Origin of the sequence: Klebsiella sp. 54, from assembly GCF_018223875.1 — a bacterium.
Taxonomy (GTDB): domain Bacteria; phylum Pseudomonadota; class Gammaproteobacteria; order Enterobacterales; family Enterobacteriaceae; genus Klebsiella; species Klebsiella quasipneumoniae.
Window position 1 is genome coordinate 344,222 of record NZ_JAGRRA010000010.1, and the last position, 57,006, is coordinate 401,227.

The window sequence follows — 57,006 nt, forward strand, 5'->3', positions numbered from 1 at the left end:
TGGCTGGGATGATGCTGATAGGCGCGGCGCTGATGCGCAGCGGCTGGCTGAAAGGGCAGTTCAGCCAGCGTCACTATCGGCGCACCGGCGTGCTGCTGGTGGCGGCCGGGATGGCGGTGAATGTGCCGGCCATCGTCGCCCAGTGGTATCTGGCCTGGGACTATCGCTGGTGCGCGTTTTTACTGCAGGCGCCGCGTGAACTGAGCGCCCCGCTGCAGGCTATCGGCTATGCCTCGCTGGCCTGGGGCTACTGGCCGCAGCTCTGCCGTTTCCGCCTGGTGGGGGCTATCGCCTGCGTTGGACGCATGGCGCTGACCAACTATTTGCTGCAGACCCTGATCTGCACCACCCTGTTTTATCATCTCGGGCTGTTTATGCGCTTCGATCGTCTGCAGCTGCTGGCCTTTGTTCCCCCCATCTGGGCCGTAAACCTCCTTCTGTCATCACTCTGGCTGCGTCGCTTCCGCCAGGGGCCGGTGGAATGGCTGTGGCGTCAGTTAACCCTGCGTGCGTCAGGGACATCATTGAAAGATACATCCAGATAACGATCTCGATCACAATCATTAACAAAACGGATGTAAACGTTTCCAGCCGTGTGACCTCACTCACGTAGCGGACCGCGGGTCGCTGCCAGAATAGCCTCCTTGCTGAGCACAGGAGGTGAATGTGACGTGCTGTAATTCTCTTAAGGTCGCTGAGTATGATCACTATTCGTGATGTCGCCCGCCAGGCGGGCGTATCCGTGGCCACCGTGTCGCGGGTGCTGAACAACAGCGCGCTGGTGAGTCCGGATACGCGCGACGTCGTGATGAAAGCGGTGACCCAGCTGGGCTACCGGCCAAACGCCAATGCCCAGGCGCTGGCCACCCAGGTCAGCGATACCATCGGCGTGGTGGTGATGGACGTCTCCGATGCCTTCTTCGGCGCGCTGGTGAAAGCGGTGGATACCGTCGCCCAGCAGCATCAGAAGTATGTGCTGATCGGCAACAGCTATCACGAGGCGGAAAAAGAGCGCCACGCCATCGAGGTGCTGATCCGCCAGCGCTGCTCGGCGCTGATCGTCCATTCGAAAGCGCTCAGCGATGCTGAACTGAGCGACTTTATGCAACATATCCCGGGGATGGTGCTGATCAACCGCATCGTGCCGGGCTTTGCCCATCGCTGCGTGGGTCTCGACAACGTCAGCGGCGCGCTGATGGCTACCCGCATGCTGCTCAATCACGGCCACCAGCGCATCGGCTATCTCTCCTCAAATCACGGCATTGAAGACGACGATATGCGCCGGGAAGGGTGGAGCAAAGCGCTGCAGGAGCAGGGCATCATCGCCCCGGACAGCTGGGTCGGGTCCGGCTCCCCGGACATGCAGGGCGGCGAAGCGGCGATGGTCGAACTGCTGGGGCGGAATCTCGGCCTCACCGCCGTGTTCGCCTATAACGACAGCATGGCGGCCGGCGCGCTGACAACGCTAAAGGATAACGGCATTGTCGTGCCGCAGCATCTATCGCTGATTGGCTTTGATGATATTCCTATTTCCCGTTACACCGATCCTCAACTGACCACCGTGCGCTATCCGGTGATGTCGATGGCGAAGCTGGCCACCGAGCTGGCGCTGCTGGGGGCGGCCGGCAAGCTGGATCGCGAGGCGACGCACTGCTTTATGCCGACCCTGGTGCGCCGTCACTCCGTTGCCCAGCGGCAAACTGTGGGGCCGATCACTAACTGAAGCGGCAGCGGGATGTAACCGCTTTCAATTTGTGAGTAAATTCACAGTATATTAACATTCGCCTGATTATGATGGCAGCGTTTACCAGTCTGAACCACAAGGTGAGGGGAAATCCTCACTTTTACTATTAGGAACAAGGCGTTAAACGAGTATTAGAGTCGTATTTTCCTGGAGCGTTACCCGACACGGAAGACCGAATTTTCGTCGTGAAATGCGTTGTGCGGTAACACTAATGCAACAAGTCCCGCCCGCACTTTTCACAAAAATGACCCTGCATAATAAAACCGGAGATTCCATGAATAAGAAGGTGTTTACCCTCTCTGCTGTAATGGCTGGTCTGTTATTTGGCGCCGCAGCACACGCAGCAGATACCCGTATCGGCGTGACGATTTATAAATATGACGACAACTTTATGTCGGTGGTGCGTAAGGCGATTGAAAAAGATGGCAAATCCGCGCCTGACGTCCAGCTGCTGATGAATGACTCGCAGAACGACCAGTCGAAACAAAACGATCAGATTGACGTGCTGCTGGCGAAAGGCGTGAAAGCCCTGGCGATCAACCTGGTTGACCCGGCTGCGGCGGGAACGGTCATCGAAAAAGCGCGCGGGCAGAATATTCCGGTGGTGTTCTTCAACAAAGAGCCTTCCCGTAAAGCGCTGGATAGTTATGACAAGGCTTACTACGTCGGTACCGACTCGAAAGAGTCCGGGATTATTCAGGGCGATCTGATCGCCAAGCACTGGAAAGCAAACCCGAACTGGGATCTGAATAAAGACGGCCAGATCCAGTACGTCCTGCTGAAAGGCGAGCCGGGCCATCCGGATGCGGAAGCACGTACCACCTACGTTATCAAAGAGTTGAACGATAAAGGTCTGAAGACCCAGCAGCTGCAGATGGACACCGCTATGTGGGATACCGCCCAGGCGAAAGACAAAATGGACGCCTGGCTCTCCGGCCCGAATGCGAACAAGATTGAAGTGGTGATCGCCAACAATGACGCCATGGCGATGGGTGCGGTTGAAGCGCTGAAAGCGCACAACAAGAGCAGCATTCCGGTGTTCGGCGTTGACGCCCTGCCGGAAGCCCTGGCGCTGGTGAAATCCGGCGCGATGGCCGGTACCGTGCTGAACGATGCTAACAACCAGGCGAAAGCGACCTTCGAGCTGGCGAAAAACCTTGCCGACGGAAAAGAGGCGGCGGCAGGCACCAACTGGAAAATTGACAACAAGATTGTTCGCGTCCCCTACGTGGGGGTCGATAAAGACAACCTGAGCCAGTTTACCGGCAAATAATCGTGATGTGAGTTGCGGGCGTGGGTTATCCACGCCCGATTATTCCTGATACAGAACCAGACTCCTGCTGGCGTTATTGCGCCGGACGGGGCGTGCATGAACGCAGCCAGGTATAACTATGGTCAGCAATAATAGCGAACGGTCAGGCGAATATTTGTTGGAGATGACCAACATCAACAAATCGTTTCCTGGCGTCAAGGCTCTTGATAATGTCAACCTGAAGGTTCGTCCGCACTCCATTCATGCGTTAATGGGTGAGAACGGCGCCGGAAAATCGACATTATTAAAATGCCTTTTTGGGATCTATCAAAAAGATTCCGGCAGCATTCTTTTTCAGGGAAAAGAGATCGATTTCCATTCGGCGAAAGAAGCCCTGGAAAACGGTATTTCGATGGTGCATCAGGAATTAAACCTGGTCTTACAGCGTTCGGTCATGGACAACATGTGGCTCGGCCGCTATCCCACCAAAGGCATGTTTGTCGATCAGGACAAAATGTACCGGGATACCAAGGCTATTTTTGATGAGCTGGATATTGATATCGATCCGCGCGCCCGCGTCGGGACTTTATCGGTATCTCAGATGCAGATGATTGAGATCGCGAAGGCGTTTTCCTATGACGCCAAAATCGTCATCATGGACGAGCCGACGTCATCGCTGACGGAGAAAGAGGTCAACCATCTGTTCAAGATCATCCGCAAGCTGAAAGATCGCGGCTGCGGTATCGTCTATATCTCGCACAAAATGGAAGAGATTTTCCAGCTGTGCGATGAAATTACCATCCTGCGCGACGGCCAGTGGATCGCTACCCAGCCGCTGGAAGGGCTGGATATGGACAAGATCATCGCCATGATGGTCGGGCGTTCGCTCAATCAGCGCTTCCCGGATCGTGAAAACACCCCGGGGGAAGTCATCCTCCAGGTGCGCAATCTCACCTCCCTGCGCCAGCCCTCCATTCGCGATGTCTCCTTCGACCTGCATAAGGGCGAAATTCTCGGTATCGCCGGTCTGGTGGGCGCGAAGCGTACCGACATCGTGGAGACCCTGTTCGGGATCCGTGAGAAGGCCAGCGGCACCATTACCCTGCACGGGAAGAAGATCAACAACCACAGCGCCAATGAGGCGATTAACCACGGTTTTGCGCTGGTAACCGAGGAGCGGCGCTCCACCGGAATTTACGCCTATCTGGACATCGGTTTTAACTCGCTGATCTCCAATATTAAGAAATATAAAAACAGCGTCGGCTTGCTGGATAACTCGCGGATGAAGAGCGATACCCAATGGGTGATTGACTCCATGCGCGTTAAAACCCCCGGCCAGCATACGCAGATTGGTTCGCTTTCCGGTGGTAACCAACAAAAGGTCATTATTGGCCGCTGGCTGCTGACCCAGCCGGAGATCCTGATGCTGGACGAGCCGACGCGCGGTATCGACGTCGGCGCCAAATTCGAGATCTATCAGCTGATTGCCGAGCTGGCTAAAAAAGATAAAGGGATCATTATTATTTCTTCCGAAATGCCGGAACTGCTGGGGATTACCGACCGCATTCTGGTAATGAGCAACGGCCTGGTCGCGGGCATTGTTGAGACTAAAACCACCACGCAAAACGAAATACTGCGTCTTGCGTCATTGCACCTTTAAGATCAGGGGCTTCACATGAGTGCGTTAAATAAAAAGAGTTTTCTCACTTACCTGAAAGAGGGTGGGATATATGTCGTCCTTCTGGTCCTGTTGGCCATTATTATTTTCCAGGATCCGACATTTTTAAGTCTGCTCAACCTGAGTAATATTCTGACCCAGTCCTCGGTGCGTATTATTATTGCCCTCGGCGTGGCCGGGCTTATCGTCACGCAGGGCACGGACCTCTCCGCCGGTCGGCAGGTGGGACTGGCTGCAGTGATTGCCGCCACCATGCTGCAGGCGGTGGATAATGCCAACAAGGTGTTCCCGGATATGGCGACCATGCCGATCCCACTGGTCATCCTGCTGGTATGCGCCATCGGGGCGGTCATCGGGCTGATTAACGGGATCGTCATTGCCTATCTGAACGTAACGCCGTTTATTACCACTCTCGGGACCATGATCATCGTCTACGGCATTAACTCGCTGTACTACGATTTCGTGGGCGCGTCGCCGATCTCCGGCTTCGACAGTCACTTCTCCCATTTCGCGCAGGGGTTTGTGGCGCTGGGCTCGTTCCGCCTGTCCTACATTACCTTCTACGCGCTGATTGCCGTCTTCTTTGTCTGGATCCTGTGGAACAAGACGCGCTTTGGCAAAAACATTTTCGCTATCGGCGGTAACCCGGAAGCGGCGAAAGTCTCCGGGGTTAACGTGGCGTTGAACCTGCTGATGATCTATGCCCTCTCCGGGGTGTTCTACGCCTTCGGCGGCCTGCTGGAAGCCGGTCGTATCGGCTCGGCGACCAATAACCTCGGCTTTATGTACGAACTGGACGCCATCGCCGCCTGCGTGGTGGGCGGTGTATCGTTCAGCGGCGGGGTAGGGACCGTATTCGGCGTGGTGACAGGGGTAATTATCTTCACCGTGATCAACTATGGCCTGACCTACATTGGCGTCAACCCTTACTGGCAGTACATCATCAAGGGGGCGATCATTATCTTCGCCGTGGCGCTGGATTCCCTGAAATACGCCCGTAAGAAATAAGATTGAACGCATCAAAAACCCGCGCCTGGCGCGGGTTTTTACTATTTAAATAGAGAAGAAATGAGTGTTTTAGAAATAGGGACGAGTCCTGTTTCAAGGCCAAACGGCTTAAAGATTTTATTAATGATCTCAGCAGAATAATTGCCTTTATCATTTTCCACATCAGATAAGGTCTTACGAGAGACATCCACTAGCCGGGCATATTCATCCTGGCGTAAACCCAGAACTTCTACTCTCAGTTTTTTCAGGGCCTCTCCCTGGCTGATGGCACCTAGCATGATGTCATGGATAATGGCGTGAATGACCGCCTGACGATCGATCGTTTTGACTTTTTTTAAACCAGTCGAGACGCGTTGTCTGCTTATCTCTGAACGAGCTTTTTTTTCCGTAGCCGTTACCTCGGTGGCGGGTAGGGATGGTGGGTTCTCCGCCCGCAGCCTGGCTAAGGTATTTTGGATTTCTGTTTCTTTTTTATTCAGGGTCTTCATAACAGCCCCCAGCGAGCGAGTTTGTCAGGTATAAATTTAAAACCAATTGATGGCATTTCCAGAATCTGAACAGGAACGCCGCGTGCTTTAAGACGGGATGGTAAATCAATGAGTTGAGATGCGGTTTCTCTTAAAGCATTAAGCAATGTGTCAGGGGCGATCCATTCAGCCAAAGCTTGTGCGATGGCGCCAAAGTTGTATTCGCCTCCTGATTCGCAGGCTAATGACCACTTCATCGTGCGCGGTATACCTTCCGGGTCGGCTTTCATTGGTGCAAAATCGTAGATTGGCGCAAGGGTAATTTCATTATCTGCTTTCATAAATGCAGTATTACGTCCATGGTTATCACTATTGCCAAAAATAATGTTTAATAAGTCTCGACGTACCCAATCTATGATAAATCCTTGAACATCAAAGCGATAATTCTGTACTCTTACCATATGACTGGATGTGATCTTTTCGATCAGGATCCGCAGCGTGGTTTTATGATCGAGTATCGTCGCTGGCGCTTTTTGTAACAGAGAATAGACTGACTCCATTCCCAATCTCATTATCCGGCCATCACCGTCTCTTCTGATATCAAATCGCGGCAACCAGAGAGAGGGATAATGTAGCCCCTCCTCAAGACGCATATTATCGACAGGAATAGTCGAAAAGCCCATGGCGGTGAGTTCATGGTAGTAATGAAATTCGGCGCGTAAAATATTACAGTCCACTTCGCTTCTGCTGCCTCGCGGATACTTCACCAGGTAATAAAGATCGTCAGAGCCTGGTTCGTTTTGCCAGGTATCGATCCAGATTTCTTGCCTCTTACTACAGCGCAGCAGCAGTTTCGGCGCTTCGCCGCCAGCACCTGTAGCCCCTCCTGCTGCGGCTCCTCGTTCCTGGGCATAGTCGAGAAAATCACTGGCACGATTCATGACATCAGTGACAGAGAACGTTTTACTGCTTGCCAGACTATCCCAGTCCGGCACCGAGTCTTTAATGCGTAAATTTCCCACTGGCGACATCGTGCCGAATTTGAGCAAGATGAAATTCTGTTGGCCCTGAGGAAGTTCACTGATATCTAAAAAGTTAACCCAGTAACGTCGGCTGGCGCCGCTTGGAATGATATCGTCTATAAATCTTAACCATCCAGGATTTCCGTGATCCTCAAAATAAAGCGAAACGGGGTGGTTGAGCGACACGGCGTGATAGTCATCGCGTTCCAGAAAGTCGATGGCGTAATCGGTAAGATAGTCGATTTGTGTTGTAAACCAGTCCCCTTGCTCACTACCGGGGAATTTTATCAACGCAATGTCTTGCCACTCCGCATTGAGAAAGGCTTGTACCGTTAATGTTTCCATCTCGCCCTCCAAAAAGGATGATGAGTGAAATATTACTCATTAAAGAGCATTTATGCAATTAACGTTACTTATAATACGCATTGTTTTGGCATCGCATGATTAATGCATCTTATATCACTCATTGGCGGGTTTTGTGTTTTTCTGCAGCTCCAGCAGCTGCTCCGGCGTGACCGCCGGGTAGGACTGGGCGTCATCCGGCACGTCGTGCTGCTGCGCCGGAATCGGGATTAAAGGGCCAAGGAAGCGCGGTTCCCGTTTGAAGATGTAGAGGTCCGCCAGCGCGCCAAAGCGGGCGCCGAATTCGCGCAGCCGCACGCTCCACATATCCTTCGGCGACGGCACCGCGTAGCACTGGGCCTGGATCCCCATATGCAGGGCGATAAACAACGCCCGTTCGCAGTGGAAGCGCTGGGTGATGATAATGAAGTCGTTGGTGTCGAACACTTTGCGGGTGCGGACGATCGAATCAAGCGTGCGGAAACCGGCATAGTCCAGCACGATATCCGCCGGATCGACGCCGCCTTTAATCAGGTCCCGGCGCATCGTCATCGGTTCATTGTAGCTTTGCAGAGCATTATCGCCGCTCAGCAGCAGATAGTTGACCTTGCCGCTGTTGTAGGCGTTGAGCGCGCCCTGGATGCGGTAGCGGTAATACTGATTGATGACGCCGGTGCGGTAGTATTTAGCAGTGCCCAGCACCACGCCGACCTGGCGGTAGGGGAGGTCCTGCAGCTCGTCATAGATATAGGGCGCGGTTTTCCAGCTCATCCAACGGTCAAGACCCAGCACGGTCAACAGCAGCAGGCCGAGCAGGACTAACAGGCTGTAGAACACACGCTTTAACATGAACTTGGCTCAATAATAGACAACGGAGTCTTCAGGCTACTTTACCCGCCGGGTAAGCGCAAGAAACCCGCGTTTGATTGCGGGGATTTTCAGCAATATAGACAGATCGCCGAACGCAGGCCGGGTAAGGCGTGAGCCAACACCCGGCATAGGGATCTTCAGCTCGCCATGGCGCGAACCGTAGGTCGGGTAAGCGTAGCGCCACCCGACACCTAAGGGTATAAAAGGTCGGCCGGATAAGCCGAAGACGCCATCCGGCCGTCTGCGCAGGCGGATTAACCTAACAGCACGCGCTCGATATTGTGGCAGCCCAGCGCCTTCAGGGTGGCGACGGTGGCGTCCCACTGAATCAGCGCCGCATCGGCTTTCTCCGCCAGGATCGCCCGCTGGATGTCCGGATAATCATAGCCGTTGAGGCTGAGAAGATTCAGCGCCCCCTGCAGCGGCGGCAGCGTCGGGTTGAACGCCGCGTTTTCCGCATAGCTGCCGCTGAAAAGGGTGCCATCTTTCAGCTCCAGCGCCACGCCGGAAGGCGAATGGCTATACGGCGCGTGGCAGCGGTTAGCGGCCTCAATCGCCGCCTGGGACAGGGCATCGCCGCTGACCGGGAAGCCGTGGTTCTGGTGGTCCATCAGCAGGGTTTTGATCTCCAGGTCTTTCGGGCCGAAGGCATCCGGCAGATAGTGCTGCAGCGCATGGGCTTCGCGACCGGGCAGATGAATGCGCAGCGCCAGTCCGCTGTTCAGTTCGTTCATAAACTGACGGCAATGGCCGCACGGCGTGTAGTTCACCGTGATAGCGCGCAGGGAGGTTTCACCGCGCAGCCAGGCGTGGCTGATGGCGCTCTGCTCTGCATGGACGGTCTGCTGCATGGTGGCGCCGAGAAACTCCATGTTGCCGCCAAAGTACCAGCGGCCGCTGACGCCGCGGGCGATAGCCCCGACGTTAAAGTGAGAAAGGTCGGCGCGCGCGCAGGCGGCGGCCAGCGGCAGTAGCGCAAAGGCCAGCGCGTCTTCGTCCAGACCTGTCGCCTGTTGCAGCGTCGCCACCTGATCGGCTTCGAGCAGCGCCGGGAAGTGCGGGTCGGCGAGCATCGGGGAGATGGCCGCCTGCAGGTCTGCTGCCAGGGTAGTCAAAGCAGCTTGAAAACGTGAGTGCATAGCGTTGCCTCATAACAGTGTAATGGGGAACCAGTGTACGGGCGTCAAGGGGTTTCAAATGTGATTTACATCCCATTGCTAATGCAACTTTTCTTTGTTGCATTAAGAAATGTGACTTGAATCACTATTTATCCCACCACCGCGAGGATCAGCGGGAATAAAAATGGCGCCATCAACGAGGTGATGATCCCGCACAGCACCAGCGCCAGCGAGCTGAACGCTCCTTCCTGATAGTCCAGTTCCGCACAGCGGGCGGTACCGAGGGCGTGCGAGGCGGTGCCCATCGACAGGCCACGCGATGCTTTGGTGCGAATACGCATCAGGTTGAGCAGCGTATGGCCGAATACCGCGCCAAGGATACCGACAAAAATCACGCACACGGCGCTGATGGCCGGGATGCCGCCGATACTGCCGCTCACCGCCATCGCAATCGGCGTGGTCACCGATTTGGGCAAAACAGAGGCGGCGATTTGCGGCGTGGCGCCCATCAGCAGGGCCACGGTGGTGCCGGTGATCATCGCCACACAGCTGCCGATAAAGCAGATGGTGATGATCGATTTCCAGCGCGCGCGGATCTGGTGCAGCTGTTCATATAGCGGGAAGGCCAGCGCGACCACCGCCGGCTGCAGCAGATCGTTCAGGATCTTGCTGCCGGCAAAATAACGTTCATAGGAGATCCCGGTCAGCAGCAGAAAGGGAATGATCACCACCATCGCCACCAGCAGCGGGTTGAGCAGCGGGAATTTGAAGCGGGCCGCCAGTTTGCGGGCGAGGAAAAAGACGATCAGGGTAAGCGGTAGCGACCACCAGATTTCATGCATCATTTTTTTTTTCCTTTTGCCCAATCACTTTACGTTCGCCATGCACCAGATGGGAACTCCAGCTCACCACCACAAACACCACCAGCGTGCTGATGGCGCAGGAGATAACGACAGGCCCAAGCTGGGCGCGTAGCAGATCCCAGTACTGCATCACGCCGACGCCGATCGGCACGAACAGGAGCGCCATATAGCGGATCAGGATATTGCAGCCGGGGTTGACCCACTGCGGCGGCATAATTTGCAGCGCCAGCAGCACGAAGAGGATCAGCATGCCGATGATGCTGCCGGGGATGGTGATGGGCAGCAGCCCGGCGATAAATATTCCGGCGTACAAGCAGGCGTAAATCAGGACGAAAGCCCGCAGGTACTGCCAGATAATAGTCAGCGATTTACTCATGGTAATAACCCTTGATGAAGTGCATTCATCATACAATTAATCCCTAAAATGTGCTACCGATCACATCATGAATTCTATGCATAGCGCTGATAGCTTACGGGAACCATCGTCTCGCCCGTCAGAGTCCGAAGCCTTGCGGCTTAGACGGTTTCTCTCCCCACGCTACCTTGCTGGACGAGGCGCGGCAAATAAAGGTAAATGAGACGCCACAGGCCCCTGTAAAGCATAGAGATTATCTCGCCGTTTTGCCGCCTCGGGCGTCCGGGGACCGGAGTGCGCCGGGTCGGACGCATTGAGCGCTTTCAACCAACACCCGGAGGCGCTACCATAGCGCCTCTTTTTTTTCCGGGTAACGATATGCGTGTACTACTGGCGCCGATGGAAGGCGTGCTCGATTCGCTGGTGCGCGAGCTGCTGACCGAGGTTAACGATTACGATCTTTGCATCACCGAATTTCTGCGCGTGGTGGACCAACTGCTGCCGGTCAAATCGTTCTACAGGCTGTGCCCGGAACTGCATCATCAAAGCCGCACCCCGTCCGGTACCCGCGTGCGCGTCCAGCTGCTGGGACAATATCCCGAGTGGCTGGCGGAAAACGCCGCCCGCGCGGTGGCGCTGGGGTCGTGGGGCGTTGATTTAAACTGCGGCTGTCCGTCGAAGCTGGTGAACGGCAGCGGCGGTGGGGCGACGCTACTGAAAGATCCAGAGCTGATCTATCGCGGCGCGAAAGCCATGCGCGAAGCGGTCCCTGCGGATTTACCGGTGACCGTCAAGGTGCGTCTCGGCTGGGATAGCGGCGAAAGGCGCTTTGAAATCGCCGACGCGGTGCAGCAGGCAGGGGCCAGCGAGCTGGTGGTCCATGGCCGCACCAAAGAAGATGGCTACAAAGCCGAACGCATCAACTGGCAGGCCATCGGCGAGATCCGCCAGCGTCTGACTATTCCGGTGGTCGCCAACGGCGAGATCTGGGACTGGCAAAGCGCGCAGGACTGTATGGCCGTCACCGGCTGCGATTCGGTGATGATTGGCCGCGGGGCGCTCAACGTGCCGAACCTCAGCCGGGTGATCAAATACAACGAACCGCGCATGCCGTGGCCGCAGGTGGTTCAGCTGTTGCAAAAATATACCCGTCTGGAAAAGCAGGGCGATACCGGCCTGTATCATGTAGCGAGAATTAAGCAATGGTTAGGCTATTTACGCAAGGAATATACCGAGGCGCTGACGCTGTTTAATGAAATTCGCGCCCTGCAAACCTCTGCTGAAATAGCGGTGGCGATCGGCCGCTATTAACCGCCATACTGTTATTCGCTTCACATATTATTACTTGCATGCCTATTGATGATAGGCATGGGTTGAATAAAGTGATAATGTGCGGTCAATCAATTCAGGATTGCTACTGAACTCAGGCAAAACCTAAGCACTTTCGTCATTCGTGGCGCAAAGTGCTTAGGTTTTTTTTTGGTAAAAATTCAGGGTGGATAAAATGATGATGTAAAACAATGAGATGTGAATAACGATTTCTCTGGCATTGTCGCGGTTTTATTACCGACGGACGCTTTTTGCCATTCATTTTTAAAAAAAGAAAACGGGTAAATAAATAGCCTGGGGATCCCCTTTGTTTTTATTCAGTCACGGTGGAGATCACAATGCATAACAAAAAAATAAATCAGCTTTTTATCGGCGCGGCGCTGGCGACTATGGCGCCCGCCGTGAACGCGGCGCAAACCCCGGCGTGGAACGGCAGCGTGCTGGGGTTTGAAGCCGGACAGCCAGGGCTGCTGGGCGATATGCTGGGCATTCGTCCCATCCTTGAAGAGAACGGCTTTCATTATAATCTTGGCTATCTTAACGAGATGGCCTACAACGCCGGCGGCGGCTATAACCATGATAAACATCTGGCCTATATTGACCAGGTGTCATTGACCTTTACCCAGGATCTGGAGCGCTGGACCGGCATACCGGACGCGCGGCTTGAGGGTAATATCGTCAATCGCAACCATGATGATAACCTCACCACGAAACGGCTGCAGGATCCGCGGGTCAGCTTCAACGATCTGTCGCAGGAGAGCTGGGGCGGCGGGTCGATCACCCGTCTCGGCTGGCTGACCTTTGCCCGCAGCTTTGACGACCGCCGCCTGACCTGGCGCATCGGCATGATGAACAAGGTGCAAACCTTCGACCAGATCATACCCTGCGATTTTCAGCTGCTGACCCAGTGCGGTGGGAAATCGGCCAACTCGCTGACCTGGAATAACTGGAACATTCATACCTGGGGCACCACCCTGGAGTACAAGCTGACGCCGACCGTCACCCTCAAAGGCGGGGTGATGGAGCAAAACCCGCAGGCTACCGCGCGCAGCCACGCGTGGAGCTGGTCGACGAAGGGTAGCAAAGGCATCTTACTGCCGATGGAGATCGAAACCCGTCCGCTGATTAATGGCCTGCCGGGAGCCTATAACCTTGGCGTGGTCTGGACTAACGCGCCGCAGAGCGACCTCTACAGCGGTAAATCCGGCGGCGCCGGGGCGACCGATCCGCAAGGTTACGCCGAGCACGACAGCACCTGGTTTATGTACGCCGGCCTGAACCAGCAGATCACCCGCCACGCCGACGACCCGCTGCGGGGGATGAGCGTCTCACTGAGCGGCAGCCTCAGCGACCAGCGCAGCAACTATATCCACTCCGCCGTCGCCGCCTCCATGCGCTACCGCGGTCTGTTTGACGCCCGTCCGGAGGACTGGATCGGCTTCGGCCTGACGTGGATCGACATGAGCAGCCACTACGCACGTAATCAGCGCTATATGAATCAGATAAGCGGCGCCACCGACTATAACGATCCGGCTTACCAGCCGGTGGCCGGTCATTCGCTGAACGGTGAACTCTATTATCGCTTCCGCCCGGTCTCCTGGCTGGAGCTGCAGCCGGGCCTGCAGTACTGGCACCGTCCGGGCGGCGTCGCGCAGACCCAGGACGCGTGGGTAGTGGAGTGGAAAACCATCGTGACCTTCTGATAGTCGCGATCTTAATCACGTTTTTTCACTTGTCAGGTTGAGCGCGCAGCAGAAGTTGTTACAGTGCTGGCGTTGGATTGCAACTGCTGCGGCAGGCAAAACCTGATCACCTGGCGTTTCGTCGGGGGTCAGGTTTTTTTGTTTCTGGGGTCTATATGCAAATCGCCAAAGTACTCAATAACAATGTGGTGGTGGTTCTCGACGAGCACCGGCGCGAACAGGTGGTGATGGGGCGAGGGCTGGCCTTTCAGAAACGCCCGGGCGACGCGCTGGACGACAGCAAAATTGAAAAAGTCTTCGCCTTACAAAGCGATGAACTGGTAGGCCGTCTGGGTGAGTTACTCAGTCAGATTCCGTTAGAAGTGATGACTACCTGCGATCGCATTATCGACCTGGCACGCGGGCGGTTGGGCAAGTTACAGGAAAGTTTGTACATCACGTTAACGGATCACTGCCACTTTGCTATCGAGCGGCAGAAAAAGGGCATCGCGCTGCGTAACGTGCTGCTGTGGGAGATCAAGCGGCTCTATCCGAAGGAGTTCGCGCTGGGCCAGGAGGCAAGGGCCATCATTGCCAAAAGGCTAGGCGTGGCGCTGGCGGAGGATGAAGCCGGATTTATCGCCCTGCATCTGGTGACGGCGCAGCTCAACAGCGAAATGCCGGAGGTCATGCACGTGACCCGGGTGATGCAGGAGATCCTGCAGCTGGTGAAGTATCAGCTGCAGCTGAACTACGACGAGGAGTCGCTGAGCTATCAGCGTTTCGTCACCCACCTGAAGTTTTTCGCTCAGCGGATGCTGACCCGCACGGTGGTGGAAGATGACGACGTCTCGCTGCACAGCGCGGTGAAAGACAACTACGCCAAAGCGTGGAAGTGTGCGGAAACGGTGGCGACGCATCTGCAAAAGCAGTATCAGCGTGCGCTGACCACCGAAGAAATTATGTTTCTTGCCATTCATATTGAACGGGTAAGAAAAGAGGGACGCTAAGTCTCCCGACAAACTGGATTGTTACTGCATGATGCAGGCAAAACCTGAGCGCGACGCCTACCGGCGTGGTTCTCGGGTTTTTTTTATTTTTACTACTCAGTCGCCGGTTGTCTGCGGGCAGCGGCAGTAAGGAAAAGAGCATGGAATATAAAGCACTCGCGCAGGATATTCTCAACCGCGTCGGCGGCAAAGAGAACATTGTGAGTCTGGTTCACTGTGCGACACGTCTGCGTTTTAAACTGAAGGATAACGGCAAAGCCGATGCCGAAGGGCTGAAGGCCAATCCGGGCGTGATTATGGTGGTGGAGAGCGGCGGCCAGTTTCAGGTGGTGATTGGCAACCACGTCCACGACGTCTGGCAGGCGGTGCGCCAGGAGGCTGGGCTGAGCGATGACAGCGAGCCGACGGCGGAAAGCGTTGAAAAAGGGTCGCTGCTGGGGCAGATCATCGATGTCGTGTCGGGGATATTCACGCCGTTTATCGGCGTGCTGGCAGCCTCTGGTATCCTGAAAGGAATGCTGGCGCTGGCGGTCGTCTGCGGTTGGCTGACCCCGCAACAGGGAACCTATAAAATCTGGTTTGCCGCCAGCGACGCGCTGTTCTTTTTCTTCCCGCTGTTTCTCGGTTACACCGCCGGTAAAAAATTTGGCGGTAACCCGTTTGTCTCAATGGTGATCGGTGGAGCGTTAACCCACCCGCTGATGATTCAGGCCTTTGAGGCCAGCCAGGCGCCGGGCGCGGCGGTGGAGCACTTTCTCGGCATCCCGGTGACCTTTATCAATTACAGCTCATCGGTGATCCCGATTATTCTCGCTTCATGGGTCTGCTGCTGTCTGGAGCGCAAGAGCAACGCGCTGCTGCCGTCATCGATGAAAAACTTTTTTACCCCGGCGATTTGTCTCGCCGTTGTGGTTCCGCTGACGTTTCTGCTGATTGGTCCTCTGGCGACCTGGCTCAGTCATCTGTTGGCCCAGGGGTATCAGATTATCTACGCGGTGGCGCCGTGGCTGGCGGGAGCGGCGATGGGCGCGCTGTGGCAGGTTTGTGTGATCTTCGGCCTGCATTGGGGGCTGATTCCGCTGATGATTAACAATCTGACGGTGCTTGGCCATGATTCCATGCTGCCCATGCTGTTGCCGGCCGTGATGGGGCAGGTCGGCGCGGTGCTGGGTATTTTGCTGAAAACCCGTGACGCCCGCCAGAAAGTGCTGGCCGGCTCTGCGTTTTCAGCGGGCATCTTCGGCATTACCGAGCCGGCTATCTATGGCTTAACATTGCCGCTGCGCCGGCCATTTATCTTCGGCTGCGTGGCGGGCGCCATTGGCGGCGCGATTGTGGGCTTCAGTAACGCTCACGTCTATTCATTCGGCTTCGGGAACATTTTTACTGTCGCACAAATGATCCCGCCCCAAGGGCTTGATAGCACCGTTTGGGGCGGCGTAGTGGGTATCTTCGCGGCGTTGATTATCTCCTGTGGTTTAACTTTCTTCGCCGGCCTGCCGCGCGCCAGCGCCGCGCCGGGCGCCGTGGCGGTAGCGCCGGTCTCGGCAAATGACATCCTGGCGCCGATGAGCGGCAGCGTCATCGCCCTCGATCAGGTGCCGGACAGCACCTTCGCCAGCGGCCTGTTGGGGAAAGGAGTCGCCATTATCCCGGCGGTGGGCAAAGTCATTGCCCCATTCCCGGGCGAAGTGGCTTCCCTGTTTCAGACTAAACACGCCATCGGCCTGCAGAGCGACAGCGGCATCGAGCTGCTGATCCACGTTGGCATCGACACGGTCAAACTCGACGGCGTGCCGTTTACCGCGCATGTGAAAGAGGGCGACAGGGTACAGGCCGGCGATCTACTGATTGAGTTCGATCGTCAGGCGATTCTGGACGCCGGTTACGACCTGGCGACCCCGATTATTATCAGCAACAGCGATGACTATCGTGAGATCGACACGGTGGCGCCCAGCGCCGTCGAAGCCGGTCAGCCGTTGTTGTCAGTCAGCCATTAATCACAGGAGAGAGAGATGAAAACATTCCCGACAGATTTTTTATGGGGCGGCGCGACCGCGGCGAATCAGGTGGAAGGGGCGTACCTGGAAGATGGCAAAGGGTTATCCACCTCCGATGTGCAGCCGCACGGCGTCTTCGGCGAAGTGGTCGAGCGCGTACCCGGCGACAGCGGCATAAAGGATGTGGCGATCGATTTTTACCATCGCTACCCGGAAGATATCGCCCTGTTCGCTGAGATGGGCTTTAACTGCCTGCGGGTCTCCATCGCCTGGACGCGAATTTACCCCAACGGCGACGACGCCGAGCCGAACGAAGCCGGACTCGCCTTCTACGACAAATTGTTCGACGAGATGGCGAAGCACAACATCACTCCGCTGGTGACGCTGTCGCATTATGAAATGCCATGGGCGCTGGTGAAAAATTACGGCGGCTGGGGCAGCCGGCAGGTGATTGGCTTCTTTGAGCGCTACGCCCGGACGGTGTTCAGCCGTTATAAAAACAAAGTCAAACTGTGGCTGACCTTTAACGAAATCAATATGTCGCTGCATGCCCCGCTGACCGGCGTCGGCCTGCCGGCCGGCAGCAGCAAAGGCGAGGTGTATCAGGCCATTCATCACCAGCTGGTGGCCAGCGCTCTGGCGGTCAAAGCCTGTCATGAGCTGGTGCCCGAGGGCAAAATCGGCAATATGCTGCTCGGCGGGCTGATGTATCCCCTGAGCTGCAAACCGGAAGATGTGTTTGAGACGCTGCAGGAGAACCGCAGCTGGCAGTTCTTCGGCGACGTGCAGGCGCGCGGGGCGTACCCGGGCTATATGCAGCGCTTTTTCCGCGACAACGGCATCACGCTCGACATCACCGAGGCCGATCGCGAAACGCTGAAAACCACCGTCGATTTTATCTCCTTCAGCTACTACATGACCGGGTGCGTCACCGCCGATGAGGCGCTGAACCAGCAGGCGCGCGGCAATATACTTAGCATGGTGCCGAACCCGCACCTGGCGAGCTCGGAGTGGGGCTGGCAGATAGACCCCCTCGGCCTGCGTACGCTGCTGAACGTGCTGTGGGATCGCTATCAGAAGCCGCTGTTTATCGTGGAAAACGGTCTGGGCGCCAAAGATAAGGTGGAAGCCGACGGCAGCATTAATGATGACTACCGCATCAGCTACCTGAACGACCACCTGGTGCAGGCGCGGGAAGCCATTGACGATGGCGTTGAGCTGATGGGCTTTACCAGCTGGGGGCCGATTGACCTGGTGAGCGCCTCGAAGGCGGAGCTGTCGAAGCGCTACGGCTTTATCTATGTTGACCGCCATGATGACGGCACCGGCACCCTGGCACGTAGTAAGAAGAAGAGCTTTGACTGGTATAAAGAGGTGATTGCCAGCCGCGGCGCCAGCCTGAAAGCGTAATGCTTCCCCGCCCGGCCATCGCCGGGCGAGGGATCAGCCCGGTTTACACGCGCGCAGTAAAAAGATCATCGGACGCTCTTTCTCTTCATCCAGGGCGGGCTGTTGAGCAATCTGTTCGGCGCTCGGACCCCACTCATCCAGCTGCTCCAGCACAAAACCAGCGGCGATAAGCGCGTTTACCCAGCTTGAGAGTTTGCGGTGCTGTTTAATGACGCCCTCGGCAAACCAGTTGCTTACGCGCTCGCCCTCCTGCTGATAGTGGCTGACCGGCCAGCTTTTTTGCCCCTGCTCATTCACCTGCCATCCCTGATGCAGCGGCGCGGTATAGATGGGATGTTCCGCGGAAAAGACCAGGATGCCGCCAGGGACCAGCGCCTGCTGCAGGGCAGTGAAGAGCGGGGCGATGTCTGGTAAGTAATGGAGCGCCAGTGAGCTATAGACCAGATCGCAGCTGTTGGCGGGCAACGTCAGGGTTTGCAGATCGGCGCAGCGGTAGTCAATCTCATCCCCGCGGGTTATCTCTCGCGCCTGCGTCAGCATACGTCGGGAGATATCAAAACCAATTATCTGGCTGGCTCCCTGCTGCAGCGCCCAGCGGCAAAACCAGCCGTAGCCACAACCGAGATCCACCACCCGCAAACCGGTTACTGGCGGCAGCATTGCCTGCAGCGATGGCCACTCTGGTGCACCCTCCAGTCCCTTCACCGAGCGATCGAGGGTCGCATAGCCGGCAAAGAACTGCGGGTCGTCATAAATATTCTGACTCATATTCATCCCTTGAATTGATAAAGTTGTTTATTTTTAGCTAACTAATAATTTAGTCACACGCTTTACTAAACGCGTTTAATTCAATTAATTTATGATAACCAACCTGATTACGTTATCTGACCTGTTAAATGAAATTGATATTAAAAAATAGCGTGCTGGCTGCGTTGCCCCTGGCCATCGCGCTGGCTGGCTGCGCGCCTTCTCATGAGGTCGCTAATCCGCCGCAGCAGCAAATTCCGGCTTCCCACGTTTCCATGGATCTTCCCGCCGCCGTCAAAAATGGCTGGCCACACACCGACTGGTGGAAAGACTACCACGATGCCCAACTGGATAATCTGATTCAGCGCGCACTCGCCAACGCGCCGGACATGCAGATTGCCGAACAGCGCATCAGGCTTGCTGAAGCGCAGGCGCGAATGTCGCAGGCGAATCTTGGCCCGGAGATGGATTTCTCCGCCGATATCGAACGGCAGAAAATGTCCGCTGAAGGCCTGATGGGGCCGTTCGCCACCGATACCGACGGCAATACCGGCCCGTGGTACACCAATGGCACCTTCGGCCTGACTGCCGGCTGGGATCTCGATCTGTGGGGCAAAAACCGCGCGCTGGTGAAAGCGCGCATCGGCGAGCTGAAAGCCCAGGTGGCCGAGCAGGCCCAGACCCGCGAGCTGCTCTCCGGCAGCGTGGCGCGCCTGTACTGGCAGTGGCAGACGGAAGCGGCGATCAAAGCGGTGCTGCAGCAGGTGAAAAACGAGCAAAATAATATCGTGACGGTCGACAAGGCCCTGTATCAGCGCGGGATCACCAACTCCGCCGAAGGGGCGGAGAACGATATTAACGTCAGCAAAACCGACCAGCAGCTGGCGGACGTGGCGGGCACGATGAAAGAGATTGAAGCGCGGCTGATGGCCCTGACCAACAGCCAGAGCCAGTCGCTAAACCTCAAACCCGCCAGCCTGCCGACGGTCAGCGCGCAGCTGCCGGATACCCTCGGCTATGAGCTGCTGGCGCGCCGCCCGGATCTGCAGGTCGCTCACTGGTATATCGAGGCGTCGCTGAGCGAAGTGGACGCGGCGAAGGCGGCGTTTTATCCGGACATCAACCTGATGGCTTTCCTGCAGCAGGATGCCCTGCACTTAAGCGATCTTTTCCGCCATTCGGCGCAGCAGATGGGCGTCACCGCCGGACTGACGCTGCCGATCTTCGACAGCGGTCGTCTCAATGCTAATCTGGATATCGCCAGCGCGCAGAACAGCCTGTCCATCGCCCAATACAACAAAGCGGTGGTGGACGCCGTCAACCAGGTGGCGAAAACCGCCAGCCAGGTTGAGACGCTGATGGCCAAAAGCCAACAGCAGCAGCAGGTTGAAAAAGACGCCCAGCGGGTGGTGGATCTGGCGCAGGCCCGAATGGCGGCGGGGATCCTGCCCGGCTCCAGGGTGAGCCTGGCGAAACTCCCGGCGCTGCAGGAGCGTATCACCGCCCTGCGCCTGCACGGCCAGTGGATTGACGCCAGCATTCAGCTGACCTCAGCCCTTGGCGGCGGCTACCATCAGACGGTGAAGTAACCGCCAACCACGGTGCGCCCGCGGGCGCGCCGCTCAGTCTTTCTTCTTACTCTCGCGCCGCCTGAGCCACCAGTGGGCGGCCACAACCACCAGCACCGCGAGGATCAGCCAGATCCAATGCTTCAGATGGGCGTCCAGATGGTGCAGCCACGGGCCGACCACCTCGCCGCCAAGATAGCCTATGGTGGTAAACAGCAGGGCCCACACCAGCGCTCCGACAATATTCAGCGGCAGGAAAATGCGCGGCGGCAGGCGGCTGGCGCCGATCAGCAGGGGGCCGATCACCCGGAAGCCGTACATAAAGCGGGTGCCGATGACAAACAGCCACGGCCGGTGCTGGATCATGCGCTGCGCTTTCCGGATCCGCGCCTTCTGGCTGGCGAAACGGCGCAGAATGCGCCCGCCGAAGCGGCGACCAAGCAGATAGAGCAGCTGATCGCCAATCATCCCGCCGAGGGCGACGGCGATCACCACCAGGGGAAACTTCAGTAGCCCCTGATGCGCTGCGACGCCGCCCAGCAGGGTAATGGTCTCACCTTCCGCCATGCTGCCGACGATCAGCGCCGCGTAGCCATACTGGGAAATCAGGTGATTGATATCCATAAACAGCTTTTCTCCTTACCTCTTCACCTCTTAATCATACACCCTGCTGACCAAAACGCGGCGAGGCAGATTTTTTGCGCTGTACACAAAATAATCTACAGGGTGAATTATACTTGGATCAGTGCAGTACGAAGCCGTGACAAGGGGGACGCTATGAACCATGTCTGGGGGCTCTTCGCTCATCCCAACCGGGAGATGAGCGTGATTAAGAGCGAGAATGAAACCATTTCTCATCACTATACGCACCATGTGCTGCTGATGGCGGCGGTTCCGGTGGTTTGCGCCTTTATCGGCACCACGCAGTTGGGCTGGAACTTCGGCGACGGCACTATTATTAAACTGTCGATGTTGACCGGGCTGGCGCTGGCGGTGCTGTTTTATGCCGTGATGCTCGCCGGGGTGGCGATCATGGGGCGGGTCATCTGGTGGATGGCCAGGCAGTATCCACAGCAGCCTTCCCTGAAACGCTGCATGGTATTTGCCGGCTATGTGGCCACACCGCTGTTCCTGAGCGGGATTGTGGCGCTCTATCCGCTGGTCTGGCTATGCGCGCTGATCGGTACCATTGCCCTGTTCTATACTGGCTATCTGCTCTATCTCGGGATCCCGACCTTCCTGAGCATTAACCGGGAAGAGGGGCTCAGTTTCGCCAGCTCAACCCTGGCCATCGGGGTGCTGGTGCTCGAAGTCCTGCTGGCGATCACCGTGGTGCTGTGGGGGTATGGCTACCGACTCTTCTGATCGGACGTAACGGGTCAATATGCATTGCCGGCAAATATGTATTTTATGTCGGCAATGCAGCATTTCTTCACGATTCTTATTAGGCACAGGGCCTTACAGCGCGGTATGATGGCGTTTGCCAGCGAAGTTGCCCACTTAACCTCGCGGCGTACGTTGCATAACGTGCAAAAATACTTTTCAGAATGCCCATGATGCCGAAATTTCGAGTCTCTTTGCTCAGCCTGACCTTGCTGCTGGCTGTGCCTTTTGCGCCCCAGGCGTTAGCAAAAACCCCGATGGCGGTGACCGCCTCGCAGCCGGACATCGCTTCCGGCAGCGCCATGATCGTCGATCTGGCCACCAAAAAAATCATCTACGCCAGCCAGCCGGATCTGGTGCGCCCGATGGCGTCGATCACCAAGGTGATGACCGCCATGGTGGTGCTCGATGCCCATCTGCCGCTGGATGAGATGCTGACGGTGGATATCAGCCATACCCCGGAAATGAAGGGGATTTACTCGCGCGTGCGTCTCAACAGCCAAATCAGCCGCCGCGATATGCTGCTGCTGGCGCTGATGTCTTCCGAGAACCGTGCGGCCGCCAGCCTGGCGCATCACTATCCGGGCGGCTACGACGCCTTTATTCGCGCGATGAACGCCAAAGCGCAGGCGCTGGGGATGACCCATACCCGCTACGTGGAGCCCACCGGACTGTCGGTGCATAACGTCTCCACCGCCCGCGATCTGACCAAACTGCTGATCGCCAGCGAGCAGTACCCGCTGATCGGCCAGCTGAGCACCACCAAAGAAGAGACCGCCACCTTTGCCCATCCGGCCTACAGCCTGCCGTTCCGCAACACTAACCATCTGGTGTATCGCGACAACTGGAACATCCAGCTGACCAAAACCGGCTTCACCAACGCCGCCGGCCACTGCCTGATTATGCGCACGGTGATCAACCAACGCCCGGTGGCGCTGGTGGTGATGGATGCCTTCGGCAAATATACCCACTTTGCCGACGCCAGCCGTTTGCGCACGTGGATCGAGACCGGGAAGGTGATGCCGGTGCCGGCTTCGGCGCTGAGCTATAAGAAGCAGCGCGAAGCGCAGATGGCGGAGGCGATGCTGAAAGGCGGCGCCCAGACCGCGCAGAACGATTAACCTGCACATCCCCCGGATGACGGCGCATTGCGCCTTATCCGGGCTACGTGATTTGGCGCCGGGTTCGCCCCCTTCGTAGGCCCGGCAAGCGCAGCGCCGCCGGGCAATCAGGCCGAGTGGCGGATGGCGGCTGACGCCTTAGCCGGCCTGGGGAACCGCGCTGAACGGTAGCCCGGCTGAGGCGTTTACGCCGCGAGCCGGGGATTTGACGCCGAATATTACTCCGGGAGCGTCCAGTCGCCGTCACCCAGCGCGCGCTGCATAATCAACGTATCCCGCCAGTCGCCCATCTTATAGCCGACGCTGCGCAGCTGACCCGCCACGGTAAAACCGAACTTTTTATGGATCGCCAGCGAGCCGGCATTGTTATGGCCATCGCCGATGATCGCCAGCATCTGCCGCCACGGGCCTTTCTCGCATTCGGCGATCAGCCGCGACAGCAGCGCGCTGCCGATGCCGCGCCCGCCCATTCCGGATTCCACGTAGATCGATTCCTCGAGGGTATAGCGATAGGCCGGGCGCGGGCGATAGAAAGTGGCGTAGCAGTAGCCGACGATAGCCCCGCGCCACAGCGCGACCAGCCAGGGCAGCCCGTTATCGCGCACGGTCTGGATCCGTTTACGCATTTCGTCAACGGTGGGGGGGATCTCTTCGAAGGAGGCGCGGCCATTAAGCACGTGCCAGACATATAGCGCGGCGATGGCGTGCGCATCGTCGGGCAGCGCTTCACGAATTTCTAAATCACTGTCGAGTAACGGGGCCTCTGCGGGCATGGCGGCGCTCCTGAATCTGCCGGAGAGACATTCTCCGGCGTGCAGCGTAATACAGAAGCGCCAGGCTGAATAGCCCTGCCGCCGATTATTGCGGATCCGCCGGGGAGACCGGCGCCGGGGCCGCTTCACCCCAATATTTCTGCTTACTGGTTTTACCAATCCCCGGGTTCATGCTGTTGGTCGGATCGTTCTGGCGATAGAACTGCTGCAGGCTCTCCGGCGCTTCATACAGATGACCCACGTTATGCTCCGCCGGGTACTGGGCGCCGCGCGCTTTCAGTAACGCCAGCATCTGCTCCTTCAGCGCATGGGCATCGACCCCTTTCTTGACGATGTAATCCTGATGGAACACATGACACATAAAGTGGCCATAGTAGAGCTTGTGCACCAGCTGGCTGTCGATCTCCGGCGGCAGATGTTCGAACCACTCGGTATCGTTGCGGCGCAGGGCGATATCCAGCGCCAGAATATCTTCGACTTCGTCGGCATGCACCGCCTGATAGCGGATCGCCGCGCCGGCGGCGGCAAAGCGGTGGAGGAATGCCTTGCTGCCTTCTTCTGGCGTACAGGCGAAGAAATCTCCCTCGGCCTGCTGGAAGTATTCCGTCAGCCAGCGCTGTGCTTCTTCGATGCCGTCGCCGGCCATCTTCAGCAGCAGATGGTGTTCATATTTGTCGCGCCAGGTTTTCATCCGCTCCGGTAAATGCGCCGGGAAGACGTGGCCGAGCTTCTGCATAAAGCGGTCGGTAAAGTGCGGTTTAAACAGCGACACTTTCTCCAGCATCGCGTCGGTGCGCCCCTTCATGGTGAAGAAGAACGGCATTTTGTCGGTGCCGAGCTTGTCGATCATCAGGAAGGTGTCTTTGCCATACTGCTCGGCGATATCGTAAATATCGCGGTGCATATATTCCCCGGCCACCGGCAGATGCTGGAACTCGGCGAGGATATGGCGGCGGATCTCGGTCAATACCTGCGGCTGGTTGGTGCCAATGTAAAACACCTGCTGGCGCTTTTCCGCCGGGAAGGTATCGAGACGCACGGCGAAAACCGCCAGCTTGCCGGCGCAGCCGGAGGATTCGAACAGGCGGTCCGGGTCGGCGTTGTAGCGCGCCGGGGTGTCGGCATCGACATCGCGCACGCGGGTAACATAGTCGTGATCGTGGGCGTGGCGGCCATCGTGCAGCACATCGCTATCGCTGATCCGCTCGTCGTCGAGTCGGCTGAGGATCTGCTCCGGCGTACTGCCGAGATCGATGCCCAGATGGTTGACCAGCTTCAGCTTGCCGTCGGCGTCAATCTGTGCGAACAGCGACATCTCGGTGTAGGCCGGCCCGCGCTGCACCAGGGAACCGCCGGAGTTGTTGCAGATCCCGCCGATCACCGACGCGCCGATGCACGATGAGCCGATCACGGAGTGCGGCTCGCGCCCCAGCGGTTTCAGCGCTTTTTCCAGTGAGTAGAGCGTGGTGCCGGGCCAGGCCAGCACCTGCTCGCCTTTGTCCAGCAGATGCAGTTTATCCAGGCGCAGGGTGCTGATAATCACGATCTCGCGATCGTAATCATTGCCGTTGGGGGTGGAGCCTTCGGTCAGGCCGGTGTTGGCCGCCTGCATCAGAATGATTTTATCGGCGTCGACGCAGGCGTTGAGCACGCGCCAGAGTTCCAAAAGGGTGCCGGGAAAGACAACCGCCAGCGCCTCGCCCTGACCGGAGCGGAAGCCTTTGCGGTAGCGCTGGGTTTTTGCCGGGTCGGTCAGCAGATGCGAAGGGCCAACCAGGCGCGCGAGGTCAGCCAGAAACGTTTTATTGGTGTTAGTGGGTGCAGATGACATGTTCCACTCCTTGTGGTGGTGCGCGAAATAGCGAGGATAAGCATAGCGCTTTGTATGACAATTTGATGCATGAATGTTTCGCAAAAATCAGAGAAGAACCTTAGCATTCTGCGGGCGCGTTGTTTATATATATGGCAAACTGCGGTTTTTATTATGTTTTACCGAGTCCCCGTCTGAGAAAAAGCGAGATAACAATGAAATGGCTCTGCACTGTAGGCGTCGCCGTGAGTCTGGCGCTGCAACCCGCGCTGGCGGATGAACTGTTTGGTAACCACCCCCTGACCCCGCAGGCGCGGGATGCTTTTGTCACCGACCTGCTGAAAAAAATGACCGTAGACGAGAAAATCGGCCAGCTGCGTCTGATAAGCGTCGGCCCGGATAACCCCAAAGAGGCGATCCGTGAAATGATCAAAAACGGTCAGGTGGGGGCGATTTTTAACACCGTTACCCGCCCGGATATCCGCGTTATGCAGGATCAGGTGATGCAGCTCAGCCGCCTGAAGATCCCGCTGTTCTTTGCCTACGATGTGCTGCACGGCCAGCGCACCGTCTTCCCGATAAGCCTCGGCCTGGCCTCGTCGTTTAACCTTGACGCGGTGAAGACCGTGGGCCGGGTGTCAGCTTATGAAGCCGCCGATGACGGGCTGAACATGACCTGGGCGCCGATGGTCGACGTCTCCCGCGACCCGCGCTGGGGACGCGCTTCCGAAGGGTTCGGGGAAGACACTTATCTGACCACGATGATGGGTCAGGCGATGGTGGAGTCGATGCAGGGCAAGAGCCCGGCGGACCGCTATTCGGTGATGACCAGTGTCAAGCACTTCGCCGCCTACGGCGCGGTGGAGGGCGGGAAAGAGTACAACACGGTCGACATGAGCCCGCAGCGCCTGTTCAACGACTATATGCCGCCGTATAAAGCCGGGCTGGATGCCGGCAGCGGCGCGGTGATGGTGGCCCTGAACTCGCTGAACGGCACCCCGGCGACCGCCGATTCCTGGCTGCTGAAAGATGTCCTGCGCGACCAGTGGGGCTTTAAAGGCATCACGGTCTCCGACCACGGCGCCATTAAAGAGCTGATCAAGCACGGCGTGGCCTCCGACCCGGAAGACGCGGTGCGCGTGGCGCTCAAGTCCGGCATCAACATGAGCATGAGCGACGAGTATTACAGCAAGTACCTGCCGGGGCTGGTGAAGTCCGGCAAGGTGACCATGGCCGAGCTGGATGACGCCACCCGTCACGTGCTTAACGTCAAATATGATATGGGGCTGTTCAACGATCCGTACAGCCACCTGGGGCCAAAAGATTCTGACCCGCAGGACACCAACGCAGAAAGCCGTCTGCATCGTAAAGAGGCGCGGGAAGTCGCCCGCGAGAGCCTGGTGCTGCTGAAAAACCGGCTTGATACGCTGCCGCTGAAAAAATCCGGCACTATCGCGGTGGTGGGCGCGCTGGCGGACAGCAAACGCGACATGATGGGCAGCTGGTCGGCGGCGGGCGTGGCCGACCAGTCGGTGACCGTCCTGACCGGCATCAAAGAAGCGCTGGGCGATAACGGCAAAGTGATTTACGCCAAAGGGGCGAACGTTACCGACGACAAAGGCATTGTCGATTTCCTCAACCTGTATGAGAACGCGGTGCAGGTTGACCCGCGCTCGCCGCAGGAAATGATCGACGAAGCCGTCGCGGCGGCGAAGCAATCCGACGTGGTGGTTGCCGTAGTGGGCGAGGCGCAGGGCATGGCCCATGAGGCCTCCAGCCGGACCGACATCACCCTGCCGCAGAGCCAGCGCAACCTGATTGCCGCCCTCAAGGCCACCGGCAAACCGCTGGTGCTGGTGCTGATGAACGGCCGTCCGCTGGCGCTGGTGAAAGAGGATCAGCAAGCCGATGCGCTGCTGGAGACCTGGTTTGCCGGCACCGAAGGCGGGCATGCCATCGCCGACGTGCTGTTTGGCGACTATAACCCGTCGGGCAAGCTGCCGATGTCCTTCCCGCGCTCGGTGGGGCAGATCCCAACCTACTACAGCCACCTGAATACCGGTCGTCCGTATAATCCGGAGAAGCCGAACAAGTACACCTCGCGTTACTTCGATGAAGCCAACGGCCCGCTGTACCCGTTTGGCTACGGCCTGAGCTATACCACCTTTAGCGTCTCCGATGTCACCATGTCGTCGGCCACCCTGCCGCGCGACGGCAGCGTGACCGCCAGCGTGCAGGTGACCAACACCGGCAAACGCGAAGGGGCGACGGTCATTCAGCTGTATCTGCAGGACGTCACCGCCTCCATGAGCCGGCCGGTGAAAATGCTGCGCGGCTTTAAAAAGGTCAACCTCAAGCCGGGCGAAACGCAAACCGTCAGCTTCCCGATCGACGTCGACGCGCTGAAGTTCTGGAACCAGCAGATGAAATACGTCGCTGAGCCGGGCAAATTCAATGTCTTTATCGGCGTGGACTCCGCCCGCGTGAAGCAGAGCGAGTTTGAGCTGTTGTAAGGCATAGCCCTTAAGCCCAACGTCACACTTAAAAGGCCGATTAATCGGCCTTTTCTTTTTCGTATCGCTGGCAAATGGACTACGCTTTTCTCTTAAGCTTCTGTAAGCGAAGCGCAAAAGAACTGAGGGATGCGGGATGAAGATGGCGACGAAATGGTCCGGCGCGCTGGCGCTGGCCGCCCTGATAAGTATGCCGCTGCAGGCGGCGGAGCCGGTGAAGGTCGGCTCGAAAATTGATACCGAAGGGGCGCTGCTCGGTAATATGATCCAGCAGGTGCTGGAAAGCCACGGCGTCAAAACGATTAACAAAATCCAGCTCGGCACCACGCCGGTGGTGCGCGGGGCGATTGTCGCCGGCGAGCTGGATATCTACCCGGAATATACCGGCAATGGCGCTTTTTTCTTTAAAGATGAAAACGACCCGGCATGGAAGAATGCCCAGCAGGGCTATGAGAAGGTGAAGCGCCTGGATCAGGAGAAACATCAGCTGGTATGGCTTACCCCGGCGCCGGCCAACAACACCTGGACCATCGCCGTGCGTCAGGAGCTGGCGGAGAAAAATCACCTGACTTCGCTGGCCGACCTCAGCCGCTATCTGCAGCAGGGCGGCGAATTTAAGCTGGCGGCCTCGGCGGAGTTTATTGAACGCCCGGACGCGCTGCCGGCGTTTGAAAAAGCGTATGACTTTAAACTCAACCAGAACCAGCTGCTGTCGCTGGCCGGGGGCGATACGGCGGTGACCATCAAAGCGGCGGCGCAGCAGACCTCCGGTGTCAACGCGGCGATGGCCTACGGCACCGACGGCCCGGTGGCGGCCCTGGGATTACAGACGCTGAGCGACCCGCAGGGCGTGCAGCCGATTTACGCCCCGACGCCGGTGGTGCGCGAGACGGTGCTGAAAGCCTACCCGCAGATCGCCGACTGGCTGAAGCCGGTCTTCGCCAGCCTCGATGAAAAGACCCTGCAGCAGCTGAACGCCCGCATCGCGGTGGAAGGCCAGGATGCGAAGCGCGTGGCGGCAGATTATCTGCAGCAGAAAGGCCTGCTGAAGTAAGCCACCGGTGACCATTCGCTGTACTCACCGCGTCGGCCTGCTGCTGACAGGCCTGCTGCTGGTTACGCTGGCGCTGCCGTTTATCACTTACGCGCCGAATCGCTTACTCTCCGGGGAAGGGCGCGGGCTGTGGCAGGTGATGCCCTGGCTCGCCGGTGTTCAGCTGGCGGCAGCCCTCGCCGGGATCCTGCTCTGCTGGCTGCCGGGCAGGGTCGCGCCGCTTCTCCATCTGCTGCTGGCCGAACTGCTCTTCCCGCTGCTTATCTGGGGCAGCGGCCAGGCGGCGCTTGAGCTCTCCCGGCACGGCTCGCCGCTGGCGCGCACCTCGCCCGGCAGCGGCCTGTGGCTGTCGCTGGCGCTCTGCCTGCTGCTGGCCAGCGAGGCCATTCGTCATCTTACCGCCCGGCCGCTATGGCGCTGGCTGCTCAATGCGCAAGTCTGGCTTCTGCCCATCATCCTGCTCGCCGCCGGGGCGCTCGATCAGCTCTCGCTGCTGAAAGAGTATGCCAACCGCCAGGAGGTGTTTGACGACGCTCTGCGCCAGCATCTGCTTCTGCTGTTTGGCACCCTACTGCCGGGCCTGCTGATCGGCCTGCCGCTGGGGGTATGGCTCTGGCGGCGTCCGCGCTGGCAGGCGCCGGCCTTCACCGTGCTCAATGTGATCCAGACTATCCCGTCGGTGGCGCTGTTCGGCCTGCTGATTGCCCCGCTTGCCGGTGTGGCGCGCTATTTTCCGGCGCTGGGCGAGCTGGGCGTCTCCGGGACCGGCGTGGCGCCGGCCCTGATTGCCCTGACGTTGTATGCGCTGTTGCCGCTGGTGCGCGGGGTGGTGACCGGCCTGCAGCAGGTGCCGCAGGATGCGCTGGAGAGCGCGACGGCGATGGGCATGAGCGCCGGGCAGCGCTTTCGTCAGGTGCAGCTCCCGCTGGCGATGCCGGTGCTGCTGCGCAGCCTGCGGGTGGTCAGCGTGCAAACCGTCGGCATGGCGGTGGTGGCGGCGCTGATCGGCGCCGGCGGCTTTGGCGCGCTGGTATTTCAGGGGCTGCTGAGCAGCGCGCTGGATCTGGTGCTGCTGGGCGTGGTGCCGACCATTTCCCTGGCGGTGGTGGTGGATGCCCTGTTCGCGCTGTGGGGCGCCTGGCTAAAAGGAGAGGCCAATGATTGAATTTCAAGGGGTCAGCAAAGCGTTTGCCGGCCACCCGGCGGTGAAGGACCTGACCCTGGAGCTGCGCGAAGGCGCCTTTTCGGTGCTGGTGGGAACCTCCGGCTCGGGCAAGTCGACGACGCTGAAAATGATCAACCGCCTGCTGGAGCCGGACCGGGGCATGATTCGCTTTGCCGGCGAAGACATCCGCCAGCAGCCGCTCCTGACCCTGCGGCGACGGATGGGCTATGCCATCCAGTCTATCGGCCTGTTTCCCCACTGGACGGTGGCGCAGAATATCGCCACCGTGCCGCAGCTGCAAAAATGGCCGCGGGCGAGGATCGCCGACCGGGTCGACGAGCTGATGGCGCTGCTGGGGCTGGAGGCGACGCTGCGCGACCGCTATCCCCATCAGCTTTCCGGCGGCCAACAGCAGCGGGTCGGGGTGGCGCGGGCGCTGGCGGCAGACCCGGAGGTGCTGCTGATGGATGAACCCTTCGGTGCCCTCGACCCGGTGACCCGCGAGGCGCTGCAGCAGGAGATGCTGCGCATTCACCGCCTGCTGGGGCGAACCATTGTCCTGGTGACCCATGATATTGACGAAGCGCTACGTCTGGCGGACCACCTGGTGCTGATGGATGGTGGTGAGGTGGTCCAGCAGGGGGCGCCGCTGGCGATGCTCCTGCGGCCAGAGAATAGCTTTGTGCAGACCTTTTTTGGCCGCAGCGAGCTGGGCGTGCGCCTGCTGTCGCTGCGTGAGGTGCGGGACTATCTGCGCCCCGACGAGCGGCTGGCGGGCGAGGGGCTGACCGTCACCATGACCCTGCGGGAAGCGCTATCGCAGTTTGTCGCCCGGCGCTGCGAGGCGCTGCCGGTGGTGGATGCCGAGGGGCAGCCCTGCGGCACGCTGCATTTTGCCGATCTGCTGCGCCAGGAGGCGAGTCATGAAGGCGCTTCGTGAGCCGTTGTGGTGGCTTATCGCGCTGTTCATCGGCCTGCTGATGGGGCTACCCTACAGCGCGCCGCTGTTCAGCCGGCTGTTTCCGGAGCTGCCGCGGCCGGTTTACCAGCAGGAGAGCTTCTGGGCGCTCACTCTCGATCACGGCTGGCTGGTAGTGGTATCCAGCCTCGCGGCAACCGCCGTCGGGCTGGGGGCAGGGGTGGCGGTTACCCGGCCCGCGGGCAGCGCTTTTCGTCCGCTGGTGGAGACCATCGCCGCTATCGGGCAGACCTTTCCGCCGGTGGCGGTGCTGGCGATGGCGGTACCGGTGCTGGGCTTTGGCTGGCTGCCGGCGCTGATCGCCCTCGCGCTGTATGGCATACTGCCGGTGCTGCAGGGGACGCTGGCCGGGCTGGGATCGATACCGTCGGGCGTGTCAGATGTGGCAGAAGGGATGGGAATGACCGGCTGGCAGCGTCTGTATAAGGTGGAGCTGCCGCTGGCGGCCCCGGTGATCCTGGCGGGGATCCGCACCTCGGTCATCGTCAATATTGGTACCGCGACGATAGCCTCGACGGTGGGGGCCAATACGCTTGGGACGCCGATCATCATCGGCCTGAGCGGGTTTAATACCGCCTATATTGTGCAGGGGGCGCTACTGGTGGCGCTGGCGGCGATCATTGTCGACCGCGCGTTTGAGCGTCTGACCCGCTGGATCAGCCGACACCGCCACGTACAATAAAGGAATAGCCGGCCAGCATTACGCCGCTGATCCCGCCGATGGCCATAAGTAAGAAGAGAGTGACGACCGCGATTTTCGCTGGCTTCATAATAGGCTCCTGATGTTAACAGGGGGATTATACGGTGAAGCGCAGGTGTTAATGAAACATTAATTGCGGTTTAGCGCGCCGCGCCGGGCTTTTTGCCTATTTGGCTGAGCAACGCGCCGCAAAAAAGTGTGATCCTGCCCGTCATTTTTCATTTTTATGCAGGGCTTCAAAGAAAGTTTTCGCCAGTCAGGGTATGGTACGCGCTTTCTGAAATGTGTGGTTTGCGGGTATGTACGAGTTTGATCTGGTGTTGCTGCTGCTTCAGCAGATGTGCGTATTTTTGGTCATCGCGTGGTTGATGAGCAAAACCCGACTGTTTATCCCCCTGATGCAAGTCACCGTTCGCCTGCCGCACAAGCTGCTGTGCTACGTCACCTTCTCCATTTTCTGCATTATGGGGACCTATTTTGGTCTGCATATCGAAGACTCTATCGCCAACACCCGCGCCATCGGCGCCGTGATGGGCGGCCTGCTCGGCGGCCCGGTGGTCGGCGGGCTGGTGGGGCTGACCGGCGGCCTGCACCGCTACTCACTGGGGGGGATGACCGCCTTAAGCTGTATGGTCTCCACCATCGTCGAGGGGCTACTGGGCGGTCTGGTGCACAGCGTGCTGGTCAAACGCGGCCGGCCGGACAAAGTCTTTAGCCCGCTCACCGCCGGGGCGATCACCTTCGTGGCCGAGTTGGTGCAGATGATGATCATTCTGCTGATTGCCCGCCCGTTCCAGGACGCCCTGCATCTGGTGCAGAGCATTGCCGCGCCGATGATGGTGACCAATACCGTCGGTGCGGCGCTGTTTATGCGCATTCTGCTGGACAAGCGGGCGATGTTCGAGAAGTACACCTCCGCTTTTTCCGCCACGGCGCTGAAGGTGGCGGCGTCCACCGAGGGGATCCTGCGTCAGGGGTTCAACGAAGAGAACAGCATGAAGGTGGCCCAGGTGCTTATCCAGGAGCTGGATATCGGCGCGGTGGCGATCACCGATCGCGACAAGCTGCTGGCGTTTACCGGCATCGGCGACGACCACCATCTGCCGGGCAAACCTATCTCCTCGTCGTATACGCAACGGGCGATTGAGACCGGGGAGGTGGTGTATGCCGACGGCAACGAGGTGCCTTACCGCTGCTCGATTCATCCGCACTGTAAGCTGGGATCGACGCTGGTGATCCCCTTACGCGGTGAGAACCAGCGGGTGATCGGCACCATCAAACTGTATGAGGCGAAAAACCGTCTGTTCAGTTCGATCAACCGCACCCTCGGAGAGGGTATTGCTCAGCTGCTGTCGGCGCAGATCCTCGCCGGGCAGTACGAGCGGCAGAAGGCGCTGCTGACGCAATCCGAAATCAAGCTCCTGCATGCCCAGGTTAACCCGCACTTCCTGTTTAACGCGCTCAACACCCTGAAGGCGGTGATCCGTCGCGACAGCGAGCAGGCCGGCCAGCTAGTGCAGTATCTGTCGACCTTCTTTCGCAAGAACCTGAAGCGGCCGACGGAAATCGTCACCCTCGCCGATGAGATAGAGCATGTTAACGCCTATCTGCAGATTGAGAAGGCCCGCTTTCAGGCTAACCTGCAGATCCAGATGGCGGTGCCGGAAGGGCTGGCGCATCACCAGCTGCCGGCCTTTACCCTCCAGCCGATCGTGGAGAACGCCATTAAGCATGGCACATCGCAGCATCTAGGCGTCGGCGAAATTACCATTCGCGCCAGCCAGGACGATCGCTGGCTGCAGCTGGATATCGAAGATAACGCCGGGCTGTACCAGGCCAACCCTCAGGCCAGCGGGCTGGGGATGAATCTGGTGGACAGGCGGCTGCGGGCGCGTTTTGGCGCCGACTGCGGCATCAGCGTCACCTGCGAGCCGGAGCGCTTTACCCGTGTCACCCTACGTCTGCCCCTGGAGGAGAATGCATGCTGAGAGTATTGATCGTCGATGATGAGCCGCTGGCGCGGGAAAACCTGCGTATATTGCTGGAGACACAGCGCGATATCGAGATCGTCGGCGAGTGCGGCAACGCGGTGGAGGCGATTGGCGCGGTACATAAACTGCGTCCCGACGTGTTGTTTCTCGACATCCAGATGCCGCGCATCAGCGGTCTGGAGATGGTCGGGATGCTCGACCCGGAGCACCGCCCCTATATTGTGTTTCTCACCGCCTTTGATGAATACGCGGTGAAAGCCTTTGAGGAGCACGCTTTTGACTATCTGCTCAAGCCGATTGAAGCTGCGCGGCTGGAGAAAACCCTCGCCCGCCTGCGCCAGGAGCGTAATCTGCAGGATGTGTCGCTGCTGGATGATGCTCAGCAGACGCTGAAATACATACCCTGTACCGGTCACAGCCGTATCTGGCTGCTGCAGATGGAGGATGTAGCCTTCGTCAGCAGCCGGATGAGCGGCATCTACGTGACCGACCGCGAGGGCAAGGAAGGGTTTACCGAGCTGACCCTGCGCACCCTTGAGAGCCGCACGCCGCTGCTGCGCTGCCATCGCCAGTATCTGGTGAATATGGCGCACCTGAAGGAGATTCGCCTGGAGGAGAATGGTCAGGCGGAGCTGCTAATGCGCGCCGGGCAAACGGTGCCAGTGAGCCGACGCTATTTAAAAAGCCTGAAAGAGGCGATTGGCCTGTAAAGCTGCTACACTGCGCCCCATTGCATCATCGACAGTAAAAGGCACTCATGCTCAGTAATGATATTCTTCGTAGCCTGCGCTACACCCTGAAAGTCAATAATAACGATATGGTGCGCATTCTTGCGCTATCCGCGATGGAATCCACCTCCGCCAGCTTCGACACCTGGACCACGAAAGAGGATGAAGAGGGCTTTGTCCGCTGCCCGGACATTATTCTGTCGGGTTTCCTCAACGGCCTTATCTATGACAAGCGCGGCAAAGACGATTCGGCGCCGGAGTTAGCGCTGGAGCGTCGGGTGAATAACAACACGGTGCTGAAAAAGCTACGGATCGCCTTCTCGCTGAAAACGGACGATATTGTGGCGATCATGAGCGAGCAGAAATACCGCGTGTCAGTGCCGGAAGTGACCGCCATGATGCGATCGCCTGACCACAAAAACTACCGCGAGTGCGGCGACCAGTTTCTGCGCAATTTCCTGCGCGGGCTGACCCAGCGGGTGCATCACCCGAAACCGTGATTTTTGCCGGGTGGCGGTTTCGCCTTACCCGGTCTACATAACCCGTAGGCCCGTGCAAGCGCAGCGCCGCCGGGCAAAAAAAAGCCGGATGGTTAATCCGGCTTTTTTTATTATTTCACCTGCTGACCCGGCCTGGCGCCGTCGTCAGGGCTTAACAGGAAGATATCCTTCCCGCCAGGGCCGGCGGCCATCACCATCCCTTCCGAGATACCGAAGCGCATTTTGCGCGGCGCCAGGTTGGCGACCATCACCGTCAGGCGGCCAATCAGCGGCTGCGGATCCGGATAAGCGGAGCGGATGCCGGAGAAGACGTTACGCTTCTCGCCGCCCAGATCCAGCGTCAGGCGCAGCAGCTTGTCGGAGCCTTCAACAAATTCCGCGTTCTCAATCAGCGCCACGCGCAGATCGACTTTGGCGAAATCATCAAAGGTGATGGTGTCCTGAATCGGATCGTCCGCCAGCGGGCCGGTCACTGGCGCAGCTGCGGCTTTCACCTCTTCTTTTGACGCTTCAACCAGGGCTTCCACCTGTTTCATCTCGATGCGGTTGTACAGCGCCTTAAACGGATTGACCTTGTGCGCCAGCAGCGGCTGCTGAATGGCGTCCCAGCTCAGCTCGCTGTTGAGGAACGCTTCCGCACGCGCGGCCAGCTGCGGCAGGACCGGTTTCAGCCAGGTCATCAGCACGCGGAACATGTTCAGACCCATGGTGCAGATGGCCTGCAGGTCGGCGTCGCGGCCTTCCTGTTTCGCCACTACCCACGGCGCCTGCTCATCGACATAGCGGTTGGCCACGTCGGCGAGCGCCATGATTTCGCGGATGGCCTTACCGAACTCGCGGCTGTCCCACGCTTCGCCGATGCTTTCCGCCGCGTCGGTGAAGGTTTTGTACAGCGCCGGGTCGGCCAGCTCAGCGGCCAGCACGCCGTCAAAACGCTTGCTGATAAAGCCGGCGTTGCGCGAGGCGAGGTTAACCACCTTGTTGACGATGTCGGCATTCACGCGCTGGATAAAGTCTTCCAGGTTAAGGTCGATGTCATCGATGCGCGAAGAGAGCTTGGCGGTGTAGTAGTAGCGCAGGCTGTCAGCGTCGAAATGATTTAACCAGGTGCTGGCCTTGATAAAGGTCCCGCGCGACTTGGACATCTTCGCGCCGTTGACCGTCACGTAGCCGTGCACGAACAGGTTAGTCGGCTTACGGAAGTTGCTGCCTTCCAGCATCGCCGGCCAGAACAGGCTGTGGAAGTAGACGATGTCCTTGCCGATAAAGTGATACAGCTCGGCCGTGGAGTCTTTCTTCCAGTATTCGTCGAAGCTGGTGGTGTCGCCGCGCTTGTCGCACAGGTTCTTGAAGGAGCCCATGTAGCCGATCGGCGCGTCCAGCCAGACGTAGAAGTATTTGCCCGGCGCGTTCGGAATTTCGAAGCCGAAGTACGGCGCATCGCGGGAGATGTCCCACTGCTGCAGGCCGGACTCAAACCACTCCTGCATTTTGTTCGCCACCTGCTCCTGCAGCGCGCCGCTGCGGGTCCACGCCTGCAGCATTTCGCTGAATGACGGCAGGTCGAAGAAGAAATGTTCGGAGTCACGCATCACCGGCGTGGCGCCGGAGACCACCGATTTCGGGTCGATAAGCTCGGTAGGGCTGTAGGTCGCGCCGCACACTTCGCAGTTATCGCCGTACTGGTCTGGAGATTTACACTTCGGACAGGTGCCTTTCACAAAACGGTCCGGCAGGAACATGCCTTTTTCCGGATCGTAGAGCTGAGAGATGGTACGGTTTTTGATAAAGCCGTTCTCTTTCAGACGAGTGTAGATCAGCTCCGACAGCTCGCGGTTCTCATCGCTGTGCGTCGAGTGATAGTTGTCGTAGCTGATGTCGAAGCCGGCAAAATCGGTCTGATGCTCCTGACTCATCTCGCCAATCATCTGCTCCGGAGTGATACCGAGCTGTTGCGCCTTGAGCATAATCGGCGTGCCGTGGGCGTCGTCGGCGCAGATGAAGTTGACTTCATGGCCGCGCATTCGCTGGTAACGGACCCAGACATCAGCCTGGATGTGCTCCAGCATGTGGCCGAGGTGGATGGAGCCGTTGGCGTACGGCAGGGCGCACGTTACCAGAATTTTCTTCGCGACTTGAGTCATAGTGAGCATTACATCTTCTGTTGTAAAAAGGGCTTCCGATATTACCAAAAGGGCTGTGGGTGCGCCATAAATGGCTGCCCATATATGGATAATCCTTACCTGTGATAAACTCTGTGATTACTGAAAGCATCTCAAAACAACAAAGGAGTCGGGATGAATTCGCAATCCCAGGCCAAATCCCCCGAGCGCCTACGTGCGATGGTCGCCGGGACGCTGGCCAATTTCCAGCACCCAACCCTGAAGCATAACCTCACCACCCTCAAGGCGCTGCACCATGTCGCCTGGCTGGATGATACCATTCATATTGAGCTGCAGATGCCGTTCGTCTGGAGCAGCGCCTTCGAAGCGCTGAAAGAGCAGTGCAGCGCCGAGCTGCTGCGCATCACTGGCGCGAAGGCTATCGACTGGAAGCTGACCCACAGCATCGCCACCCTCAAGCGCGTGAAAAACCAGCCCGGGATCAACGGCGTGAAGAACATTATCGCCATCAGCTCCGGGAAAGGCGGCGTCGGTAAATCCTCCACGGCGGTAAACCTGGCGCTGGCACTCGCCGCGGAAGGGGCGAAGGTGGGCATTCTGGATGCCGATATCTACGGCCCGTCGATTCCCACCATGCTTGGCGCGGAGGACAGCCGCCCGACCTCGCCGGACGGCACCCATATGGCGCCGATCATGAAGTACGGGCTGGCCACCAATTCCATCGGCTACCTGGTGACTGACGACAACGCCATGGTCTGGCGCGGCCCGATGGCCAGCAAGGCGCTGATGCAGATGCTGCAGGAGACCCTGTGGCCGGATCTGGATTACCTGGTGCTGGATATGCCGCCGGGCACTGGCGACATTCAGCTGACGCTGGCGCAGAACATTCCGGTGACCGGCGCGGTGGTGGTCACCACGCCGCAGGACATCGCGCTGATCGACGCCAAAAAGGGCATCGTGATGTTCGAGAAAGTGGAAGTGCCAGTGCTGGGGATCGTGGAAAACATGAGCATGCATATCTGCAGCAACTGCGGGCACCACGAGCCGATCTTCGGCACCGGCGGCGCGCAAAAACTGGCCGAGAAATACCACACCCAGCTGCTGGGCCAGCTGCCGCTGCATATTACGCTGCGGGAAGATCTGGATAACGGCACGCCGACGGTGGTGGCGCGTCCGGACAGCGAATTTACCGACATTTACCGCCAGCTGGCGGGCCGGGTGGCGGCCCAGATGTACTGGCAGGGAGAAGTGATCCCGGGTGAGATTGCCTTCCGCGCCGTTTAAGGCCGCGGCGAGCGCATCAGCCAGTATCCGCCCTCGGGCGAGGCGCCCTGTGCTTCGATGGTCCAGCCGTGACGCTGGTAGAAGCGCAGGGCGTTTTTATTTTCCATCAGGCACTTCAGCGTCCCGCTGGCGGTAAAGGTCCGTTCGACCTGCGCCAGCAGCGCGCTGCCGATATGTTTGCCCTGCCAGTCCGGGTCGACGAACAGATGGTGAAGGAAATTATCGGCGGTCCATACGGCGGCAAAGCCCACCGGCAGGCCGTCGCATTCCGCGACCCACAGCTGTTCATCCGCGGTGGCGGCATCAAAATCTTCCAGCCGCCAGGTCGTGGAGGGAAGCCAGGTCCACGACACACTGCGCGCCCGCAGGAAGAGCTGGCGCAGCGCCGGAAAGTCCGCTGGTTCGCCGGGGCGGATGCGGATATTGAGCGGATCAGCGATGATAGAAGATCTCGCCATCGTACACCTTGAGGATTTTGCCTTCGGTGTCGGTGATCAGCACGTAGTTACCGCCCATATAGGTCCAGTGGCTGCCGGCGTCCGGCGCGGGAAGATTACGCTGCTGCCAGCCTTTGATGTTGTATTCCGGGGTAAGGTACATCGCCGGAACGGTGTCGCCAATGTGAAACTGGGTGAAGTCGGCGGTGAACTCTTTCAGCGCATACTGCTCGATCCCCGCGGCAGAAGCCGTCCAGCTGGCGCCAGCGGTGGCAAGGAGTACGCCCAGAAGCATCATTTTTGTTTTACGCATAATTTCCTCAATATTACCTGGACTCAAAATAGCAGCCTCGTATCATTCCTGATGCGTTGCTGAAATGGCAAGCACTGGATTTTTAAAAAGTGTAAGCAAAACACGGCGCAAGTCCTGCGCTGCTTGCGTTGCAGCGACGGTGATGCGTATTTTGGGAGCAATCTGAAGCAGGGGAGAATCGGCATGTTCAGGCTGGAAGATCTGACCTTATTTGTCCGCGCCGCGGCACTGGGCAGTTTTAGCGACGCCGCGCGCGAGGCGGGGCAGCAGCCGGCGCAGGTGAGCGCGGCGATTAAACGTCTGGAGACGATCCTCAATATTCGCCTGTTCGCCCGCTCGACCCGCAGCCTGCGCCTGACGCCGGAGGGGGAGACCTGGCTGCCGTATGCCACCCAGATGCTCGATACCCTCGAGGCCGGCCTGCAGAAGATCCAGACCCCGGATGATGAAATTCGCGGCATGCTGCAGATTGCCGTGCCGTCAGACCTCGGGCGTAACCTGCTCCTGACCTTGTTCCGCGACTTTCGGCAACGCCATCCGGCGCTGCGCCTGCGGCTGCTCTTTTCCGACCAACTGACCGACGTGTTTAAAGATCCGGTGGACGTCGCGTTTCGCTATGGCAATAACGATGACGCCTCGTTTATTTCGCTGCCGGTGGCGCCGGAAAATCGTCGGGTGCTGGTGGCCTCCCCAGAGTGGATCGCCCGCCACGGCGAGCCGCAGACCCTTCAGGAGCTCGGCCAGCACAATGCGTTGATCTACATTTTGCGCGGCCGCCCGTTCGACCGCTGGTCACTGAGCCTCGACGGAGAAGTTCAGCAGCAGAAGGTCTCCGGCACGGTGATGAGCGACGACGCGGAGGTGATCCGGCGGCTGGCGGTGGCCGGGGAGGGCATTGCCTATAAATCGATGCTCGACGTCAGCGACGATCTGCGGGCGGGCCGCCTGCGGCGCCTGCTACCGCGTTACCAGGGGGATATGGTGCCGTTAAACCTGATTTGTCCGCACCGCAAGCAGCTCTCTGCCGCGGTGCGTTTGTTATATGAAGAGGTGAAAGCACATTGTGAAGGGCTTAATGTCTGACTAAGGTCGCGAAGTAGTAGACCAGCGGGACGGCCAGCACCCACAGGCCAATCGGGATTTCCCGCCACTTGCCGGCGATGGCCTTGATCACAATGTAAAACAGCAGCCCGCCGGCGATACCGGTGCCGAAGCTGTTGGCGATGAGGGTGATCATCACCATCATCAGCACCGGCAGGCCGTCGGTGAAGTTGCCGAGATCCACTTTGCGCAGGCCGCTGAACATGTTCAGGCCGATCAGGATCAGCGCCGGGGCGGTGGCCTCCTTCGGGATCATCAGCGCCACCGGCGTGAACAGCAGCATCAGCAGGAACATCACCGCTGCCGACAGCGCGGTGAGGCCGGTTTTGCCGCCGGCTTCCGCTGCCGCCGAGGACTCGATCAGCGCCGTTGCCGCCGGAATCCCCACCCACGGGCCGAGCGCCGCAGCAATCGAATCGACCATAAACGGGCGATTAATCTGCGGCATGTTGCCTTCTTCATCCAGCAGACCTGCCTCGCCGCCCACCGCCAGCGTCGTCCCCATGGTGGAGAAAAACTCAGAAGCGAAAAAGACGAACAGGAACGGCAGGAAGGCGATGTTTAACGCCCCCAGCAGGTCGACCTGTCCCAGCACCGGCGCCAGCGAGTGGGGGACATCGATAAAATGCGTCGGCAGTTTGGTCACGCCGAACGGGATCCCCACCAGGGTAGCGCACAGAATGGCCCACAAAATGGCGCCTGGCACCTTACGCGCCTGCAGGGCTATCGCCAGGAACAGGCCGCACAGCGCCACCAGCGCGCCGGGGGCGAGAAAGTCGCCGAGCATCAGGGCGTTGGTTTTGGCATTGGCGAGCACCAGCCCGGCGTTGCGAAAGCCGAGAACGGCGACAAACAGGCCGATGGAGGCCGTCAGCCCCAGCTTGATCGACTGCGGCACCGAGCGGGTGACCACTTCGCGCAGGCCAAAGCGGGTCAGCAGGAAGAAGAGAACCCCTGACCAGCAGGCGATCCCGAGGCCTGTCTGCCAGCCAATCCCCTCGCTACCGGCCAGCGTAACCCCTACCAGCACCGAGCCGCCAATGCCCGGGCCGACGATAAACGGCAGGTTGGCGTAAAACGCCATCAGCAGCGAACCGACGACGAAGACCAGAATGGTGCCGGTGGTGGCGGCGCCTTTGTCCATCCCGCCGATCGCCAGCAGTCCCGGGATGACCACCAGTAAATAGGCGGCGGCGAGGAAACCGGTGATCCCGGCCAGGCATTCAGTGCGTAGCGTGCCGCCGCGCGAGCGCAGCGCAAAGCGGCGCTCCAGCCAGTTATCGCGGGCGGAAGAGTGAAGTGTGTTATCGGCCATGCTCAGGCTCCCTGAGGATTATTGTTGTGAGGCGTTGGCGCCGGGGTCTCCCGGCAGGCTATCAACGGGTCGACTATCTGGCGGCTGCCGCCGTCGGTGAGACCCAAATCGGTTAAATGCGGCCCGGCGTTACAGGCAAGACAGGTGCCTTCAATAGCCTTGAAGACCCGGTACGGCGGCTCCCAGTCAGCGACTCTGCTGCTCAGATCGCGCAGCTCGCGGAACTGACGCGCCAGCTCGACGGCCGGCAGATCCGACAGCATGCCGGCAATCGGCATCGCCACATGGGCGAGGATCTCGCCCTGTTGCGCCAGCGCCATCCCGCCGCCGGAGGCGATAAGCTGGTTGGCCGCCAGCGCCATATCCTCAGCATCGCGCCCGAGCACCACCAGATTGTGTGAGTCGTGGGAGTAGCTGGTGGCGATGGCGCCGCGCAGCTCGCCCCAGCCTTCAAGCAGGGCGATTTGCGGCGTCGCCTGATGGCGGCCGTGGCGGTGCTTGACCCAGATCAGGCTGAAGCCGGCGGGCAGCTGGACCTGGCCGTCGCGGATCTGCACCTCGACCTCACCCCACTGGGTGAAGCGCGCGCCGCGGATATGGCGCAGGCGGGCGACGCCGTGGCGAATGCCCTTGATGCGCAGGATAAAGTCATCGGCGGCGAGGGGGGCTATCTGTAAGGTATCGCGCGGCGGCGTTACGCCCGGCGCCGGGGCGATCGGCTTCAGCAGGCGGCCGGCCTGGGCCAGCCGTTCCCCGCCAACATAGACTTCGCGGGCCGCCAGTTTTTCCAGGGAGTCAAACACCACCAGATCGGCGCGCCGCCCGGCGGCAATCAGCCCGAGATCGTGGCGCTGCAGACGAATAGCGGCGTTGAGGGTGGCGAAACGCAGCGCGTCGACCGCCGGTAAACCGTGCTCGATCAGCAGGTTGAGCAGGGCGATGATCCCGCCTTTCTCCAGCAGCATATCCGGCGGCACGTCATCGGTGCAGACGGTGATCTGCGAGGAGAGGTGCGGCAGCGTTTTCAACGCCGCGACGATATCCGGCAGCAGATAGGGGTGCGAGCCGCGGATCTCGATCGTCAGTCCGGCGCGCAGTTTTTCCAGCGCGTCGTCCGCCGAGGTCAGTTCATGATCGGAGGTGACGCCGGCGGCGAGGTAGGCCTGCAGGTCGGCGCCGCTCAGGCCGCGGGCATGGCCTTCAATCAGTTTGCCGCTGTTGAGACCGGCCTGGACAATCTCCTGCATCCGCTCGCTGCCGTGCAGCACGCCGTGCATATCCATCACTTCCGCCACACCGCGCACTTCCGGCCAGCCGAGCATGGTCTCCATTTCCGCGCCGGCGAAATCGGCACCGGACATTTCGAGGCCGGGGGTGGAGGGGACGCTCGACGGCGCGGCGACCATCACCTGCAACGGCAGGTGGCGGCTGGCGTCTACCGCGTAGCGCACGCCCTCGACGCCGAGAACATTGGCCAGCTCATGCGGATCCCAGAACACCGCGGTGGTGCCCTGGGTGAGGACGATTTCGGCGTAGCGCTCGGGTGGCAGATGCGAGCTTTCGAGGTGCACATGGGTGTCCATCAGGCCGGGCGACAGGTAGCTACCGGCCAGGGAATGCACTTCATGGGCGTCGGCGCGGCTGCCGCGGGGGTGGACGCTGGCGATCATCTCGCCGACGATACCGACGTCAGCGGGACGAATTTCGCCCGTGGCCATATCGACGATCTGCGCATCGACCAGCAGCAGATCAAACGGGGATTCGCCGCGCGCGGCCTGCACGGCGCGACGGCGGACTTGAGCATTGCTGGACATAACCACTCCGGCACAAGGATAATGCGGATACTCTAGGGGCACAGCAAACGTTTGCCCAGATGAATAAATTTATCACCCGATAAGCTCGGGTTATTGTGCAGGACCACCGTAGCGAACCCGATAATGAAAGAACCCTGGCAGCGGCTGCCCGCGCTCTCACTTAAACAGCTTCAGTATTTCGTCACCCTGGCCCAGCTGCGCCATTTTACCGATACCGCCAGTCGGCTGGCGATTAGCCAGCCGGCGCTGAGCAGCGCCCTGCGGCAGATTGAAACGGTGCTCGGCGGCAAGCTGGTCAACCGCACCGCTTCGGCGGTCACCCTGACTGAGCTGGGGGCGGCGATTTTACCCCACGCCCAGCGGATCCTCAGCGTGGCGCAGGCGGCCTTTTTCGATATGCAGCAGATCGTCGAGGCGGGCGGCGACGGGACGGTGCGCATCGGCCTGGTGCCGTCGGTCAGTTCGCTGCTGTTTCCGCTGCTGCCGCAGACCCTGGCCCAGGCCTTTCCCCGCCTGCGCATTGAATTTCACGATCAGACCAACGATGCGCTTATCCTGGCGCTGCAGCGTGGCGAGATTGATTTCGGCATCGGGGCGATCGACAGCTCACTGCCCGCGGAATTGCTGGTCTATCCGCTGCGCGACGATCCCTTCGTGGCGGTGCTGCACCGCGACGATCCGCTGGCCGCGCAGGCGCATCTGCCGTGGAAACAGCTGGTGGGGCGGGACATTGCCGTGTTCTCGAAGGGCAATATCCAGCGGCTGGTGGCGGCATTAGTGGAGAGCCATCGCCTTACGCTAACCACCCGCTACCAGGTGGACTATATCGAAACCCTGTATGGCCTGGTACGCTCGCGCTTAGCGGTGGCGATTCTGCCGGAGCTGTACACCACCCATCTGCAGGACCCGGCGCTCAAGGTCGCCCAACTGCAGCAGCCGGCGTTGACCCGCACGGTGGCCCTGATGCGCGGGCCGCAGGCGCTGCCGCCGCTTATCGAAGACTGTTTTTCCCTGCTACAGGCCGCCTTGCGCTAGGGCAGGTGCTTGATCAGCACGTCTATGGTTAAGTGGTTGATGTACTCCAGCGAGTGTGAGGAGAGGACGCCCAGCAGCCGGTTATGGTGCCCGGCAATAATTAAATCGATCTGCCGCTGTCGAATGCAGGCTTCGACATCTTCAAACCGGCGAGTGGTCACCAGCGAGAGAGTATCCACCGGCAGGGAGACGGTGCAGGCCAGCTCGTTGAGCAGGGCTTTGGCCTGGATCACCTCCTGCGAGACCTGATCGTCGCGCAGGCTGTCGGAAACATAGTTCAGCGCCCGGTAGTCGGTGCTGATGTGGGCGATGGTGATGCGCATGCCGTTCTCTTCTGCCATTCTGGCGGCATGCTCGAGCAGCGGGACGCCGTCCTGACTGCTGTTGATCAGTACCAGCGCATGGTGATAAAGCGCCATAAATACCTCCGCGCATAAAGTTGTCCTCAGCGTATTTTGAGCCGCATACGGGGGGATGGCAAACCCGCGGGCGCGTTTGCCTGAAGATAACGCTCCCCCGCGGCCTGACGGGCGGCGGGGGAGCGTTCGGCGCGTTGCGCTTACGGGGTGACGATGTTGAACCAGAAGGCAAAGGTGTCCATGTAGCTCAGCATTTCGTCGAGCTTAGCGCCATTGCCGCTAATGTTAACCTCGCCGTTAGCCTGAGCTTGCTGCAGCGTCTCCTGTTTCAGGATGATCTTATTCAGGGTGTCGCGGCTGAGCGAGATGCTGGCGTCAGCGTTGTCGGCTACCGCATTGGCGGTATGGTTAAGCACGCCGTTTTCCAGCTCCAGTTTGTACTTGCCGCCGTCTTTACCCAGGTCGATATTAAAGACCGCTTTAGCCGCCCCGGCTTTTTCGCCGTTGAGATGCACCCCGAGGTAATCGAAGAACATTTCCGGCGTCATCGCCCGCACGGTATCCGGGCTGGCGGTGTTCGGCGTAGGCAGTTTCTGCACGCCGTTACGCAGCTCCTGAGCGCCGGTGAGGTAGAAGTTGCGCCAGGTCCCGGCTTCCGCCTGATACCCGAGCTGCTCCAGGGCGTCGGCTTCCAGATGACGCGCCTGCTGATTGTTAGGATCGGCGAAGACGATTTTGCTGGTCACCTGCGCCACCCAGCGGTAGTTCCCCTGCTGGTAGTCGGCTTTGGCTTTCTGCATGATGGCATCGGCGCCGCCCATATATTCCACGAACTTCTTCGCCGCCTGCTCTGGCGGCAGCTCGTCGAGGGTGGCCGGGTTGCCATCGAACCAGCCGAGGTAGAAGACGTAGGTCGCTTTCACATCGTGGCTGACGGAACCGTAGTAGCCGCGGCTGGACCACTGTTTCTCGAGTGAATCCGGCAGCTTGAAGTTGGCGGCGATCTCATCGCGGGTCATGCCCAAATTCGCCATCCGCAGAGTCTGGTCGTTGATATAGCGATACATATCGCGCTGACCTTTCATCAGCTTAACGATATTGTCGTTCCCCCAGGTCGGCCAGTGATGCTGAGCGATAATCACTTCCGCATCGCTGCCCCAGCGGTCGATGGCGGCGTTGATGTATTTCGACCACGCCAGCGGATCGCGGATTTTGGCGCCGCGCAGCGAGTAAGTGTTGTGCAGGGTATGGGTCACATCCTCTGCCGCCTCGATCATTTTCTTCTCTTTGACATACCACAGCATCTCAGACGGCGCTTCTGAGCCCGGCGCCATCATAAAGTCATAGGTCAGACCGTCGATCACTTCCTGCTGACCGGTATGGGTAATGTAGTTGGTCGGCGGGATCAGCGTGACGGTACCCGCCGAGGTGGTGGTGCCGAGACCGGCGCCAACCTGACCTTTGGCGTCCGGCTTCAGCAGGTTGCCATACATATAGCTGGCGCGGCGGCTCATCGCGGTCCCGGCCATGATATTTTCGGAAACCGCTTCTTCCATAAAGCCGGCCGGGGCGTAAATTTTCACTTTACCGGCTTTGACATCGGCTTCATCCACCACGCCGCGGATACCGCCGTAGTGGTCCACATGGCTGTGGGTAAACAGCACCGCCACCACCGGTTTTTTCGGCCGGTGGGCAAAATAGAGCGCCAGAGCCTCTTTGGCCGGTTCGGCGCTTAGCAGCGGGTCGATGATGGTGATCCCGGTTTTGCCTTCAATAATGGTCATATTGGACAGATCGAGATTACGGATCTGGTAAACGCCGTCGGTGACTTTGAACAGACCGCCGATATTAAGCAACTGTGACTGTCGCCACAGGCTGGGATTGACGGTGTCCGGCGCCTTTTCTCCCTCTTTGACGAAATGATATTTGGCGGGGTCCCAGATAATATTTCCCTGGTCACCTTTGAGCATCGCCGGCGGCAGGGGCGCGATAAATCCCTGATGGGCGTTGTTAAAATCGGTTTTATCCGCAAACGGCAGTTTACGGTATAGCGCCTGGTTCGCCTCCCGCGTGGCCGGTGTGGCATCCTGTTGTTGCGCGGCGGCAAAGGCGGTTATCGACAAAGACGATAACATTCCGGCCAGCGCCAGATTTTTGGCTATCTGATTTAATTTCATCACTACCTCTCAGGTAATTTATTACGTGGGAATAAAAGCAATATTTCCCGCTTAAAAAGTGAATGGCTTGCGGTTTATTCTAAAGGCTAATATTCCGCTGAATAGTCCCATATGGGACTGGCGCGGCGCCGCCAAAGGATCCTCTCGTCTTTAGCAGGCGAGGACTGCTATACTGTCGCTAACGGCGCAGGCGAGGGCAGCGGATGAATTTCCAGGAAATACATAGTTATTATAAAACGTTAGCCATAGCCGACTTTTTTGCCGATATCCTCGTGGAAGGTGAAGAGGTTATTCTCGCCGCCAGTAAAAAATGGCGTCCGGAGTCAGGATATATTTATTTTTGTACCGAGGGTTCGTTATCAATATTAATGCCGGATAATGGATTGAGTATTGGTAATTCCATTGAGCATATGCCGATTGGCCTGATGGAGCGATATTGCCCGATGGCGAAATTTGAATATATCGGTAGCGCTCCGGTGACGCTGCGTAAAATTACCTACGCGACCTTCGATCGTCTGTTCATTGATAATCACCCGCAGCGCGTTGAGGCGCTGGCGAAAGTGCTGGTGTTCATGAGTATCTTTACCATCGACCTGCACAATGAACGCCGTCAGGTGACCAGCTATCAGACGATTCGCCCGATGCTGTATCGCTATCTGTATCGGCAGCATACGCATGAGGGTGAAAATGAGGGACTGGCGTTATTTATCATCAGGCGTACCAATCTTTCGCGCACCCATGTGTTTCGCGTGCTGGCGGAATTAAAGGCGGGGGGATATATCACCATGAAACGTGGCAAGCTTATCTCTATCGATCGACCGCTGCCCGCAGAGTACTAAACGTCGCTGAGAAGGTAACAAGGCGGTATTCACCGCCCTGCTACCCACGACGCCCGTCAGCGAATCATTACGGCGTCACGATGTTAAACCAGAAGTCAAACGGGTCCATATAGCCAAGCATTTCATCGAGTTTAGCCCCGTTACCGCTGATTTTCACATCGCCCTTATCTTCCGCCTGCTTCAGGGTCTCTTCTTTGAGGATGATTTTATTCAGGGTGGCGCGATCCAGCGTCAGGGTGGCATCCGCCTCTTTGGCTTGCGCATTCGCGGTGTGGTTCAGCACGCCGTTTTCCAGCTCCAGCTTATATTGGCCGCCATCACTGCCGAGATCGATATTGAACACCGACTTCGCGTTACCCGCTTTTTCGCCATTGATATGGACCGCCAGATAATCAAAGAACATTTCCGGGGTCATGGCGCGGACGGTGTCCGGGCTGGCGGTGTTCGGGGTCGGGCCTTTTACCACACCGTTACGCAGCTCCTGGGCGCCGGTGAGATAGAAGTTACGCCACGGGCCGGACTCCGCCTGATAGCCTAACTGCTCCAGGGCATCGGCTTCCAGATTACGCGCCTGCTGATTGTTAGGATCGGCGAAGACGACTTTGCTCACCACCTGGGCCACCCAGCGGTAGTTACCCTGGTCGTAATCCTCTTTCGCTTTCTTCAGGATGGCATCCGCGCCGCCCATGTACTCGACGAACTTCTTCGCCGCTTCTTCCGGCGGCAGTTCGTCAAGGGTGGCCGGGTTGCCGTCGAACCAGCCGAGATACAGCACGTAGGTGGCCTTCACATCGTGGCTGACCGAGCCGTAGTAGCCGCGGTTAGCCCAGGTATTGGCGAGGCCGTCCGGCAGCTTAAAGTGAGCCGCGATTTCATCGCGGGTCAGGCCTTCGTTAGCCATCCGCAGGGTCTGGTCGTTGATGTAACGATAAAGGTCACGCTGACTCTTCAGCAGGTTAACCACGTTCTCGTTGCCCCAGGTCGGCCAGTGGTGCTGGGCCATTATGATCTCAGCCTTATCGCCCCAGCGAACGATCGCCTGGTTGATATATTTCGACCACGGCAGCGGCTCACGGATCTTCGCCCCTCGCAGCGAGTAGGTGTTATGCAGAGTGTGGGTGACATCCTCTGCGGATTCGATCAATTTCTTCTCTTCGATATACCACAGCATTTCTGACGGCGCTTCGGAGCCCGGCGCCAGCATAAAGTCGTAGGTCAGGCCGTCGATCACCTCTTTCTGGCCGTCCTTGTCAATAATATTGGTTGGCGCAATCAGGGTGACAGTGCCCGCGGAGGTCGTGGTGCCCAGACCGGCGCCCACCTGGCCTTTGGCGTCCGGTTTCAGCAGGTTGCCGTACATATAGCTGGCGCGGCGGCTCATGACGTTCCCGGCCATGATATTTTCCGCCACTGCGGCTTCCATAAAGCCGGACGGCGCGTAGATTTTTACTTTACCCGCTTTGACGTCGGCTTCATCAACCACGCCGCGCACGCCGCCGTAATGGTCAACGTGGCTGTGGGTGTAGATCACCGCGACGACCGGTTTTTTACCCCGGTTTTTATAGTAGAGATCCATGCCGACTTTGGCGGTTTCAGCCGAGACCAGCGGGTCTACGACGGTGATCCCTTCTTTTCCCTCAATGATTGTCATATTGGAGAGATCAAGATTGCGGATCTGGTAGACCCCGTCGGTGACTTCAAACAGGCCGCTGATGTTGATCAGCTGCGACTGGCGCCACAGGCTCGGGTTCACCGTCTCCGGCGCTTTTTCCCCTTCTTTAATGAAGGCGTACTGGCCCGGATCCCAGATGACATTGCCCTGTTCGCCTTTGATGACCTCTGGCGGCAGGGCGGCAATAAAGCCTTTATGCGCATTGGTGAAATCGGTGTTATCGGAGAAGGGGAGCTGGTTGTAGAGGGCATCGTTTGCTTTTTTGGTCGCTTCGGTCGCCTCTTTGGCTGACGTATCTGCCCAGGCAGCAAAAGCGAGATTACTTAACATACCCGCTAACGCTAACCCTTTCACTATCGGGGTTAATTTCATTGGAATCCTCATTAATGGCATGGTTCGTTCGGTTTTACCGATATAACGCAGGTGACTGTTTGTTACGGATTTTTTAAATATAACCATGCATTAACATTCATCCAGTTTTGCTTACAAAAAATGCGCGTTTTACTTCTTTTGTATTACTGACGCTGGCGGGAAAAGAAATCAGCCTGGCTTGTGTTACACCGCCACATTTCGTACCCTGCTTCAGGAAAATGTTGTACCGCTTTTATGACTCGGGGTGCCCTTCTTCGTTGAAGGCTGAGAAATACCCGTACCACCTGATCTGGATAATGCCAGCGTAGGGAAGTCAGAGACCGCAGGGTCATTGCTTCTACCTCGTCTGGCGGGAGCAAACCATGCCTGAGCTGCTGAATCCCGCGCCTGTCGCGCACCTGCGCCATCTGCTGCGCGCCCATTCCCCCCTTGTGCACTGCATGACCAATGACGTGGTGCAGACCTTTACCGCCAATGTTCTGCTGGCTGTCGGCGCCTCGCCGGCGATGGTGATCGATCCCCGCGAAGCGGCGCAGTTCGCCGCCATCGCCGATGCGCTGTTAATCAACGTCGGCACCCTGACCGCAGACCGCGCCGTGGCCATGCGCGCCGCAGTGGAGCAGGCCCGCCAGGCCGGCAAGCCCTGGACGCTGGATCCGGTGGCGGTCGGCGCCCTGACCGTGCGCACGGCCTTTTGTCACGAGCTGTTGGCCCTGCAGCCGGCGGCCATTCGCGGCAATGCCTCTGAAATTCTGGCGCTGGCCGGGATGAGCGGTGGCGGGCGCGGGGTGGATACCACCGATACGGCCGCCGCAGCGCTGCCGGCGGCCCAGGCGCTGGCTCGTCAGCTGAGTACCGTAGTGGCGGTCACCGGCGAGGTGGACTACGTCACCGACGGCGAGCGGGTGCTCAGCGTGGCGGGCGGCAGTGCGCTGATGACCCGGGTGGTGGGCACCGGCTGCGCGCTGTCGGCGGTGGTGGCGGCGAGCGCGGCGCTGCCGGGCGACCGGCTGGAAAACGTGGCCGCCGCCTGCGGGCTAATGAAGCAGGCCGGGGAAATCGCCGCCCGTCAGGGAGGCCCAGGCAGCTTTATTCCGGCGTTTCTCGACGCGCTGTATCAGGAGGTGCAGGGATGAAACGCATCAACGCCCTGACCATCGCCGGCACTGATCCCAGCGGCGGGGCCGGTATCCAGGCCGATCTGAAAACCTTCTCCGCGCTGGGAGCCTATGGCTGCTCGGCGATCACCGCCCTGGTGGCGCAGAATACCCGCGGCGTGCAGTCGGTCTATCGTATTGAACCGGACTTTGTGGCGGCGCAGCTCGATTCGGTATTCAGCGATGTGCGCATCGATACCACCAAAATCGGCATGCTGGCGGAGACCGATATTGTGGAAGCCGTGGCCGAGCGGCTGGCGCGCTACCGGGTGGCCAATGTGGTGCTGGATACCGTCATGCTGGCGAAAAGCGGCGATCCGCTGCTGTCGGCCTCGGCGGTGGAGACCCTGCGTCAACGATTGTTGCCGCAGGTGTCGCTGATCACTCCAAACCTGCCGGAAGCGGCCGCTCTGCTTGACGCCCCCCATGCGCGCAACGAGCGCGAAATGCTGGAGCAGGGGCGGGCGTTGCTGGCGCTGGGCTGCGGCGCAGTATTAATGAAAGGCGGCCATCTCGACGATGCCGAAAGCCCGGACTGGCTCTTCACCCGCGAAGGGGAACAGCGATTTACCGCGCCGCGAGTGCAGACCAAAAACACCCACGGCACCGGCTGCACGCTCTCCGCCGCGCTGGCGGCGCTGCGCCCGCGTCACGCTGACTGGGCGGCCACCGTTACCGAGGCCAAGGCCTGGCTGTCGGCGGCCCTGGCCCAGGCCGACTCCCTGGAGGTGGGCCACGGCATCGGACCGGTACACCATTTCCACGCCTGGTGGTAAATGGCAGCGTAACGGGACAGCAGAATCTCCTGAAAAAATGCCCTCCCGGCTGGAAAATAGGCTAAGTCGGTACCAGGCTTAACCTGCCCAAAATAATTGGGTTGGGATAATGCATGCCGGCTCCGGCCGGCCTTACGGGAGATTGCTATGACTGATATTACGCAGTTGCTGGGCAAAGATGCCGAGAGCCTTTTGCAGCACCGTTGTATAACCATTCCGGCCGACCAGCTGTATCTGCCTGGCGCAGATTATGTTGATCGGGTTATGGTGGATAACAACCGGCCACCGGCGGTGCTACGCAATATGCAAACCCTGTACAACACCGGACGTCTGGGGGGGACCGGTTACCTTTCCATTCTGCCGGTCGACCAGGGCGTGGAGCACTCGGCGGGGGCTTCCTTCGCCGCCAACCCGCTGTACTTCGATCCGAAAAATATCGTCGAGCTGGCGATCGAAGCCGGCTGTAACTGCGTGGCGTCGACCTACGGCGTGCTGGCCTCGGTGTCGCGCCGTTACGCGCATCGCATTCCTTTCCTGGTGAAGCTCAACCATAACGAAACGCTGAGCTACCCCACCGAGTACGACCAGACCCTCTACGCCAGCGTTGAGCAGGCGTTCAATATGGGGGCGGTGGCCGTGGGCGCGACGATCTATTTCGGCTCGGAACAATCGCGTCGTCAGATAGAAGAGATCTCCGCTGCCTTTGAGCGGGCGCATGAGCTGGGCCTGGTCACCGTGCTGTGGGCCTATCTGCGCAATTCGGCTTTCAAGAAAGACGGTGTCGACTATCATGTTTCCGCTGACCTGACCGGTCAGGCCAACCACCTGGCGGCCACCATCGGCGCCGATATCGTTAAGCAGAAAATGGCGGAGAATAACGGCGGCTACAAAGCGGTTAACTTCGGCTATACCGACGACCGGGTGTACAGCAAACTGACCAGCGATAACCCTATCGATCTGGTGCGCTACCAGCTGGCCAACTGCTATATGGGCCGCGCCGGGCTGATTAACTCCGGCGGCGCGGCGGGCGGGGAGACCGACCTTGCCGACGCGGTGCGCACGGCGGTGATCAATAAACGCGCCGGCGGCATGGGGCTGATCCTCGGCCGTAAAGCGTTTAAGAAATCGATGGCCGACGGCGTGAAGCTGATCAATGCCGTGCAGGATGTCTACCTCGACGGCAAAGTCACCATCGCCTAAGGCGAAAATCCGGGCGTTACCGCCCGGATTGCTCGTTGTTCCTACCCGATGTCGGGTTTATTAAGACTCCGCCGCGTTGGCGGTAAACGGTTTTGCGCCCTGAGCACTGGTAAAGCCAGGCTGTTCAACGCGGATTAACGGGCACAGGAAGAAGGCCAGGATATATAAGGCGGTATAGGCAATCACCACCCCGATGGTGCTGAAATAGGGCAGCAGCACCACGGCGATCGCCGGCGCCAGAAAGTTCGACAGCCCGGCTGACAGGTTATAGACCGAAATCGCCGCGCCTTTATGGTTCGGCTCCAGCGCCGGGAACACCGCCGCCATCGGCACGAATGCGGCGACGAAAATACCCAGGGCAATAGCCGGCACCAGCGCCATCGCAAAGCTGTGGCCAAAGTGCTGAGGGATGTAGTAAAACGCCAGGCTGGAGAACGCCATCCCGATGCAGCCGAACCAGCGAATCACCTTCATCCAGCCCATTTTCTCCGCCACGATCCCCCAGAAAACGTTCGAAAAGATGGTGGTGAAGAAGAAGGCCGCCCACACCTGGAGCCACTCCGAGGTGGTAAAGCCCAGCTCATCAACGAACATCATCGGCATAATCACCGCAAAACCAAACAGCGACAGAGTGTTAATAATGCGCACAATGCTCGAGAACAGGATGCTGCGGTTGGTATAGAGCAGCGTCGCGGCGCGCCCCAGTTCGGCGAGTTTTTCGCGAGTGGTCAGGTTCTGCATATGGCGCGGCGTTTCGGTATGACGCATCGACACCAGCGCAATGATGCCGCCGGTGGCGCAAAAGACCAGCGCCAGCCACAGGGTGCCCATTTCGCCAATGTGGGGAATGGTGAAGCTCGGAATATAGCTGCCGAACACGCCGATGCCCACGGAGTAGACCGCCCAGAACCAGCCCAGCGCAGAGCTGGAACTGTCGCTGCGAACGTTGTGGATAATGGCGACGATAAATGAGTAGAGGAACAGCGGGTAGGCCAGGCCGCGGATGCCATAAAACAGCAGGATCAGCGCATAGTTGGCGCGACCGAGGCCGAAGACGAGGAACAGTACATGGAATACGCACCACAGCACGAAGCCGATCATCATGGCCTTGCGTGGGGTGATGATCTCCGCCACCACGCCGGAGACCCACGCCGACAGGGCGGCGGCCAGACCGTATAGCGTAAAGGCAAAGGAAGCCTGCGCCGGGGTGAATCCGAGTGCTTTGATGTAGTGCGACAGAAAAGCCAGCTCAAAGCCGTCGCCGGTCATAAACACGGCGATGGCGACATATCCCCAGATGAGGTTGAGCGGTAGACCGTACCACTGTTTGTTATTAACGGACATGTTGACCTCGATTTCAGAGTGCAGATGAGTGTCTCCGCTGCACAGCAGCGGAGCATTATTGTTATTAAAAAAGAGGGATGTTATTCGCGAATCAGCCTGCCGGCCTCTTGTAGCGCCTTATAGGCCTCATACCTGCGCTGATGTAGCGAGCTAAACGCAGTCTCGCTGTGATAGGTGGCATCCACCTGAGTAAATTGCTTCATGGCCTCCGGCAGCGAAGCCGCGATTCCGCCCGCGACGGCGCCGAGGATGGCGGAGCCTAACAGCACCGGCTCGCTGCAGGCGGTGCTCACGACGCTAACGCCGCAGGCGTCGGCCAGCAGCTGCCGCACCAGCGGATGCTGTCCGGCCCCGCCGCTGATGACGATATTTTCACTCTCAATTCCGCAGGCGCGCTGGGCGTCGAGGATCTGTCGCAGGCCATAGCCAATCCCGCATAACCCGGCAACGTACAGCGCGGTCAGGTTATCCAGGTCCCGCTCCATCCCCAGCCCGGCAATCAGCGCTTTCGCGTGGGGGTCGGCAAGCGGCGCGCGGTTACCGAGAAACTCGGGCACCACGTGTAGACCGGCGGCCAGCGTGACCGCCTCAGAAGGCGAGGCAGCCTGCGTCAGTACGCGATCTGCCAGCCAGACCGGCAGAGGGACGCCCGCGGCTTGCGCCTGCTCGCGAGCCGCCGCCGCCGCCGGATGGAAGCTCAGCAGCTGGTCGATTGCTGCGCCGGCGGCGCTTTGTCCGCCTTCAATCAGCCAGTAGCCCGGGACCATCGCCGAATAGTAGGGGCCCCAGACGCCGGGGACGAACACCGCTTCCTCAGTGGTGGTCATGGTGCAGGAAGAAGTGCCGAAGACGTAGGCCATATTGTTGACCGCGCCGTTAAGCACCCCAACGGTGCCGATGCCGCCCGCGTGGGCGTCAATCATCCCCACCGCCACCGGCGTGCCGATCGGCAGGCCCATCTCTTCTGCCGCCGTGGCGCAAAGACCGTCGCCGCAAGGGGTTCCAGGGGCGACAATCCGCTGGCCGATGCGGACAAAATCTTCATCCGCCAGCTCGTCGAGGCCAATCTGGCGGAAGTAGCCGGCATCCCAGCGTTGTTCATGCGCCAGGTAGGTCCATTTACAGGTCACAGTGCAGACCGAGCGGGCGTCATCGCCGGTTGAGCGCCAGGTAAGGTAATCGGCGAGGTCGAAGAAGTGGCGCGCCTGCTGATAGATGTGCGGGCGATTCTCCTTCAGCCACAGAATTTTCGGCGTTTCCATCTCCGGCGAGATTTTGCCGCCAACGTACTGCAGTACCGGGTGGCCCGTCGCGTTGATCTTTTCCGCCTGCGCGGTGGCGCGATGATCCATCCAGACAATAATATTGCGGTCCGGATCGTCCGAAGGCCCGACCGCCAGCGGCGCGTCGTTATCGCCAATCACCACCAGCGAGCAGGTGGCATCGAAGCCGAGCCCGGCGATCGACGACGGCGGGACGCCGGCGCTGGCCACCGCGGTTTTAATGCAGTAGCACACCGCCAGCCAGATTTCACGGCTCGACTGCTCAACCCTATTCCCGGCGCTGCGAAACAGGGTAATTTCCCGGGTCGCGTGGGCGAGAAGCTCGCCCCGCAGATTGAAGACTCCGGCGCGCACGCTGCCCGAACCGACATCCACACCAATAATGTTTTGCGTATCGTTTTGCATCACATCCTCTCACAGGCTGGTTACGGGTCAGAGATCCACGCTGTTCGGCAGGATCACAATGTCGCGTACGGTGACGTTTTTCGAACGCGTCACCATAAACAGCACTGACTCCGCCACTTCAATCGGCTGCATCAGACTGCCGTTGGCCAGCGCTTCATCCATTTTGGCTTTTGGCCAGTCGTCCAGCAGCGCGGTCACCACCGGGCCCGGTAGTACGGCGCCGACGCGCACGCCATACTGCGCCACCTGACGACGAGTGGTGTGGACAAACGCCTGCACAGCGAATTTCGACGCGGTATAGACAGGCTCCCAGATCACCGGCACCACGCCCGCGATGGAGCTGGTGAAAATAATATCCCCGGATTGTTGCGCGATCAGATGCGGCAGGACGCTGCGCACGCAGCGGAAGGCGGCGTTGATGTTGAGGTGCAGCACGCGGTCCCAGACGTCCGGGTCGCCCTCGGCCACCGGCCCGCCGATATAGGCGCCGGCGTTGGCGTGGAAGATATCGAGACGCCCGGTAAGCTGCAAAATGCCCTGCAGAAGATTATCGACCTGGTCCGCCTGCATCAGATCCACCTGCAGAGCGAAGGCGTTTTCGCCAAGTTCGGCGACCAGTTTGTTGAGCTTTTCGCCTTCGCGGTCGATTAGCACTACTTTTGCGCCAGCCCCCAGCAGGGTCTTCGCGCACTCGAGGCCGATACCGGACGCCGCGCCAGTGATCGCGGCGACTTTACCGCTGAGGGAAGTATTCATAGAGGAGACGGAGTGGTTCATTTTATAATCCTTTGCCGTGTCTGGTTAAAACTATCGAACCC

49 protein-coding genes, 1 pseudogene and 1 riboswitch (1 of these 51 running past the window's edge) are annotated in these 57,006 nt (G+C 59.1%); of the genes and pseudogenes, 28 read left to right on the forward strand and 22 right to left on the reverse strand.

Features of this window, described 5'->3' with window-relative positions; genetic code table 11:
- The 5 genes from yeiB to mglC form a co-directional block, all read left to right on the forward strand.
- Positions 1-545, forward strand: the 3' portion of a protein-coding gene (yeiB, locus tag KHQ24_RS20110) for a DUF418 domain-containing protein YeiB (protein ID WP_004201630.1). It extends 613 nt beyond the left edge of the window; only the last 545 of its 1,158 coding nucleotides appear in the window; its start codon lies off the left edge, out of view; the stop codon is at positions 543-545.
- Between the two features lie 155 nt (positions 546-700).
- On the forward strand, positions 701-1,723 hold the full coding sequence (galS, locus tag KHQ24_RS20115; protein WP_017899327.1) for an HTH-type transcriptional regulator GalS: 1,023 nt from the start codon (positions 701-703) through the stop codon (positions 1,721-1,723).
- Between the two features lie 295 nt (positions 1,724-2,018).
- Positions 2,019-3,017 (forward strand): galactose/glucose ABC transporter substrate-binding protein MglB, encoded by a 999-nt coding sequence (gene mglB / locus KHQ24_RS20120; protein ID WP_004201626.1) that lies wholly within the window; start codon positions 2,019-2,021, stop codon positions 3,015-3,017.
- 118 nt (positions 3,018-3,135) lie between these two features.
- Positions 3,136-4,656, forward strand: a complete 1,521-nt coding sequence (gene mglA, locus KHQ24_RS20125) for a galactose/methyl galactoside ABC transporter ATP-binding protein MglA (RefSeq protein WP_004201625.1) — start codon at positions 3,136-3,138, stop codon at positions 4,654-4,656.
- 15 nt (positions 4,657-4,671) lie between these two features.
- Positions 4,672-5,682, forward strand: coding sequence for a galactose/methyl galactoside ABC transporter permease MglC (gene mglC, locus KHQ24_RS20130; protein WP_002912871.1), 1,011 nt, complete (start codon positions 4,672-4,674; stop codon positions 5,680-5,682).
- Between the two features lie 41 nt (positions 5,683-5,723).
- On the opposite strand, the gene KHQ24_RS20135 is transcribed toward mglC, so the two are convergent.
- The 6 genes from KHQ24_RS20135 to KHQ24_RS20160 all read right to left on the reverse strand — a co-directional run bounded on the left by KHQ24_RS20135 (position 5,724) and on the right by KHQ24_RS20160 (position 10,740).
- Positions 5,724-6,170, reverse strand: a complete 447-nt coding sequence (locus KHQ24_RS20135; RefSeq protein ID WP_064178387.1) for a helix-turn-helix transcriptional regulator — start codon at positions 6,168-6,170, stop codon at positions 5,724-5,726.
- Complete coding sequence (locus KHQ24_RS20140; protein ID WP_211777434.1) at positions 6,167-7,516, reverse strand: type II toxin-antitoxin system HipA family toxin; 1,350 nt, start codon at positions 7,514-7,516, stop codon at positions 6,167-6,169. Before KHQ24_RS20140 ends, KHQ24_RS20135 begins: the two co-directional genes overlap by 4 nt.
- Positions 7,517-7,630: 114 nt before the next feature.
- A complete protein-coding gene (gene sanA / locus KHQ24_RS20145) occupies positions 7,631-8,362 on the reverse strand; it encodes an outer membrane permeability protein SanA (RefSeq protein WP_008804033.1) in 732 nt (243 codons plus the stop codon).
- A gap of 275 nt (positions 8,363-8,637) precedes the next feature.
- Positions 8,638-9,522: a cytidine deaminase gene (gene cdd / locus KHQ24_RS20150; protein ID WP_049093651.1), complete on the reverse strand. Its 885-nt coding sequence runs from the start codon at positions 9,520-9,522 to the stop codon at positions 8,638-8,640.
- Between the two features lie 128 nt (positions 9,523-9,650).
- The gene (locus KHQ24_RS20155) at positions 9,651-10,346 is read right to left on the reverse strand and encodes a CidB/LrgB family autolysis modulator (protein WP_004201621.1); all 696 of its coding nucleotides are present in this window, start codon (positions 10,344-10,346) and stop codon (positions 9,651-9,653) included.
- Positions 10,336-10,740, reverse strand: coding sequence for a CidA/LrgA family protein (locus KHQ24_RS20160; RefSeq protein ID WP_004201620.1), 405 nt, complete (start codon positions 10,738-10,740; stop codon positions 10,336-10,338). Before KHQ24_RS20160 ends, KHQ24_RS20155 begins: the two co-directional genes overlap by 11 nt.
- Positions 10,741-11,097: 357 nt before the next feature.
- Here KHQ24_RS20160 and dusC point away from each other — a divergent pair, with 357 nt between their 5' ends.
- The 5 genes and pseudogenes from dusC to KHQ24_RS20185 all read left to right on the forward strand — a co-directional run bounded on the left by dusC (position 11,098) and on the right by KHQ24_RS20185 (position 18,150).
- The gene (dusC, locus tag KHQ24_RS20165) at positions 11,098-12,030 is read left to right on the forward strand and encodes a tRNA dihydrouridine(16) synthase DusC (protein ID WP_043520328.1); all 933 of its coding nucleotides are present in this window, start codon (positions 11,098-11,100) and stop codon (positions 12,028-12,030) included.
- Between the two features lie 356 nt (positions 12,031-12,386).
- On the forward strand, positions 12,387-13,751 hold the full coding sequence (locus tag KHQ24_RS20170; protein ID WP_048295207.1) for a carbohydrate porin: 1,365 nt from the start codon (positions 12,387-12,389) through the stop codon (positions 13,749-13,751).
- A 155-nt stretch (positions 13,752-13,906) separates the two neighbouring features.
- Complete coding sequence (bglG, locus tag KHQ24_RS20175) at positions 13,907-14,740, forward strand: transcriptional antiterminator BglG (RefSeq protein WP_094311363.1); 834 nt, start codon at positions 13,907-13,909, stop codon at positions 14,738-14,740.
- A 28-nt stretch (positions 14,741-14,768) separates the two neighbouring features.
- Positions 14,769-16,740: pseudogene (bglF, locus tag KHQ24_RS20180) on the forward strand (PTS beta-glucoside transporter subunit IIABC).
- 15 nt (positions 16,741-16,755) lie between these two features.
- Positions 16,756-18,150: a glycoside hydrolase family 1 protein gene (locus KHQ24_RS20185; RefSeq protein ID WP_065803061.1), complete on the forward strand. Its 1,395-nt coding sequence runs from the start codon at positions 16,756-16,758 to the stop codon at positions 18,148-18,150.
- Positions 18,151-18,183: 33 nt separating this feature from the next.
- On the opposite strand, the gene KHQ24_RS20190 is transcribed toward KHQ24_RS20185, so the two are convergent.
- Positions 18,184-18,918, reverse strand: coding sequence for a class I SAM-dependent methyltransferase (locus tag KHQ24_RS20190; RefSeq protein WP_211777435.1), 735 nt, complete (start codon positions 18,916-18,918; stop codon positions 18,184-18,186).
- Positions 18,919-19,046: 128 nt separating this feature from the next.
- On the opposite strand from KHQ24_RS20190, the gene mdtQ reads away from it, so the two are divergent.
- Complete coding sequence (gene mdtQ, locus KHQ24_RS20195; RefSeq protein ID WP_023318738.1) at positions 19,047-20,486, forward strand: multidrug resistance outer membrane protein MdtQ; 1,440 nt, start codon at positions 19,047-19,049, stop codon at positions 20,484-20,486.
- A gap of 33 nt (positions 20,487-20,519) precedes the next feature.
- Here the strand turns inward: mdtQ and KHQ24_RS20200 are convergent, their stop codons facing one another.
- Positions 20,520-21,089: a DedA family protein gene (locus KHQ24_RS20200; protein WP_023318737.1), complete on the reverse strand. Its 570-nt coding sequence runs from the start codon at positions 21,087-21,089 to the stop codon at positions 20,520-20,522.
- Between the two features lie 153 nt (positions 21,090-21,242).
- Between KHQ24_RS20200 and KHQ24_RS20205 the strand changes: the two genes are divergently transcribed.
- Positions 21,243-21,830, forward strand: a complete 588-nt coding sequence (locus KHQ24_RS20205; protein ID WP_004201605.1) for a Yip1 family protein — start codon at positions 21,243-21,245, stop codon at positions 21,828-21,830.
- A 188-nt stretch (positions 21,831-22,018) separates the two neighbouring features.
- Entirely contained in the window at positions 22,019-22,969 is a 951-nt protein-coding gene (gene pbpG / locus KHQ24_RS20210) for a D-alanyl-D-alanine endopeptidase (protein WP_074194143.1), read from the forward strand.
- 218 nt (positions 22,970-23,187) lie between these two features.
- On the opposite strand, the gene KHQ24_RS20215 is transcribed toward pbpG, so the two are convergent.
- Positions 23,188-23,742 (reverse strand): GNAT family N-acetyltransferase, encoded by a 555-nt coding sequence (locus KHQ24_RS20215; protein WP_002912829.1) that lies wholly within the window; start codon positions 23,740-23,742, stop codon positions 23,188-23,190.
- A gap of 85 nt (positions 23,743-23,827) precedes the next feature.
- Positions 23,828-25,573: a D-lactate dehydrogenase gene (gene dld, locus KHQ24_RS20220; protein ID WP_124989377.1), complete on the reverse strand. Its 1,746-nt coding sequence runs from the start codon at positions 25,571-25,573 to the stop codon at positions 23,828-23,830.
- Positions 25,574-25,767: 194 nt separating this feature from the next.
- Between dld and bglX the strand changes: the two genes are divergently transcribed.
- The 5 genes from bglX (at position 25,768) to KHQ24_RS20245 (ending at position 31,945) form a co-directional block, all read left to right on the forward strand.
- Entirely contained in the window at positions 25,768-28,065 is a 2,298-nt protein-coding gene (bglX, locus tag KHQ24_RS20225; protein ID WP_004201601.1) for a beta-glucosidase BglX, read from the forward strand.
- Positions 28,066-28,201: 136 nt separating this feature from the next.
- A complete protein-coding gene (locus KHQ24_RS20230) occupies positions 28,202-29,119 on the forward strand; it encodes an ABC transporter substrate-binding protein (RefSeq protein WP_049092377.1) in 918 nt (305 codons plus the stop codon).
- A gap of 7 nt (positions 29,120-29,126) precedes the next feature.
- A complete protein-coding gene (locus KHQ24_RS20235) occupies positions 29,127-30,284 on the forward strand; it encodes an ABC transporter permease (protein ID WP_191721134.1) in 1,158 nt (385 codons plus the stop codon).
- Positions 30,277-31,224 carry an ABC transporter ATP-binding protein gene (locus tag KHQ24_RS20240; RefSeq protein WP_048295203.1) on the forward strand — a complete coding sequence of 316 codons (948 nt, stop codon included), beginning with the start codon at positions 30,277-30,279 and terminating at the stop codon, positions 31,222-31,224. Before KHQ24_RS20235 ends, KHQ24_RS20240 begins: the two co-directional genes overlap by 8 nt.
- Positions 31,208-31,945, forward strand: a complete 738-nt coding sequence (locus KHQ24_RS20245; protein ID WP_048325142.1) for an ABC transporter permease — start codon at positions 31,208-31,210, stop codon at positions 31,943-31,945. The genes KHQ24_RS20240 and KHQ24_RS20245 overlap by 17 nt, the downstream gene beginning before the upstream one ends.
- On the opposite strand, the gene KHQ24_RS20250 is transcribed toward KHQ24_RS20245, so the two are convergent.
- Positions 31,920-32,033, reverse strand: a complete 114-nt coding sequence (locus KHQ24_RS20250; RefSeq protein ID WP_002912762.1) for a protein YohO — start codon at positions 32,031-32,033, stop codon at positions 31,920-31,922. The genes KHQ24_RS20245 and KHQ24_RS20250 overlap by 26 nt on opposite strands.
- A gap of 229 nt (positions 32,034-32,262) precedes the next feature.
- Here KHQ24_RS20250 and KHQ24_RS20255 point away from each other — a divergent pair, with 229 nt between their 5' ends.
- The 3 genes from KHQ24_RS20255 to KHQ24_RS20265 are packed head-to-tail and all read left to right on the forward strand — an operon-like array spanning position 32,263 to position 35,182.
- Complete coding sequence (locus KHQ24_RS20255; protein ID WP_004201596.1) at positions 32,263-33,951, forward strand: sensor histidine kinase; 1,689 nt, start codon at positions 32,263-32,265, stop codon at positions 33,949-33,951.
- Positions 33,945-34,664 carry a two-component system response regulator BtsR gene (gene btsR, locus KHQ24_RS20260; RefSeq protein ID WP_004144215.1) on the forward strand — a complete coding sequence of 240 codons (720 nt, stop codon included), beginning with the start codon at positions 33,945-33,947 and terminating at the stop codon, positions 34,662-34,664. The genes KHQ24_RS20255 and btsR overlap by 7 nt, the downstream gene beginning before the upstream one ends.
- 47 nt (positions 34,665-34,711) lie before the next feature.
- On the forward strand, positions 34,712-35,182 hold the full coding sequence (locus tag KHQ24_RS20265) for a DUF1456 family protein (protein ID WP_017899341.1): 471 nt from the start codon (positions 34,712-34,714) through the stop codon (positions 35,180-35,182).
- 110 nt (positions 35,183-35,292) lie between these two features.
- On the opposite strand, the gene metG is transcribed toward KHQ24_RS20265, so the two are convergent.
- Positions 35,293-37,326 (reverse strand): methionine--tRNA ligase, encoded by a 2,034-nt coding sequence (gene metG / locus KHQ24_RS20270; RefSeq protein ID WP_032456480.1) that lies wholly within the window; start codon positions 37,324-37,326, stop codon positions 35,293-35,295.
- Positions 37,327-37,479: 153 nt separating this feature from the next.
- On the opposite strand from metG, the gene apbC reads away from it, so the two are divergent.
- Positions 37,480-38,589 carry an iron-sulfur cluster carrier protein ApbC gene (gene apbC / locus KHQ24_RS20275; RefSeq protein WP_062914156.1) on the forward strand — a complete coding sequence of 370 codons (1,110 nt, stop codon included), beginning with the start codon at positions 37,480-37,482 and terminating at the stop codon, positions 38,587-38,589.
- Here the strand turns inward: apbC and KHQ24_RS20280 are convergent.
- Both KHQ24_RS20280 and KHQ24_RS20285 read right to left on the reverse strand, forming a co-directional pair.
- Positions 38,586-39,047, reverse strand: a complete 462-nt coding sequence (locus tag KHQ24_RS20280) for a GNAT family N-acetyltransferase (protein WP_032456396.1) — start codon at positions 39,045-39,047, stop codon at positions 38,586-38,588. The genes apbC and KHQ24_RS20280 overlap by 4 nt on opposite strands.
- On the reverse strand, positions 39,022-39,339 hold the full coding sequence (locus KHQ24_RS20285; protein WP_017899344.1) for an RcnB family protein: 318 nt from the start codon (positions 39,337-39,339) through the stop codon (positions 39,022-39,024). The genes KHQ24_RS20280 and KHQ24_RS20285 overlap by 26 nt, the downstream gene beginning before the upstream one ends.
- 183 nt (positions 39,340-39,522) lie before the next feature.
- Here KHQ24_RS20285 and KHQ24_RS20290 point away from each other — a divergent pair, with 183 nt between their 5' ends.
- Entirely contained in the window at positions 39,523-40,422 is a 900-nt protein-coding gene (locus tag KHQ24_RS20290) for a LysR family transcriptional regulator (protein ID WP_004201589.1), read from the forward strand.
- Here KHQ24_RS20290 and KHQ24_RS20295 read toward each other — a convergent pair.
- On the reverse strand, positions 40,412-41,755 hold the full coding sequence (locus KHQ24_RS20295; protein WP_023318729.1) for an NCS2 family permease: 1,344 nt from the start codon (positions 41,753-41,755) through the stop codon (positions 40,412-40,414). The two genes, KHQ24_RS20290 and KHQ24_RS20295, sit on opposite strands and share 11 nt — an antisense overlap.
- Before the next feature lie 2 nt (positions 41,756-41,757).
- Positions 41,758-43,569 (reverse strand): adenine deaminase, encoded by a 1,812-nt coding sequence (locus KHQ24_RS20300; protein ID WP_080828048.1) that lies wholly within the window; start codon positions 43,567-43,569, stop codon positions 41,758-41,760.
- 120 nt (positions 43,570-43,689) lie between these two features.
- Here KHQ24_RS20300 and KHQ24_RS20305 point away from each other — a divergent pair, with 120 nt between their 5' ends.
- Positions 43,690-44,604 carry a LysR family transcriptional regulator gene (locus KHQ24_RS20305; RefSeq protein ID WP_025999155.1) on the forward strand — a complete coding sequence of 305 codons (915 nt, stop codon included), beginning with the start codon at positions 43,690-43,692 and terminating at the stop codon, positions 44,602-44,604.
- Here the strand turns inward: KHQ24_RS20305 and KHQ24_RS20310 are convergent.
- Together KHQ24_RS20310 and KHQ24_RS20315 are read right to left on the reverse strand one after the other, a co-directional pair.
- On the reverse strand, positions 44,601-45,023 hold the full coding sequence (locus KHQ24_RS20310) for a universal stress protein (RefSeq protein ID WP_032456392.1): 423 nt from the start codon (positions 45,021-45,023) through the stop codon (positions 44,601-44,603). The genes KHQ24_RS20305 and KHQ24_RS20310 overlap by 4 nt on opposite strands.
- A 140-nt stretch (positions 45,024-45,163) precedes the next feature.
- Positions 45,164-47,140 carry an alkyl/aryl-sulfatase gene (locus KHQ24_RS20315; protein ID WP_004201584.1) on the reverse strand — a complete coding sequence of 659 codons (1,977 nt, stop codon included), beginning with the start codon at positions 47,138-47,140 and terminating at the stop codon, positions 45,164-45,166.
- A gap of 203 nt (positions 47,141-47,343) precedes the next feature.
- Here KHQ24_RS20315 and KHQ24_RS20320 point away from each other — a divergent pair, with 203 nt between their 5' ends.
- Positions 47,344-47,979, forward strand: coding sequence for a helix-turn-helix domain-containing protein (locus KHQ24_RS20320; protein WP_023318724.1), 636 nt, complete (start codon positions 47,344-47,346; stop codon positions 47,977-47,979).
- A 67-nt stretch (positions 47,980-48,046) separates the two neighbouring features.
- Here KHQ24_RS20320 and KHQ24_RS20325 read toward each other — a convergent pair whose 3' ends face one another.
- A complete protein-coding gene (locus tag KHQ24_RS20325; RefSeq protein ID WP_211777436.1) occupies positions 48,047-50,023 on the reverse strand; it encodes an alkyl/aryl-sulfatase in 1,977 nt (658 codons plus the stop codon).
- Positions 50,024-50,253: 230 nt separating this feature from the next.
- Positions 50,254-50,351, forward strand: a riboswitch (TPP riboswitch).
- A 34-nt stretch (positions 50,352-50,385) separates the two neighbouring features.
- Between KHQ24_RS20325 and thiM the strand changes: the two genes are divergently transcribed.
- From thiM to fbaB, 3 genes are all read left to right on the forward strand, one after another.
- The gene (gene thiM / locus KHQ24_RS20330) at positions 50,386-51,159 is read left to right on the forward strand and encodes a hydroxyethylthiazole kinase (protein WP_004201581.1); all 774 of its coding nucleotides are present in this window, start codon (positions 50,386-50,388) and stop codon (positions 51,157-51,159) included.
- Positions 51,156-51,956, forward strand: a complete 801-nt coding sequence (thiD, locus tag KHQ24_RS20335) for a bifunctional hydroxymethylpyrimidine kinase/phosphomethylpyrimidine kinase (protein WP_009307429.1) — start codon at positions 51,156-51,158, stop codon at positions 51,954-51,956. Before thiM ends, thiD begins: the two co-directional genes overlap by 4 nt.
- A gap of 147 nt (positions 51,957-52,103) precedes the next feature.
- Complete coding sequence (fbaB, locus tag KHQ24_RS20340; RefSeq protein WP_004201578.1) at positions 52,104-53,156, forward strand: class I fructose-bisphosphate aldolase; 1,053 nt, start codon at positions 52,104-52,106, stop codon at positions 53,154-53,156.
- Positions 53,157-53,216: 60 nt separating this feature from the next.
- On the opposite strand, the gene KHQ24_RS20345 is transcribed toward fbaB, so the two are convergent.
- The 3 genes from KHQ24_RS20345 to KHQ24_RS20355 form a co-directional block, all read right to left on the reverse strand.
- Positions 53,217-54,500: an RbtT/DalT/CsbX family MFS transporter gene (locus tag KHQ24_RS20345; RefSeq protein WP_060656124.1), complete on the reverse strand. Its 1,284-nt coding sequence runs from the start codon at positions 54,498-54,500 to the stop codon at positions 53,217-53,219.
- Between the two features lie 80 nt (positions 54,501-54,580).
- The gene (locus KHQ24_RS20350; protein ID WP_127113328.1) at positions 54,581-56,188 is read right to left on the reverse strand and encodes an FGGY-family carbohydrate kinase; all 1,608 of its coding nucleotides are present in this window, start codon (positions 56,186-56,188) and stop codon (positions 54,581-54,583) included.
- Between the two features lie 27 nt (positions 56,189-56,215).
- On the reverse strand, positions 56,216-56,965 hold the full coding sequence (locus KHQ24_RS20355) for an SDR family oxidoreductase (RefSeq protein ID WP_023318720.1): 750 nt from the start codon (positions 56,963-56,965) through the stop codon (positions 56,216-56,218).
- Positions 56,966-57,006 lie beyond the last annotated feature (41 nt).

Bases quoted from the DNA above. Each gene is read 5' to 3' on its own strand.
- KHQ24_RS20250 (WP_002912762.1), bottom strand. From the start codon at position 32,033: ATGAAGCCAGCGAAAATCGCGGTCGTCACTCTCTTCTTACTTATGGCC.
- KHQ24_RS20200 (WP_023318737.1), bottom strand. From the start codon at position 21,089: ATGGATATCAATCACCTGATTTCCCAGTATGGCTACGCGGCGCTGATC.
- dusC (WP_043520328.1), top strand. From the start codon at position 11,098: ATGCGTGTACTACTGGCGCCGATGGAAGGCGTGCTCGATTCGCTGGTG.
- bglG (WP_094311363.1), top strand. From the start codon at position 13,907: ATGCAAATCGCCAAAGTACTCAATAACAATGTGGTGGTGGTTCTCGAC.
- thiD (WP_009307429.1), top strand. From the start codon at position 51,156: ATGAAACGCATCAACGCCCTGACCATCGCCGGCACTGATCCCAGCGGC.
- KHQ24_RS20205 (WP_004201605.1), top strand. From the start codon at position 21,243: ATGAACCATGTCTGGGGGCTCTTCGCTCATCCCAACCGGGAGATGAGC.
- KHQ24_RS20215 (WP_002912829.1), bottom strand. From the start codon at position 23,742: ATGCCCGCAGAGGCCCCGTTACTCGACAGTGATTTAGAAATTCGTGAA.
- KHQ24_RS20310 (WP_032456392.1), bottom strand. From the start codon at position 45,023: ATGGCGCTTTATCACCATGCGCTGGTACTGATCAACAGCAGTCAGGAC.
- KHQ24_RS20290 (WP_004201589.1), top strand. From the start codon at position 39,523: ATGTTCAGGCTGGAAGATCTGACCTTATTTGTCCGCGCCGCGGCACTG.
- mglB (WP_004201626.1), top strand. From the start codon at position 2,019: ATGAATAAGAAGGTGTTTACCCTCTCTGCTGTAATGGCTGGTCTGTTA.
- KHQ24_RS20140 (WP_211777434.1), bottom strand. From the start codon at position 7,516: ATGGAAACATTAACGGTACAAGCCTTTCTCAATGCGGAGTGGCAAGAC.
- KHQ24_RS20190 (WP_211777435.1), bottom strand. From the start codon at position 18,918: ATGAGTCAGAATATTTATGACGACCCGCAGTTCTTTGCCGGCTATGCG.
- KHQ24_RS20160 (WP_004201620.1), bottom strand. From the start codon at position 10,740: ATGAGTAAATCGCTGACTATTATCTGGCAGTACCTGCGGGCTTTCGTC.
- KHQ24_RS20345 (WP_060656124.1), bottom strand. From the start codon at position 54,500: ATGTCCGTTAATAACAAACAGTGGTACGGTCTACCGCTCAACCTCATC.
- KHQ24_RS20170 (WP_048295207.1), top strand. From the start codon at position 12,387: ATGCATAACAAAAAAATAAATCAGCTTTTTATCGGCGCGGCGCTGGCG.
- KHQ24_RS20285 (WP_017899344.1), bottom strand. From the start codon at position 39,339: ATGCGTAAAACAAAAATGATGCTTCTGGGCGTACTCCTTGCCACCGCT.
- apbC (WP_062914156.1), top strand. From the start codon at position 37,480: ATGAATTCGCAATCCCAGGCCAAATCCCCCGAGCGCCTACGTGCGATG.
- thiM (WP_004201581.1), top strand. From the start codon at position 50,386: ATGCCTGAGCTGCTGAATCCCGCGCCTGTCGCGCACCTGCGCCATCTG.
- KHQ24_RS20240 (WP_048295203.1), top strand. From the start codon at position 30,277: ATGATTGAATTTCAAGGGGTCAGCAAAGCGTTTGCCGGCCACCCGGCG.
- fbaB (WP_004201578.1), top strand. From the start codon at position 52,104: ATGACTGATATTACGCAGTTGCTGGGCAAAGATGCCGAGAGCCTTTTG.
- KHQ24_RS20295 (WP_023318729.1), bottom strand. From the start codon at position 41,755: ATGGCCGATAACACACTTCACTCTTCCGCCCGCGATAACTGGCTGGAG.
- KHQ24_RS20315 (WP_004201584.1), bottom strand. From the start codon at position 47,140: ATGAAATTAAATCAGATAGCCAAAAATCTGGCGCTGGCCGGAATGTTA.
- KHQ24_RS20320 (WP_023318724.1), top strand. From the start codon at position 47,344: ATGAATTTCCAGGAAATACATAGTTATTATAAAACGTTAGCCATAGCC.
- KHQ24_RS20245 (WP_048325142.1), top strand. From the start codon at position 31,208: ATGAAGGCGCTTCGTGAGCCGTTGTGGTGGCTTATCGCGCTGTTCATC.
- mglC (WP_002912871.1), top strand. From the start codon at position 4,672: ATGAGTGCGTTAAATAAAAAGAGTTTTCTCACTTACCTGAAAGAGGGT.
- cdd (WP_049093651.1), bottom strand. From the start codon at position 9,522: ATGCACTCACGTTTTCAAGCTGCTTTGACTACCCTGGCAGCAGACCTG.
- mglA (WP_004201625.1), top strand. From the start codon at position 3,136: ATGGTCAGCAATAATAGCGAACGGTCAGGCGAATATTTGTTGGAGATG.
- galS (WP_017899327.1), top strand. From the start codon at position 701: ATGATCACTATTCGTGATGTCGCCCGCCAGGCGGGCGTATCCGTGGCC.
- KHQ24_RS20280 (WP_032456396.1), bottom strand. From the start codon at position 39,047: ATGGCGAGATCTTCTATCATCGCTGATCCGCTCAATATCCGCATCCGC.
- KHQ24_RS20355 (WP_023318720.1), bottom strand. From the start codon at position 56,965: ATGAACCACTCCGTCTCCTCTATGAATACTTCCCTCAGCGGTAAAGTC.
- KHQ24_RS20325 (WP_211777436.1), bottom strand. From the start codon at position 50,023: ATGAAATTAACCCCGATAGTGAAAGGGTTAGCGTTAGCGGGTATGTTA.
- btsR (WP_004144215.1), top strand. From the start codon at position 33,945: ATGCTGAGAGTATTGATCGTCGATGATGAGCCGCTGGCGCGGGAAAAC.
- KHQ24_RS20350 (WP_127113328.1), bottom strand. From the start codon at position 56,188: ATGCAAAACGATACGCAAAACATTATTGGTGTGGATGTCGGTTCGGGC.
- dld (WP_124989377.1), bottom strand. From the start codon at position 25,573: ATGTCATCTGCACCCACTAACACCAATAAAACGTTTCTGGCTGACCTC.
- pbpG (WP_074194143.1), top strand. From the start codon at position 22,019: ATGATGCCGAAATTTCGAGTCTCTTTGCTCAGCCTGACCTTGCTGCTG.
- mdtQ (WP_023318738.1), top strand. From the start codon at position 19,047: ATGAAATTGATATTAAAAAATAGCGTGCTGGCTGCGTTGCCCCTGGCC.
- KHQ24_RS20265 (WP_017899341.1), top strand. From the start codon at position 34,712: ATGCTCAGTAATGATATTCTTCGTAGCCTGCGCTACACCCTGAAAGTC.
- KHQ24_RS20300 (WP_080828048.1), bottom strand. From the start codon at position 43,569: ATGTCCAGCAATGCTCAAGTCCGCCGTCGCGCCGTGCAGGCCGCGCGC.
- KHQ24_RS20255 (WP_004201596.1), top strand. From the start codon at position 32,263: ATGTACGAGTTTGATCTGGTGTTGCTGCTGCTTCAGCAGATGTGCGTA.
- KHQ24_RS20230 (WP_049092377.1), top strand. From the start codon at position 28,202: ATGAAGATGGCGACGAAATGGTCCGGCGCGCTGGCGCTGGCCGCCCTG.
- KHQ24_RS20155 (WP_004201621.1), bottom strand. From the start codon at position 10,346: ATGATGCATGAAATCTGGTGGTCGCTACCGCTTACCCTGATCGTCTTT.
- metG (WP_032456480.1), bottom strand. From the start codon at position 37,326: ATGACTCAAGTCGCGAAGAAAATTCTGGTAACGTGCGCCCTGCCGTAC.
- KHQ24_RS20185 (WP_065803061.1), top strand. From the start codon at position 16,756: ATGAAAACATTCCCGACAGATTTTTTATGGGGCGGCGCGACCGCGGCG.
- sanA (WP_008804033.1), bottom strand. From the start codon at position 8,362: ATGTTAAAGCGTGTGTTCTACAGCCTGTTAGTCCTGCTCGGCCTGCTG.
- KHQ24_RS20135 (WP_064178387.1), bottom strand. From the start codon at position 6,170: ATGAAGACCCTGAATAAAAAAGAAACAGAAATCCAAAATACCTTAGCC.
- bglX (WP_004201601.1), top strand. From the start codon at position 25,768: ATGAAATGGCTCTGCACTGTAGGCGTCGCCGTGAGTCTGGCGCTGCAA.